The organism is Kitasatospora sp. NPDC092286 (assembly GCF_044755565.1).
In the GTDB taxonomy this organism is placed as follows: domain Bacteria; phylum Actinomycetota; class Actinomycetes; order Streptomycetales; family Streptomycetaceae; genus Kitasatospora.
The window spans coordinates 1-52,709 of record NZ_JBIVRD010000053.1; the positions used below are offsets into that span (position 1 = coordinate 1).

General features: G+C 70.8%; 53 protein-coding genes, 1 tRNA gene and 2 pseudogenes. 26 read left to right on the forward strand and 30 right to left on the reverse strand.

Annotated features, from left to right (window positions below):
• Window positions 1-330: tyrosine-type recombinase/integrase (locus ACIQIB_RS35145; RefSeq protein WP_400762984.1), on the forward strand; the 330-nt coding region annotated here is incomplete at its 5' end.
• A 66-nt stretch (window positions 331-396) separates the two neighbouring features.
• Here ACIQIB_RS35145 and ACIQIB_RS35150 read toward each other — a convergent pair.
• Together ACIQIB_RS35150 and ACIQIB_RS35155 are read right to left on the reverse strand one after the other, a co-directional pair.
• Window positions 397-1,692 carry a hypothetical protein gene (locus tag ACIQIB_RS35150; protein ID WP_400762986.1) on the reverse strand — a complete coding sequence of 432 codons (1,296 nt, stop codon included), beginning with the start codon at window positions 1,690-1,692 and terminating at the stop codon, window positions 397-399.
• A gap of 49 nt (window positions 1,693-1,741) precedes the next feature.
• Window positions 1,742-3,994: a hypothetical protein gene (locus ACIQIB_RS35155; protein ID WP_400762987.1), complete on the reverse strand. Its 2,253-nt coding sequence runs from the start codon at window positions 3,992-3,994 to the stop codon at window positions 1,742-1,744.
• 502 nt (window positions 3,995-4,496) lie between these two features.
• Here ACIQIB_RS35155 and ACIQIB_RS35160 point away from each other — a divergent pair.
• The 3 genes from ACIQIB_RS35160 to ACIQIB_RS35170 all read left to right on the forward strand — a co-directional run bounded on the left by ACIQIB_RS35160 (window position 4,497) and on the right by ACIQIB_RS35170 (window position 6,689).
• The gene (locus tag ACIQIB_RS35160) at window positions 4,497-5,075 is read left to right on the forward strand and encodes a hypothetical protein (protein ID WP_400762989.1); all 579 of its coding nucleotides are present in this window, start codon (window positions 4,497-4,499) and stop codon (window positions 5,073-5,075) included.
• 21 nt (window positions 5,076-5,096) lie between these two features.
• The gene (locus ACIQIB_RS35165; RefSeq protein WP_400762990.1) at window positions 5,097-5,783 is read left to right on the forward strand and encodes a DUF488 family protein; all 687 of its coding nucleotides are present in this window, start codon (window positions 5,097-5,099) and stop codon (window positions 5,781-5,783) included.
• Window positions 5,784-5,873: 90 nt separating this feature from the next.
• Window positions 5,874-6,689 carry a hypothetical protein gene (locus tag ACIQIB_RS35170; protein ID WP_400762992.1) on the forward strand — a complete coding sequence of 272 codons (816 nt, stop codon included), beginning with the start codon at window positions 5,874-5,876 and terminating at the stop codon, window positions 6,687-6,689.
• A gap of 50 nt (window positions 6,690-6,739) precedes the next feature.
• Here the strand turns inward: ACIQIB_RS35170 and ACIQIB_RS35175 are convergent, their stop codons facing one another.
• Both ACIQIB_RS35175 and ACIQIB_RS35180 read right to left on the reverse strand, forming a co-directional pair.
• Window positions 6,740-7,186: a hypothetical protein gene (locus tag ACIQIB_RS35175; RefSeq protein WP_400762993.1), complete on the reverse strand. Its 447-nt coding sequence runs from the start codon at window positions 7,184-7,186 to the stop codon at window positions 6,740-6,742.
• Window positions 7,187-7,214: 28 nt separating this feature from the next.
• Entirely contained in the window at window positions 7,215-8,453 is a 1,239-nt protein-coding gene (locus ACIQIB_RS35180) for a hypothetical protein (protein ID WP_400762995.1), read from the reverse strand.
• A gap of 206 nt (window positions 8,454-8,659) precedes the next feature.
• Here ACIQIB_RS35180 and ACIQIB_RS35185 point away from each other — a divergent pair, with 206 nt between their 5' ends.
• Window positions 8,660-9,178 (forward strand): transposase, encoded by a 519-nt coding sequence (locus ACIQIB_RS35185; RefSeq protein WP_400762997.1) that lies wholly within the window; start codon window positions 8,660-8,662, stop codon window positions 9,176-9,178.
• Window positions 9,179-9,245: 67 nt separating this feature from the next.
• Window positions 9,246-10,571, forward strand: coding sequence for a serine/threonine-protein kinase (locus ACIQIB_RS35190; RefSeq protein ID WP_400762999.1), 1,326 nt, complete (start codon window positions 9,246-9,248; stop codon window positions 10,569-10,571).
• A gap of 22 nt (window positions 10,572-10,593) precedes the next feature.
• Here the strand turns inward: ACIQIB_RS35190 and ACIQIB_RS35195 are convergent, their stop codons facing one another.
• Complete coding sequence (locus ACIQIB_RS35195; RefSeq protein ID WP_400763001.1) at window positions 10,594-11,169, reverse strand: hypothetical protein; 576 nt, start codon at window positions 11,167-11,169, stop codon at window positions 10,594-10,596.
• Window positions 11,170-11,504: 335 nt separating this feature from the next.
• Between ACIQIB_RS35195 and ACIQIB_RS35200 the strand changes: the two genes are divergently transcribed.
• Window positions 11,505-12,404: a hypothetical protein gene (locus tag ACIQIB_RS35200; RefSeq protein ID WP_400763003.1), complete on the forward strand. Its 900-nt coding sequence runs from the start codon at window positions 11,505-11,507 to the stop codon at window positions 12,402-12,404.
• Between the two features lie 265 nt (window positions 12,405-12,669).
• On the opposite strand, the gene ACIQIB_RS35205 is transcribed toward ACIQIB_RS35200, so the two are convergent.
• The gene (locus ACIQIB_RS35205; RefSeq protein WP_400763005.1) at window positions 12,670-13,803 is read right to left on the reverse strand and encodes a Fic family protein; all 1,134 of its coding nucleotides are present in this window, start codon (window positions 13,801-13,803) and stop codon (window positions 12,670-12,672) included.
• Between the two features lie 546 nt (window positions 13,804-14,349).
• Between ACIQIB_RS35205 and ACIQIB_RS35210 the strand changes: the two genes are divergently transcribed.
• Window positions 14,350-14,775, forward strand: coding sequence for an Hsp20/alpha crystallin family protein (locus tag ACIQIB_RS35210; protein WP_400763007.1), 426 nt, complete (start codon window positions 14,350-14,352; stop codon window positions 14,773-14,775).
• Window positions 14,776-15,037: 262 nt separating this feature from the next.
• Window positions 15,038-15,319, forward strand: coding sequence for a hypothetical protein (locus ACIQIB_RS35215; RefSeq protein WP_400763009.1), 282 nt, complete (start codon window positions 15,038-15,040; stop codon window positions 15,317-15,319).
• Between the two features lie 28 nt (window positions 15,320-15,347).
• Here the strand turns inward: ACIQIB_RS35215 and ACIQIB_RS35220 are convergent, their stop codons facing one another.
• Window positions 15,348-15,509, reverse strand: coding sequence for a hypothetical protein (locus tag ACIQIB_RS35220; RefSeq protein ID WP_400763011.1), 162 nt, complete (start codon window positions 15,507-15,509; stop codon window positions 15,348-15,350).
• Window positions 15,510-16,767: 1,258 nt separating this feature from the next.
• On the opposite strand from ACIQIB_RS35220, the gene ACIQIB_RS35225 reads away from it, so the two are divergent.
• Together ACIQIB_RS35225 and ACIQIB_RS35230 are read left to right on the forward strand one after the other, a co-directional pair.
• Window positions 16,768-17,046 (forward strand): MerR family transcriptional regulator, encoded by a 279-nt coding sequence (locus ACIQIB_RS35225; RefSeq protein ID WP_400763061.1) that lies wholly within the window; start codon window positions 16,768-16,770, stop codon window positions 17,044-17,046.
• Window positions 17,047-17,583: 537 nt separating this feature from the next.
• Window positions 17,584-17,976, forward strand: coding sequence for an STAS domain-containing protein (locus tag ACIQIB_RS35230; RefSeq protein WP_400763013.1), 393 nt, complete (start codon window positions 17,584-17,586; stop codon window positions 17,974-17,976).
• A 123-nt stretch (window positions 17,977-18,099) separates the two neighbouring features.
• Here the strand turns inward: ACIQIB_RS35230 and ACIQIB_RS35235 are convergent, their stop codons facing one another.
• The 3 genes from ACIQIB_RS35235 to ACIQIB_RS35245 all read right to left on the reverse strand — a co-directional run bounded on the left by ACIQIB_RS35235 (window position 18,100) and on the right by ACIQIB_RS35245 (window position 20,723).
• Window positions 18,100-18,480, reverse strand: coding sequence for a CBS domain-containing protein (locus ACIQIB_RS35235; RefSeq protein WP_400763015.1), 381 nt, complete (start codon window positions 18,478-18,480; stop codon window positions 18,100-18,102).
• A 133-nt stretch (window positions 18,481-18,613) separates the two neighbouring features.
• The gene (locus ACIQIB_RS35240; RefSeq protein WP_400763017.1) at window positions 18,614-20,152 is read right to left on the reverse strand and encodes a DEAD/DEAH box helicase; all 1,539 of its coding nucleotides are present in this window, start codon (window positions 20,150-20,152) and stop codon (window positions 18,614-18,616) included.
• 367 nt (window positions 20,153-20,519) lie between these two features.
• The gene (locus ACIQIB_RS35245; protein WP_030918248.1) at window positions 20,520-20,723 is read right to left on the reverse strand and encodes a cold-shock protein; all 204 of its coding nucleotides are present in this window, start codon (window positions 20,721-20,723) and stop codon (window positions 20,520-20,522) included.
• A gap of 508 nt (window positions 20,724-21,231) precedes the next feature.
• On the opposite strand from ACIQIB_RS35245, the gene ACIQIB_RS35250 reads away from it, so the two are divergent.
• The 3 genes from ACIQIB_RS35250 to ACIQIB_RS35260 all read left to right on the forward strand — a co-directional run bounded on the left by ACIQIB_RS35250 (window position 21,232) and on the right by ACIQIB_RS35260 (window position 22,528).
• Window positions 21,232-21,459: a hypothetical protein gene (locus tag ACIQIB_RS35250; RefSeq protein ID WP_033824931.1), complete on the forward strand. Its 228-nt coding sequence runs from the start codon at window positions 21,232-21,234 to the stop codon at window positions 21,457-21,459.
• A 209-nt stretch (window positions 21,460-21,668) separates the two neighbouring features.
• Window positions 21,669-22,073 (forward strand): hypothetical protein, encoded by a 405-nt coding sequence (locus ACIQIB_RS35255; RefSeq protein WP_400763018.1) that lies wholly within the window; start codon window positions 21,669-21,671, stop codon window positions 22,071-22,073.
• Between the two features lie 92 nt (window positions 22,074-22,165).
• Window positions 22,166-22,528: a hypothetical protein gene (locus tag ACIQIB_RS35260; RefSeq protein ID WP_400763020.1), complete on the forward strand. Its 363-nt coding sequence runs from the start codon at window positions 22,166-22,168 to the stop codon at window positions 22,526-22,528.
• A gap of 631 nt (window positions 22,529-23,159) precedes the next feature.
• On the opposite strand, the gene ACIQIB_RS35265 is transcribed toward ACIQIB_RS35260, so the two are convergent.
• A complete protein-coding gene (locus ACIQIB_RS35265; protein WP_400763022.1) occupies window positions 23,160-23,960 on the reverse strand; it encodes a hypothetical protein in 801 nt (266 codons plus the stop codon).
• Window positions 23,961-24,791: 831 nt separating this feature from the next.
• A complete protein-coding gene (locus ACIQIB_RS35270) occupies window positions 24,792-24,995 on the reverse strand; it encodes a cold-shock protein (RefSeq protein ID WP_031068443.1) in 204 nt (67 codons plus the stop codon).
• Window positions 24,996-25,677: 682 nt separating this feature from the next.
• On the opposite strand from ACIQIB_RS35270, the gene ACIQIB_RS35275 reads away from it, so the two are divergent.
• From ACIQIB_RS35275 to ACIQIB_RS35295, 5 genes are all read left to right on the forward strand, one after another.
• Complete coding sequence (locus tag ACIQIB_RS35275; RefSeq protein WP_400763024.1) at window positions 25,678-26,019, forward strand: hypothetical protein; 342 nt, start codon at window positions 25,678-25,680, stop codon at window positions 26,017-26,019.
• Window positions 26,020-26,150: 131 nt separating this feature from the next.
• Entirely contained in the window at window positions 26,151-26,942 is a 792-nt protein-coding gene (locus ACIQIB_RS35280) for a hemolysin III family protein (protein ID WP_400763026.1), read from the forward strand.
• 285 nt (window positions 26,943-27,227) lie between these two features.
• Window positions 27,228-27,635 (forward strand): hypothetical protein, encoded by a 408-nt coding sequence (locus ACIQIB_RS35285; protein WP_400763028.1) that lies wholly within the window; start codon window positions 27,228-27,230, stop codon window positions 27,633-27,635.
• 137 nt (window positions 27,636-27,772) lie between these two features.
• Entirely contained in the window at window positions 27,773-28,360 is a 588-nt protein-coding gene (locus tag ACIQIB_RS35290; RefSeq protein WP_400763030.1) for a hypothetical protein, read from the forward strand.
• A 371-nt stretch (window positions 28,361-28,731) separates the two neighbouring features.
• On the forward strand, window positions 28,732-29,016 hold the full coding sequence (locus tag ACIQIB_RS35295) for a hypothetical protein (protein WP_400763031.1): 285 nt from the start codon (window positions 28,732-28,734) through the stop codon (window positions 29,014-29,016).
• Window positions 29,017-29,244: 228 nt separating this feature from the next.
• Here ACIQIB_RS35295 and ACIQIB_RS35300 read toward each other — a convergent pair whose 3' ends face one another.
• A complete protein-coding gene (locus tag ACIQIB_RS35300; protein WP_400763067.1) occupies window positions 29,245-29,439 on the reverse strand; it encodes a hypothetical protein in 195 nt (64 codons plus the stop codon).
• Between the two features lie 842 nt (window positions 29,440-30,281).
• Between ACIQIB_RS35300 and ACIQIB_RS35305 the strand changes: the two genes are divergently transcribed.
• A complete protein-coding gene (locus ACIQIB_RS35305) occupies window positions 30,282-30,422 on the forward strand; it encodes a hypothetical protein (RefSeq protein ID WP_400763033.1) in 141 nt (46 codons plus the stop codon).
• 422 nt (window positions 30,423-30,844) lie between these two features.
• Here the strand turns inward: ACIQIB_RS35305 and ACIQIB_RS35310 are convergent, their stop codons facing one another.
• The 4 genes and pseudogenes from ACIQIB_RS35310 to ACIQIB_RS35325 form a co-directional block, all read right to left on the reverse strand.
• Window positions 30,845-31,243, reverse strand: a complete 399-nt coding sequence (locus ACIQIB_RS35310; RefSeq protein ID WP_400763035.1) for a DUF2267 domain-containing protein — start codon at window positions 31,241-31,243, stop codon at window positions 30,845-30,847.
• Between the two features lie 58 nt (window positions 31,244-31,301).
• Window positions 31,302-31,706, reverse strand: a complete 405-nt coding sequence (locus ACIQIB_RS35315; protein WP_400763063.1) for a DUF2267 domain-containing protein — start codon at window positions 31,704-31,706, stop codon at window positions 31,302-31,304.
• A 108-nt stretch (window positions 31,707-31,814) separates the two neighbouring features.
• Window positions 31,815-32,054: pseudogene (locus ACIQIB_RS35320) on the reverse strand (STAS domain-containing protein); the annotation flags it as partial.
• Between the two features lie 133 nt (window positions 32,055-32,187).
• Complete coding sequence (locus tag ACIQIB_RS35325; protein WP_400763037.1) at window positions 32,188-32,622, reverse strand: Hsp20/alpha crystallin family protein; 435 nt, start codon at window positions 32,620-32,622, stop codon at window positions 32,188-32,190.
• 109 nt (window positions 32,623-32,731) lie between these two features.
• Between ACIQIB_RS35325 and ACIQIB_RS35330 the strand changes: the two genes are divergently transcribed.
• Both ACIQIB_RS35330 and ACIQIB_RS35335 read left to right on the forward strand, forming a co-directional pair.
• Window positions 32,732-33,424 (forward strand): type III effector protein, encoded by a 693-nt coding sequence (locus ACIQIB_RS35330; RefSeq protein WP_400763039.1) that lies wholly within the window; start codon window positions 32,732-32,734, stop codon window positions 33,422-33,424.
• Window positions 33,425-34,392: 968 nt separating this feature from the next.
• A complete protein-coding gene (locus ACIQIB_RS35335) occupies window positions 34,393-35,037 on the forward strand; it encodes an L-threonylcarbamoyladenylate synthase (protein ID WP_400763041.1) in 645 nt (214 codons plus the stop codon).
• 9 nt (window positions 35,038-35,046) lie between these two features.
• Here ACIQIB_RS35335 and ACIQIB_RS35340 read toward each other — a convergent pair whose 3' ends face one another.
• The 7 genes and pseudogenes from ACIQIB_RS35340 to ACIQIB_RS35370 all read right to left on the reverse strand — a co-directional run bounded on the left by ACIQIB_RS35340 (window position 35,047) and on the right by ACIQIB_RS35370 (window position 41,024).
• The gene (locus tag ACIQIB_RS35340; RefSeq protein ID WP_400763043.1) at window positions 35,047-35,688 is read right to left on the reverse strand and encodes a carbonic anhydrase; all 642 of its coding nucleotides are present in this window, start codon (window positions 35,686-35,688) and stop codon (window positions 35,047-35,049) included.
• 293 nt (window positions 35,689-35,981) lie between these two features.
• Window positions 35,982-36,239, reverse strand: coding sequence for a hypothetical protein (locus tag ACIQIB_RS35345; protein WP_400763045.1), 258 nt, complete (start codon window positions 36,237-36,239; stop codon window positions 35,982-35,984).
• A gap of 244 nt (window positions 36,240-36,483) precedes the next feature.
• Entirely contained in the window at window positions 36,484-38,424 is a 1,941-nt protein-coding gene (gene htpG, locus ACIQIB_RS35350; RefSeq protein WP_400763047.1) for a molecular chaperone HtpG, read from the reverse strand.
• A gap of 93 nt (window positions 38,425-38,517) precedes the next feature.
• The gene (locus ACIQIB_RS35355) at window positions 38,518-38,988 is read right to left on the reverse strand and encodes a hypothetical protein (protein WP_400763048.1); all 471 of its coding nucleotides are present in this window, start codon (window positions 38,986-38,988) and stop codon (window positions 38,518-38,520) included.
• A 185-nt stretch (window positions 38,989-39,173) separates the two neighbouring features.
• Window positions 39,174-39,859 (reverse strand): annotated as a pseudogene (locus tag ACIQIB_RS35360) (type III effector protein).
• 33 nt (window positions 39,860-39,892) lie between these two features.
• Window positions 39,893-40,099 carry a hypothetical protein gene (locus ACIQIB_RS35365; protein WP_400763050.1) on the reverse strand — a complete coding sequence of 69 codons (207 nt, stop codon included), beginning with the start codon at window positions 40,097-40,099 and terminating at the stop codon, window positions 39,893-39,895.
• A 466-nt stretch (window positions 40,100-40,565) separates the two neighbouring features.
• Window positions 40,566-41,024: a DUF6924 domain-containing protein gene (locus ACIQIB_RS35370; RefSeq protein WP_400763052.1), complete on the reverse strand. Its 459-nt coding sequence runs from the start codon at window positions 41,022-41,024 to the stop codon at window positions 40,566-40,568.
• 188 nt (window positions 41,025-41,212) lie between these two features.
• On the opposite strand from ACIQIB_RS35370, the gene ACIQIB_RS35375 reads away from it, so the two are divergent.
• Window positions 41,213-42,358, forward strand: a complete 1,146-nt coding sequence (locus tag ACIQIB_RS35375) for a hypothetical protein (RefSeq protein ID WP_400763054.1) — start codon at window positions 41,213-41,215, stop codon at window positions 42,356-42,358.
• Between the two features lie 552 nt (window positions 42,359-42,910).
• Complete coding sequence (locus ACIQIB_RS35380) at window positions 42,911-43,999, forward strand: tyrosine-type recombinase/integrase (RefSeq protein ID WP_400763055.1); 1,089 nt, start codon at window positions 42,911-42,913, stop codon at window positions 43,997-43,999.
• Between the two features lie 391 nt (window positions 44,000-44,390).
• Here the strand turns inward: ACIQIB_RS35380 and ACIQIB_RS35385 are convergent.
• The 6 genes from ACIQIB_RS35385 to ACIQIB_RS35410 form a co-directional block, all read right to left on the reverse strand.
• Window positions 44,391-44,467 (reverse strand) — tRNA-Pro (locus ACIQIB_RS35385).
• 155 nt (window positions 44,468-44,622) lie between these two features.
• Window positions 44,623-45,897, reverse strand: a complete 1,275-nt coding sequence (locus ACIQIB_RS35390) for an MFS transporter (RefSeq protein WP_400763057.1) — start codon at window positions 45,895-45,897, stop codon at window positions 44,623-44,625.
• 288 nt (window positions 45,898-46,185) lie between these two features.
• Window positions 46,186-46,977, reverse strand: a complete 792-nt coding sequence (locus ACIQIB_RS35395) for a DUF1684 domain-containing protein (protein ID WP_363614803.1) — start codon at window positions 46,975-46,977, stop codon at window positions 46,186-46,188.
• Window positions 46,978-47,202: 225 nt separating this feature from the next.
• Complete coding sequence (locus ACIQIB_RS35400; protein ID WP_363614805.1) at window positions 47,203-48,063, reverse strand: acyl-CoA thioesterase II; 861 nt, start codon at window positions 48,061-48,063, stop codon at window positions 47,203-47,205.
• Between the two features lie 230 nt (window positions 48,064-48,293).
• Window positions 48,294-48,926 (reverse strand): alpha-ketoglutarate-dependent dioxygenase AlkB, encoded by a 633-nt coding sequence (locus ACIQIB_RS35405; RefSeq protein ID WP_400763065.1) that lies wholly within the window; start codon window positions 48,924-48,926, stop codon window positions 48,294-48,296.
• Between the two features lie 325 nt (window positions 48,927-49,251).
• Window positions 49,252-50,061, reverse strand: a complete 810-nt coding sequence (locus ACIQIB_RS35410) for a transglycosylase family protein (RefSeq protein WP_400763059.1) — start codon at window positions 50,059-50,061, stop codon at window positions 49,252-49,254.
• A 708-nt stretch (window positions 50,062-50,769) separates the two neighbouring features.
• Here ACIQIB_RS35410 and ACIQIB_RS35415 point away from each other — a divergent pair.
• Entirely contained in the window at window positions 50,770-51,636 is an 867-nt protein-coding gene (locus ACIQIB_RS35415) for a hypothetical protein (protein WP_400659642.1), read from the forward strand.
• A gap of 222 nt (window positions 51,637-51,858) precedes the next feature.
• Window positions 51,859-52,569 (forward strand): hypothetical protein, encoded by a 711-nt coding sequence (locus ACIQIB_RS35420; RefSeq protein ID WP_363614813.1) that lies wholly within the window; start codon window positions 51,859-51,861, stop codon window positions 52,567-52,569.
• The last annotated feature ends 140 nt before the right edge of the window (window positions 52,570-52,709 follow it).

Below are 52,709 nucleotides of genomic sequence, written 5' to 3' on the forward strand. Positions count from 1 at the left end.
GGATCAGGCTGCCCTCAGCTCCACCGTCCTGCTGCGACAGGATCAGCGGCGAAGGCCTCTCACCTCCACTCGAACCACAGCGCCTCACGGCGCACGCACGACCTTCGCCACACCGCGGCCAGCATCATGATCGCCGAGAACATCCCCGTCGCCGTCATCTCCAAGACCCTGCGGCACTCCACCATCGCCACCACGATCAACCTCTACGGCCACCTCCTCAAGGACTCCGCCGACCAAGCTGTGCTCGCTTTGGCCCGTGCGCTCGACCGGGCCGCCGCCGGGCGGAGTCCGGTCCCCGGGCCTGGTGAGGTCCTGCGGCGGGTGGCGTAGCCGCGCGCCGAAGGGCTTCCGTACCGCGGCTTGGGCGGGGTGGGGCGTCTCTGGCCGTGCCTCCGGTCAGGGACGCCCGAGCGTGGCGTCGGCAGCTGGGGCCTCGTCCTCGTCGGAGTCCGGGCGGAGCATGTCGAGGAGGTCGTGAGCTGCCCAGTCCGGGAGGGTCATCGCCGGCGGGACCGGCAGCCTGACTTCGCGCAGGAGGGATCCCTCCTTGAAGACAGCCTCGGTGATCCAGGCGAACGTGTCGTCGTCGAGGAGGTCGGGGTGGGTGGCCGCGGTGTCCGCCAGGTGCTCGGCTTCGGGGAAGACAGTGGACACCGCGGCGGGCAGGCTGCCGTTGCTCGCCGCGCGTGCGACGGCGCGGCGAGCGGCGGTCTCGTACCAGCCGGATCCCCACCATTCCCCGACGGATTCGGTGCGGGAACCGTGCAGGGTGAGCATGCGTAGGACGGCTTCGGGGCCGAGCGTCTCGTCGGCCCGCTGCCAGAGGTCGATCTCGCGGTGGACGGAGGTGAGGATGGGTGTCCAGCCCTCTTCGAAGATGTCGGCGAGGGCCTGGCCGTCGGCGAGTCGTCGGGTGGGCGCTGTGAGGGCGAGTCGTACGGCCGGCCAGTCGACGCCCTCGGGGTGGACGTGGGGCATGACGGCGCGGGTGGCGGCGATGTTGGCGCGGGCCATGGTGATGTCGTCGATCTTGAAGTGCCACTCCTCGACGTCGCTTTCGCGGCGCCAGCACCATTCGGCGATGCCGCGGGCCGCCGCCGACGGGACCGGGTCCGGGACGACCAGAGGGTAGGTGCGCAGTCCGTCGCCCAGGCGCCCGGAGAACTCCTCGCCGAGTGCTGCGATGGACTCCCGCCCGTCACCGTCGCGCCGGTGTCGGGCAATCGCGTCGTGGATGGTGTCCGCCCACAGCAGCAGGACCAGGTCGTGGCGCAGTTCCCGGGCGTCTTCGGGTACGTGGATGCGGGTGGCGTCGAGGAGTCCGGCTTCGGCGAATGCGCGGCGCGCGGCCTCGGCCTTGGCGGCCTGGGTGGGGTGGGTGCTCAGGTCGATGGTGAGGGGTTGGTCGAGTGGGCACAGTGGGGGCAGGCTGTCGTCCCAGTCCCAGTGCTCGGTCGGGTCGTCGACGGTGAGCTGGGCGTCGGCTGGGTCCCAGCTGACGCTGATGTGGAAGTTCGAGCGGGAGAACTCCCGGTAGGTGGGCCGGGGGCCTGGCTCGTCGTCCTCCTCGTCGCTCTCGTCCCAGAGTTCGTTCTCCGTCCAGCCCGCGCGCCGGAGGGGCGCGGTGAGCCTGGCGAGCAGCCGGGGGCCGGTGGTGTGCGGTGACAGGGTCTCGGACGGTGTGCTGGTCATGGGCGGCCCGTTCGGTGCGGTCGTGTGCGAGGTGCTGCGCGGTTGGCTGTCACGGGATGTCGCGGCCGGCTGCTTCCGCCTTCGCCTGCAGCTCGTGGACGATGCGCCTCCAGCGCCGCGCTCCGCTCGTGTACCAGTGGTCCTCGCCGGCAGGCCGCCAGTCGGCGAGTTCACCAAGCTGCCGGGTGATCGTCTCGATATCGAGGCGGTCGTGGCCGCCTCGGCCGGCGTCAAGGCTCTGGGCGATGTCGTGGAGCCGGTGGGCGGCGCGGTAGTAGGACAGCTGGGTGTCGGTCAGGCGGCGGATCGCGTAGCCCTGGCACTTGCTGCACCAGTCGTAGTCGTCGTTGTCGAGCAGGTCGGCGACGGTCAGCAGGTCGTCACCGGCGACAACGCCGCGTTCCCTGGAGTGCGGGCAGAACGGCGAGTGGCCCTTGCCCTGGATCCGGGGGTCGGCGTTGGTCGTGTAGACCTGCACGTCGGCGAGGACACCGAGCGGGATGCCGCTGCCGCCGCCGCGCCACCGGCCGGCGTCCGGGGCCTCGAACGGCTCGAGGTCCAGATCCTCGGCGTGGGCCAGCAGCCCCAGCCACACCGGGTGGGGAAGGGTGCGGGACCGCCCGTGGTCGTCGTACCCGCCGTCCAGCGTCCGCAGGTCCCGCACGCCGCGGGCCATGGCGAGCAGACGCAGGTTACGTTCCGCGTCCTGGTGCTCGTACGCTAGCCAGGCTGCCCGTGTGGCTCCCTGCGCCAGGCCGAGGTCCTCGCCGAAGAGCGGGTCGTGTGCACTGCGCGGGTACTGCGGCCAGAGGCTTTCCCGGTCTTCGGGCCTGGGGCCGACCTCGCGGGCCCATGGTTCGATCACGTCGGCGGGAAGGTCCGAGGCACCGGCGAGGAGGAAGCACTGCCATCCGCGCGCCAGGCGCTTCTCAAGTACCGGCAGGGGCAGGACCTCGGTACCGCCGTCCGTCGAGAAGACGATGTACAGCTCGTCCGCGGCGGTGGCGCGCATCGAACGCAGCAGACGCAGATGGTCCGCGGTGAGCGGCCGGCGCCCGCGGACCGGGGTGTCGTCGAAGATCCCGGGCCGAATCGGGCTCGCCGAGGGTGCGGGCTTGGCGGGGGTCTGCCTGTCCTGGTGGGCTTGGCAGTCGAGGCGGTGGGAGCGGGACAGGAGCCGGTCGGCGATGAGCCGGGGCACGCGCAGAGTGAGGGTGCGGCCCGCCCAGTCGGCGTTGGCGAGGTAGGTGATCAGGACGCCGGTCGTCCAGTCGTCGAGGTCGCGGAGGAAGCCACGCTCGCGCCAGGGCGGCGCGGTGTCCTCCTTGACTTCAGGCAGCCGCACGGTCACCCACCCCAGCGCGGCGGGCTCCGCGGACGCGGCCACGTCCCGGGCCTGCTCCTCCCAGGAGGCGACGAGTCCGTCGACCGCGGCGCGGGTCGCGGCATAGCCCTTCCGGTTGGGGCGGATGCCGTGGGTGGGGCCGTAGGCGAGGTAGGTACGCGCGCTGGGCCCCTCCCAGCCGCGTCCGGCCTTGTCCCGCCACTCGTGCCAGAGCGCCTTCAACTGTGTGCCGACTTCCTTGCCGGTACCGATCGCGCTGAACGCCGCTTCATCGCTGGGGAGTTCGGGTTCCTCCATGGCTGCCGCGGCGGCGGCTGCCATGAGTCCTTCGGGGTCGACGAACAGCGCCGCCTGGGCTCGCAGGACCTCGAGGTACTGCTGCTTCACGGCGAGCTTCGGCTCCGCCCACTGCGCCAGCCAGGGGAACAGGGTGACTGCGGCCTGAGCCAGGTGGAGGCTGGTAGCCGCACCGCGCCAGGTGGACAGCACGCTGTCCCGCAGACGCTTCGCCTCGTCGCGCGCCTCCCAGTCCTCTTCGGCCGGCTCTTCCTCTTCCTCGCCGTCAGCGCCTACGGTGGCGGTCGGCTCGACGGGATCGGTGCGCAGCAGGGCGGCGGCGGCCTGGATCTCGTCCTGCTCCCAGCAGTCGTCGGGGTCCGGTGCCGTGTAGCTCTGCAGCTGGTACAGCAGCCCGATACCGCCGAGCGCCCGCAGGAAGATGCCGAGCCCCGTGTTCGGCCGCGCCCACGCGCCCGACTGCGCGCAGCGTGAGCACATCCGGCCGATCGTGTCCGCGTTCAGCGGCACCTGGGTCGTCGCGATGTCGCGGCTGCGCAGCTGGGTACACGTCGTCGTGGCGTGGAGCTTGGCGCTCTTGCCCCTGGTCGAGTGGACGGTGACCGGCGTGCCCTCGAAGGGGCCGAGCGGGACGTCGGCGGTCAGTGAGTTGTCGAGCACGTAACTCCCCTATCGGTCTCGGCTTGCGAGCCTAACCGGGGGCACGGACAAGGTGACCCGGAAACCATCGTGGTGGAGCGCGGAGGATTGATATCTGCCCGGTGCTCACGCGAGGAAGCCTGCGCTCGGCATCAGAGCCGCAGGTCAGGGTTCTACTGGCAAAGGCGCTGGTCCGTCGCCGCTGCTCCAGCAGGTGGCGAAGCCTCGGGGAGCGGGCGGGCGAGGCGGGGGTACTCCAGCGTGCGGCACAGGATGGTGAACCAATCTTCGGCGAGCCGTGAGCGAGGAGGACGCCGTGACGGCCAGCCGGTCACCCTCTCCCGGGACGCCGTGTCCAGACGAGGTGACCGAACCTATCGCTGCTGCTGGGCACTGATGGGGATTGAGCGGATCTGTGTGAGCGTCGCCTCGCCGGCGCTCGCCGGCGAAACTGGGACTGCTGCCTGGTTCGCCCGTCCGGTGGACTCACCCGGCCTTCACTGTCTCCGATACGGTCAGCCCCATGACACAGACGTTCGCCGCACCCGCCGATGCTGCTGAAGCCGTCATCAGGGACGTCCTGCAGATCCGGGAAGACGCGCAGCGGCAGGCTCACGATGGCAGCCACTACGGTGGAACCTTCCAAGACGTGGAGCACACGCTCAGTGCCATGCGCGAGGATGCGATCCTGCGGTGCCTGGGGCACCTTCTGGGCGTCACGGACGATGCCTCCGTCGACAGCTATGTCGTGAACTGGGCCGCAGCGCGTGGAATGAATCTGGGTGAGACGTCGGTGCGCGTTCGGGAGTCACCGAACGCCAGCGAGCTCTACAAGCGGCGCGCACAGGCGCAACTGCTCGACGTACTTCGCGAGACGGGCACGGACGGCATGCTCAAGACCAAACTCCTGCCACTGATCGGGGAGGCGGACAAGAGCGCGTGGCGCGGAAGCAGCCGGTGGCTCGAGGAGTGGCTCGGCGACGGTACCGTGATCGCTCGGCAGCGCGGTCGCAGCACCATCTACGTACACCGCGACTACGCCACCCCGACCGTCGCTCACGACCTTCACCCGTTCGGGGATGCGGCGTCGGACTCAAGCTGACTACTAGTTAGGATTTCCGCCATGTCTGGTCTACCCTCTGCCGATAGCTCCGAACGTGCTCGCGCCCATCGCCTGGGCCGCCAGCTACGGGCGCTGCGCGAGGCGCACGGCTTGACCCGACCCGAGTTGGCCTCCGCAGCCGGTGTCCCCCTGCGCACGCTGTCCCGTCTGGAGACCGAGGGCGTGGCGCAGCCCGGACTGTTCACTGTCGCGGCGTTGGCGCGGGCTCTGGGGGTGACGGTGGACGAGTTGGTGGCGGCTTCGGGTCCGGTGCCAGGCCTGTGGTCCACGGGTTACGAGGGCCGCACGATCGACTCGTTCGTGGCGGCGCTGGTCGATGCGGGTGTGGACGCGGTGGCGGACGTGCGGCTAACGCCGATCAGCCGCAAGCCAGGGTTCAGTAAGACCCGGCTGAGTGGGGCCCTGGCCGAGGCGGACATCTCCTATCTGCACCTGCGGTCTCTGGGCAACCCGAAGGACAATCGGGCGCCGTTCTGGGACGGCCGCGTCGGCGAGGGCCTGGCGGCGTTCGCCGACGTCCTGGCGGCGGAGCCGGCCCGCCGGGAGCTGGAGGAGCTGGCCGAGTTGGCGGTCGAGCGTTCGGTGGCGGTGCTGTGCTTCGAGCAGGACGAGAGCCGCTGCCACCGCCAGGCCGTGCTGGCGGAACTGCACCAGCGTACCGCGCTGCCCGTCGCCGCCTTGGCCTGATCCGCTTCAACTCCCTTCCGAACAGGCACTCTTGCGCATTCGACACCCTGCCCGCCCAATGGTGACAGGAGTCGAACCAGGGGGGCTGGCATGCCGGCATCGGGCTGGGAACGAGCGCGCATCCTGATCACCGTCAAGACGTATCCCGACGTCTCGCACAAGTACCTGGAAACCTGCTGCGTCGCCGGCATCCGCCTGGACACCGACCCGGTACGGCACGTACGGCTGTTCCCCGTACCGCACCGGCTGCTCGACGAGGAGAAGCAGTTCGGGAAGTACTCCGTCGTCGAGGTCGATGTCCGGCGCCACCACACCGACCGGAGACCCGAGAGCCTGCGCCCAAACCTGGACACCCTCCGGGTCGTCGGCACCGTCAGCAGCCGAAACGGCTGGTCCGAGCGCCTCGACCTCGCCAGACCTTTGATCCAGCCGTCCCTGTGCGCGATCAAACGCCTCCAGGCCGCCGACGGAACCTCCCTCGGGCTGTTCCGCCCCGCGCGCATCGACTCCTTCCGCCTCGCCGACGCCACCCCGTGGAGCGCGGAGCAGCACGGCATCGTCAACCAGACCGACGTGCTGCACCCCGACCACCGGCCCCTCGAATGGGTCCCCTACGAGTTCCGCTACCGCTTCCACTGCGACGACGACGCCTGCCGAGGCCACGACATGGGCCTGCACGACTGGGAAGCCGGCCAGTCGTGGCGCAAGTTCCGCCGCACCTACCCCGCCCACCGACTCACCGACGTCCTGCACGAGCGCTGGTGGACCAGGACGGTCACGCCCGATCGGGCCACGCACTTCTTCGTCGGCAACATCGCCGCCCGCCCGAAGACGTTCATGCTCCTCGGCGTGTTCAACCCCACGATCGCCGCTCTCACCGCCCCACGCCAGGACGCGCTCTTCTGAACCCTCCCCCGGCCCCCTGGCCAGGGTCGTCAGTCGTATGTTCAGCTGCGTCACGCGGTCCGATAGGCGTGTGCGAGTGCCTTCAGGTGTGCGCAGTGTTGCTGGTGGAGGTCGATCGGTGTCTGCTGGGCCGTGTCGAGCAGCCATACTCCCTCGCGGAACCGTTCGAAGCCGATGCTCTCCCAGAGAGCAGCGATCTTCTTCTTCGCGCGCCTGCGGTCCGTGTCGGTGGTCTCGTCCCGGCCCTTCGAGTACTCGCCCATCGCCGGGTAGGTGGCAACAGCGCAGCACCCGGGAGACAGCCTGCGGATGGCCTCGGCCGCGACGACCGGTCCCAGGCCGAATCCGCGCCACTGCTTGTCGAGATAGACGCGGTCGAGGACCAGCAGGTCCCCGACCGGGCTTTCGATCTGCCGCTCAAATGCCTTGCAGTAGCCCGACTGGCCGCTCTTGACTCCGCGCAGCCGCGAGGCTCCTCTTCGCTGATTTCGATCCATCCGTACGTTCCTACGCCGGTGCCCACGTTCACTCGTTTGGGGACTCCGTTGCCAGCGGGATAGCACACCGCCAGCAGCCATTCGCGTGGTCGTCCTGGCAGATGTAGCCGATGGCGCCTTCCACGCACCATTCGGCGGCCTCCTCGGACAGCAGGTCAGGCCCAGCATTGAGCAGCCGACGGAATTCCGTGGTGTCCGCAATGTCGGTCGGGCGGTTGGTGAACCATTCGTCGAACCAGGGCTCGTCCCGGTGTATGCGCCAGTGCGCATTCTCCCGGTCGTCGACAGCTGTCAGGAACCGATCGACGATGCGTCCCCAACTCGGTGCTCCGAACCAGCCGTTGTCGAACGCGGAGAGGGACTCGATCAGGGTTCGCAGGCCGAATTCCTTCTCGTGAAGGCGGTACCTTCGCCCCCATGAGATCGCGCCCTGTGCCATCTCCGCGAGGTCTTCTCGCGGATCGGCCTCGTGCACCGGGTCGTCAGGGTTGTGGCAGGTCAGCCCGATCTCGAGCACGGACTGCCCGGTCGGTAGGACCCGAGACGGGTTGACGATCGCGAGACCGACAGCAATCCAGTCGACATGGTCGAACGACAGCATCGAGCGCACGATCCGGGTGGTTGCCGCGTTGATCCGCATCATCGTGCCGTCGTGCAGCGGGCTCTTCCCGGCATGCCAGTTCTCGACGGGTGTGTTGCGCCACAGGGCGAGCGTGATGCGGGTGGCGGCGAGCCAGAGCAGTGCGTCGTCGTCAAGGTGCCCGAAGCGGTTGGCACACTCTTGGGCGCCGTAGCGGATCAACTCTTGCGGGTTCGGTAGCGTGTGACTGTCAGACCCCTCAGGCTTAGGCACGTACTCGTAGTCGCCGGCGTACTCGTCGAGGATCTCGCTCAACTCGGCTGCGCTGTAGGCCTCGCTGTACTCGGAGCCGTCCTCGACGGTGTACCTGTCGTGGTCCCACGAGACATACACGTCGTCCCAGAGCACGACGTCGTCGCACTCGGTGGCGTTATCCGTCACAACCGGCCTGATGGTGATCGGCGCAGTTCGCCCGTCGGTTCGCTCGTCATCCTTCTTGGCCGCCCATGCGGTGATGACCCCGAGCGGCTTCGGAAGGAGAGGGCCGACCTCGGTGATGCTGAACGGCTCGTCGTCGTCGGTGTCGAACCGGCTGTTTACGAATGCGACCGCCTCGGAGGGCGTGCTGACGATGGACTGGGTACCACTCTCGTTGTCAACCACTCGCCACAACGCGCTGTTCTTCACGATGCTCTCCGATCGCGGTGAGTGCACCCGGGGCGGGTACGATGCGCCGGGTAGCTCGGCACTGACTCCAATTATGAGCTGATCAACCCGTCCGTAGTCTTGCAGGTGCTTGGCGGCGACGATGCTAGGGACGTTCTGTCGCGGGTCAGACTTTGTGGCAGGGCTCGTTTGTTGCGGGTCCTGCTGCTTGAAGAGTCGGATCGATCATGGTGAGGCCACCGGCACTGCCGCCGGAGGAGAAGGTCCGGATCGTGCTGTCGATCCTGGCCGGTGAGATGACCGCGGCGGAGGCCGCGCGGCGGGCGAAGGTGTCCGAGCAGTCGATCGGGACCTGGAAGCGCCAGTTCCTGGAGTCCGATCGGGCCGGCCTTGCGGGCAAGTCCGGCCCCAGCACCCGGGAACAGCAACTCGAATCCCAGGTCTCCGACTTGACCCAGGCGCTGGGTGAGGCCGCGGTCGAGCTGCGGGTGTGGAAGAAGTCCGCCAGGCTCGCCTACGTCGACCACCGAATCAGTGACTTCGTGATCACCGGGCTTTCCTGCTCGGCTGCCGCTGTCACCACCGTCGTAGCGGATCTCGTCGGGCCCGACGGCGGCATCCGCACCGCGTACCTGCGCTGGATCCGCGAGGACGCATCGGGCTCGCCACGACCGGAACCGCTGGCCGGGGAGTGGCGGCTGTACACGTGGGAGCCAGAGGCCCGGCCGGCGAAGCGCTCCGCATGACCTGCACGGCGGCTGGACTATCTTGGCGGGTGCGATGGAGCCCCCATTCGACAGCCGAAGGAGACTGATGGCCCGCTACGACTTGATCATGGCTGTTGCGGCGGGCAACCGCAGGCACTACGCCCTTGAGGCGGACAAAGTTCAAGGCGGCCAGGGCAATGTGCACCGCGCCCTGCACAAGGCGACCGGCATCCCGGTCGCCTTCAAGAAGCTGAACTCCCAACTTCCCTCCGCCCGGGCGCGCATGAAGCGGGAGATCGAGATCGGCGCGATGCTCACCGGGCACCCGAACGCCATGCCGGTCCTAGACCATGCCGCGGACCACAGTTGGTTCGTTATGCCCTGGGCCGAAGCCACCGCCGTCGACCGCCGCGCAGACCTCAAGAAGGACGAGGCCCTGCGAACCTTGCTGCGGGACGTGTGCGCGGCCCTGGAGGAAGCGCACTCCCATGGGTGGATTCACCGCGACATCAAGCCGGCGAACATCCTTTACCTGGAGGGCCGGTGGACCCTTGCCGACTGGGGGCTGGGGCGCCGGCCGCGGGGCCAGACCACCAATGCGGACCGAACCCGCGTCGGCCAGCCCTACGGCAGCGAGGGGTTCGCCCCACCAGAGCTGTCCGTCGATGCTCACCAAGCCGGCCCTCCAGCGGATGTCTTCAGCCTTGGGCAGCTCATCGGATGGGTCCTCACCGGACAGGATCCGAGCCCCAACATCCCCCTGATTCCCGCGGCCGGGCCGTGGCGGGGTGTCGTGAAGGCCGCTACCCAGCTGAACCCGGCTCACCGGCAGCAGACCGTCGCCGAGCTCTTGGCCGACATCGCCCACGAGACCGAGGCCCCACCGGAGCCGGCCATCGTTCGCGCCGAAGCCCTCCTGCCGGCCGTCAAGGCCGGCGATCGTGACGCGGCCTCCTCGCTCGTCAGCCTGGCTGCCCGGCACCCCGAGGACGCGGATCTGTACATCGATGTCCTGGCTCGGCTCGAGGTCGGTCTCATCGCGCCGGCGTTGCTGACCGATCCGCGAGCAGCCACCGAGATCGCCCGCGCGATGGCCGTTCTCCTCGGCAGCACCAGCCGGCACCCCGAGCGAGGCGATGTCGACTCCGTCATCATGTGGCTGTTCGACCTGGCCCGTCAGGCCGCCGACGCCGGCGAGCTCGACCTGTTGGAGGCGTGCTGCGACGGCGCCTTCGAATGGGACGGCCTCTGGGACCAGTGGCACCCTCAAGACCGGATAAGGCCCTGGCTCCAGGCAATCACCGGCGACACCGCCTCCACCGTCGCCCGATCACTGCGCCGCCACCCGGCCTGCGCGGAGCACTTCTCCAACCTGGCGGCCGACCGCAGGGTCGACTACCGCATCCGAGCAGCAGTCGCACAACCCGAGTAGCGATCGGACGAACCGGGCCGGTCTACGCCTCCAGCAAATCACCGAAATGCCCGAACACCCAGGTGTCGACCATCGACGGGTAGGCATCGATCAGATGCCTCGGCGAGGACGCACGCGGCTCCTCAATGCCGAACACCCAGAAGGAAACGATGTTGTCCCCTCGGGCCAGATCCGACACCGCCGCCCTCAGGCGCGCGGTGTGCCCGAGAATTCGAAGGGCGTCAGCATGGCACATGTCGCCCACGTTGGAGCCCTCGTGCGCGATGAAGTTGCGGGCCTCACGCGCCGCGTCGAGCACGTCGACATCCCACGAGGTGCTCTGCGCCAGCCGGTCGCCGAGATCGCGCAGCGTAGGACCTAGCATCTTGTCAGGCGGAAGAGCAATGACGGCTTCCTGGAGCGCAGCCACCGGATCCGACTCAAAGGCCTTGACCAGATTGCCTGTTCGCAGAACGAACTTGCACTTGGACTCGAAGGCGTTGGCAAGATGAAGTGCTCGGCCTGCTGACAGAAAGAGCATGTCCAGCAGCTCCGGCTGCGACGGCTTCAAGTACCCCAACGACCACCCCATGCAGTTCACGGTAGTGCGGGTGTCCATCGACTTTCCGCGGATTGATGGTCCTCGCTTCAGACAGCAGGTGATCTGCCGCCACAGCAGGCGTCATCGAGCAACCCGCAGCCGCTTCACGGTCGCCCCTGGCCGGCTCACTGGGCTGGTACCTGCGGGCGGATCACGGTCGCATACCCACCGACTGCGGACCATGGCGCGGGGGCAGCGCAGTCGGCACTCCGCCTCTCGGCAGGCTCCCCCCACGCCACGCGATGGGCGTCGTCGGGCGTGTCGGCACCCGCCCCCGGTGCAGCCTCCATGTTCGGAGGGCGATGTACCTGAAACGTCGCCACCGAGGCGGTTCAGGCTCTTAACCTGGCCAGATGGATACAGCTGTCGAGATAGTCAGCGCCCGGACGCGCACGCTCTTCTGGGAGCTCAGCGCCAGCATCGATCTGACTCCCCTGCGAGCATGCTGGACAGGTGAGGGCTTCTCTCCCGTGGAGGCCACGCAGACTCGCTCGGGAGGAGCCCGCAAGCAGGTCTTCAGCTCCTTCGCCGAAGGCGTTGACTGGACCGACGAGGGGCAGGTCCAGCGGGCCCTGCGCGCGTTCGAGGGCATGCTGGATGAGGGCACCGGCTCCTACGACTGGGACAAGACGCTGGCGAAGATCACAGCCGCGCTGACCCGGGACGGCTATCAGGTCAGCCCGACCCTCCAAATCCTGCCGGTCGGCGAGTGGCGACCCGAAGTGGCACGGCACGAAGCCAAGGCGTACGCGGAATCCCTCCGGCCTCTGCGGGGTGCCCGCAACGCGATGGAGCGGTTGGGCCTCCTGACCTCCGACATGCCTGAGGAGCGGCTGCGAGACGTGCTGCTCGTTGCCTTCAACGCCTATTTTGAAGGGCAGTCCACAGGCGAGACCCTGAACGGCAAGGGCAAGAGCGACATCCTGAACCGAGTCGGAGACCGCAACGTGTCGATCTCCGAGTGCAAGTTCTACACCGGGCCGAAGTCGGTCACCGATGCGCTGGACCAGCTGCTCAGATACACGGACAACGGCGGCCGCCGGACGTCACTGCTGATGTTCTACCGGGAGAAGGATCCGGATGCCCGGATCGCCGACAGCATCGCCGCGATCCGCTCCCACCCGCAGTGCGAGTCCTTCGACTCCAGCAGAGCCGATGAGGACCGGCATTGGGGTTTCGTTGTCCGGGGCAGCGGAGATCCGGGCAATGCTCCCCGTGCCGAGGTGGCGTTCATTCCCTTCGTCATCGCCTGACCCGCTGGTGCATGGACGGCTGCCACTCCTCCCTGGCAGGGGTGAGCCGACCGGCGGTGGTGCGGAAGTCGGGCATGCCGAGGTGACGGTGGTGTGCCGGGCGGCGAGGTCGCGCATGGCGGCGGCGAGGCTTAAGACGGGAGAGTCTCCAGACCCGCGGTCGGACGAACAGCCTGCCCACACCGGTGCGCGAGCACCCATGCCGACCCCGGAGGGCTTCACGACCGCACAGCTGGAGCTCCCGAATCAGCTGGTGGCCGCCACCTCACGCGTAGGGGTCGCGCAGTGGCCGGGGCTCTCGGATCCCCCGGGTGATCGCGTCGGGCAGGTCCGGGCCTGCGAGGTAGTAGCGGCCCTGGGCTTCGCCCTTGGCCGCAAGCCAGCCTGCACGGACGAGCTCGCGGATGTCGCGCTGGGCCTGCTGCTCACTCAGCTCGGCATCGGACTGGTAGGTGGCCCGGCGCAGGCGATTACCCATGGCTGCCGGGTAGAGGGCGTAGAGCATACGGTCGGGCCAGCCCTGCCGCTCGATCGCTTCGTCGAGGGCACCCCAGATGTCGCGGGTGGTGTTCACCTGGCGCTCGACAGTTTGGGCCTGTTGGTGGTGGGCGCGCAGGCAGAAGCGCACCCACGGGAGGGTGTCACGCTCAGGGGTCCAGACCGGACCGCCGGCCTCACCGAGGACGTCGTAGTAGCGATAGGTGTTACGGGCCCTGCCGAGCCACTCCTCGATGCTGGAGAACTCCGGCGCCATGATCCCCTCGCGAGCCAGGACCAAGGTGTGCAGCGCACGGGACATCCGGCCGTTACCATCCGACCACGGATGGATCGCCACCAGGTTCAGGTGCGCCATCGAGGCCCGCACCAGTCCGGGCGCGTCGAGGTCGCCCCTGTTGAGCCACTCCATCAGCTCGCCGGTGAGGGCCGGAACCTGCTCGGCGTCCGGCGCGGTGTAGGCGGCGATGGTCGGGTCCTCGGCCGAGGTGACGTACACCGCACCGGTGCGCCACCAGCCGGGCCGCTTGAGCAGGTGGTGGCCCTGCATCATGAAGTGCAGCGCGTTGAGCAGTTCCTTGCTGTAGGCGAAGTCCTCACCGGCCTCGGCGAGGCGCTGGATGTAGGTCATCGCCTGCCGGTAGCCCTCGATCTCGACCGCGACGGTGTCGCTCGCCTCGATCGGGGTCTCACCGACCATGATGTCCTCGACGTCCGACACGCTCGCCGCATAGCCCTCGATCGTGTTCGATCCGGCGATCGCCCGCGCGGTCAGGTTTCGCCGCAGCTGCCCCTCCCACCGACGGGGCGTGCGCAGGTGCAGGCGCAGCCGCTCCCGCATCTCCTCGATCTCCGCGAGGACAGTGAGATCGGCGTCTTCGAGTTCGGGCAGCGAATAGAGCATCCAGCCATGACACCATCATGGAATCATCACGTCAATGCAGCGCCGTGCCTACTTGGCGCCGACCAGACGCGCCTCGGACGAGTGTTCCACGGGGCCAGGTGGCTAGGAATTCACTGGCGACGCCGGCTACCACTCCATACCTAAGCCCGCGGACATCCTCGAATGCTGGGGGGTTGGTGGGCTGGAGCGGACCGTCGAGGGGAAGGGGTGCGGGTCATGGGAACCGCCCGTCAGCAGGACGGGCTCAAGGCGATCTGGGGGCTTGTACCGTCGCCCGATGTCGGCCTGGTGGCCCCCGCCGCGGCAGCGCGAACTGCCCGGTGGACGTACTCACATAAACCCGCGACCTTCGGACGCAGCACGCCGAAGGTAGCGCGCACCCAGCTCGCTAAAATTGAGCGTCAGCTTGTCAAGAAAGCTTTGGCGTCGCTATAACTTTCTCGTCGAGGTGCCCAGGCACGAAGACAGAGCCGGGCAGGTCCGGCGCCATGGCGCCCGCGGGCACCCGTGACCGCTAACGACTGTGAGGAGCTGATCCCCTTGTTGATGCGCACCGACTCCCTGCGCGGCCTACGCGACCTCGACCGGCTCACCCAGCAGCTGGTCGGCACCGCGTCCCAGCCGGCGGGGATGCCGCTGGTCGCCTACCGCGACGGAGATGTGTTCGTGCTGCGCCTGGACCTACCGGGCATCGACCCGAAGACCATCGACCTGAACGTGGAGCGCAACGTCCTGACCGTGCGCGCGGAGCGCGCGTCCGGGCTGCCGCAGGGCGCGCAGGTGCTGGCGGACGAGCGGGTGCTGGGCCGGTTCTCCCGGCAGGTGTTCCTGGGCGACGCATTGGACACCGACCGGATCGAGGCCGACTACGACCAGGGCGTGCTGAGCGTGCGCGTGCCGATCAGCGAGAAGGCCCGCCCCCGCAAGATCGCCATCACGGCGAAAGGCGAACGCGAGGCCATCTCCGCCTGACCGCGGCGATGCGGCTTCGATGTCCGTTCCCCGCTCCTGCCACACCGACCGGCCGCCGGGCCCTGCCTGGCTTCGCTCGGCGACGCCGGCGAGTGCCCGTGGGCGCGGCCCGGCCTATCCGTGCTGGCCCGGACCTCTCTCCTTCGGTCCGGACTCGCGCGGCGGGCCGCGAGCGGGCCGGCCGGCGCGGTCTTCCGCGGGCCTCCCCGCCCCGGGCGCGGTCGCGTTCGCGGCCGCGGGCGCGGGCGCGCACGGTTGACCCATGGGCATCGTGGTTCTGCTCGAACTGGTAGAGCCGCTGGACGCTCTCATCCTGGGGACTGGGGGCAGTCCGGTCGACGCCCTGTCGGTGCGGCGGGTCCATGCCGCACCCTCGGATCCGGATGCACCCGGCGGCCTGGGGGCGCTGACCGTGTGCGAAATGGACACCGCGGCCATGGTGGTCGACCGGTGGAGTCCGCAGCGGCCGGGGCAGGGGTGGTATCCACCGCGCTGGGCCGGGTACCTGTGCCTGACCTGTGACGCCGCCACCCGTGCCTTCTGATCCAGCAGTGGGGCGGGCCGGCGCGGGCCTATCGGCCCCCCGAAGGTCGGTCGCTGTGCTGCCGGGTGGTGTCGAGGGCGTCGCGCAGGGCGGGCAGGTCCGTGATGGCGGCCTGTTCGGCGAAGCGGGCCAGCAGCCGGCGCAGAACCCGCTCGTCCTGGTCGCGCACCGCCTCGGCGATGGCCACCATCAGCGCCGCCTGGGCATGGGGTCTGGGGTGCGCTCCTGCCGCGCGGCCTGCGGCCCTTCCACCGCTCGCCTCCCGTCTACTCGTGATCCCGGGCCGCCGGACGCGGCGTTCCTTGTCCGGGTGCGGCTGCGGCGACCGGCCGCCCCGCCTCGTGCGGGGCGAAGACTACCTCCCCGACCGGTACCGAAAAATCTGTGCCCGCCGGAGTAGACATTGCCGCGCACCGTGGTTAGTGTTTCTCTCGTAGACGAGATCAAGCGGTACCCGCCAGACACGAACTGGCGGGCAGCAGTTCAGAAGTTCGCAGGTCGGCACGGTTGCAGGGTCCTGAAGCCAGGGATGGTGCAGTAAGGCGACGGGACCGGTGGCCGGGCAGGGCGGCCCGCAGGTATCAGGGGCCGCTACCCAGCGGTACCGCAGTTCAGCAAGGGCAGTACGCAGTACCCAGCAGTTGAGCAGGACGCAGGACACGCCGGGCAGGTGGGCGTGAAGAAGGCGGCGCGGTAGCGGAGTCCCGGAGCCACAGCAGGTGCAGAACGGTGACGGGACTGGCGACCGGGCCAGGTGGCCGGCAGGCATCAGGGGCCACCACTGAGCGGTACCGCAGTTCAGCAAGTGCACTACTCGTAGGTGAAGTTGAGTTCGCAGTACCGGCAGTCGCAGTACGCGGTATCCCGGTGAAGGCGCCCAGACTGCGGGCGCGCGCACCAGGAGTCCGGCAGTGGGGTTCCACGCCGAGCAGGACGGGCGACGGGGCTGGCTGCTGGAGTCGGCGGGACCGCCAGGGACCGCCGCAGCAGTACCGGGTAGTTGGCACTACCACGCAGTTCGCAGTACCGCAGTACCCGTGTGAGCAGTACCGAGCAGGTCGTATCACCACGCAGTTGGAAGTACCGAAGTTCGCAGTAACCGGCCCGTACAGAGGATGAATGGAGGGACAGCGCGCCATCAGGATCGCCCGGCCCGTGAGGAACCAGCCCGGGCGGACTCCGTAGACCCCAAGGCAAGGACGGTGGTTTCCGGTCACGCATACGCGATCCCCGCACGCCCCCTCCCCCGGGGCCGTGCGGACACAAGGAACCCGGCCCCAGAGCCGGTAGATGGTGTAAAACCCTTCGGGGCCCCGGGAGCCACTATGGCCCCGGGGCCCCTCAGCGCGTCCCCGGACACAACAACAAGAAGAGGTGCAGTGACCACGACAGCCATCCGACCGCATACCCCCGACTCCCTCGACGACGACGACTACCCCGCCTACACCATGGGCCGCGCCGCCGAGATGACCGGCACCACCCCCGGCTTCCTACGCGCCCTCGGCGACCAGGGCCTCATCACACCCCTGCGCTCGGAGGGCGGCCACCGCCGCTTCTCCCGCTACCAGCTACGGATCGCCATGCGCGCCCGCGACCTCGTCGACCAGGGCACCCCCGTCGACGCCGCCTGCCGCATCATCATCCTCGAGGACCAACTCGAAGAAGCCCTGCGCATCAACGAACAGCTCCGCCGCGACGCCGGACAGGAACCCGCAGCCGACACCTGACCCACCCACCAGGCCGACGAGACCGGCCCGCGGTGAGCGACACCGTGCTCACCGCAGGCCGCCCCGGACACCAGCCCTCCGACCCCCGGCCTGCCACTCCCACCCGCACGGCCCGCCTCACCGGCGCAGGCTGGTTCCACGCCGCCCGGTAGGACAGCTCTCCTCCCCGCCGGAATTCACTTCCGGGTCGTTCATCCACTACCGTTCTGCCCGGGTCATGACGCGTGCCCCGCGGCGTGGGCCCGATGGCCTACTTCTCGTTGGCCGTACCGGGCCCGCGCTCCCACTGCGCCCGATGGGCCGGCACCCGGGGACCGGATCGCCCAGGCCGTGTTCAGCATGTGGCCATGTGGCCCTGCCCTGTCTTGCCCGCACCGGACCTTCCTGTCGGCGGTCCGCCTTGCGCTGAGCGGGTGGTCCGCGGCGTCACCCAGTCGCTACGGTACGGGTGCGCCCCAGCACGCGGGCCGTCAGGTCAGCCGCCCGCAACGCGAGCGCACCCCGGCCCGCGCAGACCGGAGCCGCAAGGAGCACCTCGTGGCCGTCCCTGCGGAGTTCGATCATCCGTTTGCCTTCGACATCCGCCTGCGAACGGGAACGGACGGCCGCGTGCTCGACGCGGTGGGCGAACTCGACCACGACACCGGCCCTCTGTTCAACGCCGCCGTGGACAGCGCCCTGGACACGTCTTCCGTGCTCCGGGAACTGGTGATCGACATGTCCCGGGTGGCGTTCTGCGACTCCTGCGGACTCAACGCGCTCATCCGTGCCCACCTGAAAGCCCGCGAAACGGGCATGGAACTCCACCTGCTGAACCCGACCGGTCCTGTAGCGGCCCTGCTGCGGCGTACCGGAGTGAACCACGTGCTTCGGGTGAGCCCCGACCCCGCGGAGGCCCGTTCCGCGCAGGAGGATTCCAGGATCCTGTGATGCCCCGCCGTCCAGGTGGGTCCACAGCCTGGACGGCGGGGGGCCTACCGGGGGGCGAGGGGACGGGTCGAGAGCGGAGGCGGAGCGTCCCCAGGCGGATGCAGCGACTGCCGGCGGGCGGGTTCAGAGGGTGAGCAGGCCGATGGCGTGGCCGTCGTGGTCGACGACCGGCCACACGGCCAGGCCTCGGGCGCGCATGGCGGCTGCCGCGGTGGCAGCGGACATGTCGGGGGTGGCGAACGGCGCCCGGTCGAGGACGATGTCGCCTACCGGGGTCCGCTCGGTGGTCCGGGAGTGGGCCTGGAACGGGGCGAGGTGCCGCCGGGTCAGGAGGCCGGCGCAGCGGCCGTCGTCGTCGCGGACCAGGAGATGGTCGGCGCCGGAGCCGTGCAGGATGTGGATCGCCACGTCGAGCATGACGTCGTCGCTGATCTGGAGCTCGGGGTAGGTCATGAGGTCGCGGACCGTGGCGGTAGTGGCGGTGCGGTCCAGGGTGAGGGTCATCGGCGGACTCCTTTGGTGTCGTTTCCGCCGGGGCCGGCGGCGGTCGGGGCACTGACGACGGTAGGACGGCGGGCGGGGGTCCGCCGGGGAGCGGGCCCGGACCGTGGGCACGGTCCGGGCCCGCGCTTGATTTCTAGGCGGCGAGGGCGACGCGGCGGGGTGCCCGGCGGCGGCCGGAGGAGCCCTGGCCCTCGCGGCCCACGACGGTGGCGCGGGTGTCGGCTCCCGCGTAGGCGGGGCGGCTGCGGCGGTTGCGGCTCGTGGACGCGCTGCGGCGGGGGCGTTCGACGACGGGGGCGGCGATCACGGTGGGGATGCCGGTGGGCGTGCGGGCGCCGGTGATGCGGGCAAGGTCCTCGTCGCCGGCGCTGACGCGGGTGGTGACGGGGGTGATGGCGGCCGTGGTCATCATGCGGGCCATCTCGCGGCGCTGGTTGGGCAGCACGAGGGTGACGACGGTGCCGGACTCCCCCGCGCGGGCGGTGCGTCCGCCGCGGTGCAGGTAGTCCTTGTGGTCGCTGGGCGGGTCGAGGTTGACGACGAGGTCGAGCCCGTCGACGTGGATGCCGCGCGCGGCGACGTTGGTGGCGATCAGCGCCGTCACCTGGCCGTTGCGGAACTGCTCCAGGGTGCGGGTGCGCTGGGGCTGGGACTTGCCGCCGTGCAGGGCCGCGGCCTTCACCCCGTTGGCGAGCAGGTCGTCCACCAGGCGGTCCGCGCCGTGCTTGGTGTCGATGAACATGATCACCCCGCCGTCGCGGGAGGCGATGTGCGCGATCGTGGCGTTCTTGTCGAAGTTCTGCACGTGCAGCACGTGGTGCTCCATCGTGCTGACCGCACCCGCCGACGGGTCCACCGAGTGCGTGACCGGATCCTTCAGGAAGCGCCGCACCAGGCGGTCGACGTTACGGTCCAGGGTCGCCGAGAACAGCATCGTCTGGCCGCCCTCGGCGACCTGCTCCAGCAGCTCGGTGACCTGCGGCAGGAAGCCCATGTCGGCCATCTGGTCGGCCTCGTCGAGCACCGTGATGCCGACCCCGTCCAGCTGGCAGTCGCCGCGCTGGATCAGGTCCTTGAGCCGGCCGGGGGTGGCCACCACGACCTCCGCGCCCCGGTTCAGCGTCTGGGCCTGGCGTCCGATCGACATTCCGCCCACCACCGTCGCCATCCGCAGCCGCACCGCGTGGGCGAACGGCGTCAGCGCGTCGGTCACCTGCTGCGCCAGCTCCCGGGTGGGAACCAGCACCAGCGCCAGCGGCCGGCGCGGCTCGGCCTTCTGCCCGGCGGTGCGGGCCAGCACGGCGAGGCCGAACGCGATGGTCTTGCCGGAGCCGGTACGCCCACGGCCGAGCACGTCGCGGCCGGCCAGCGAGTTCGGCAGCGTGGCGGCCTGGATCGGGAACGGCGTGGTGACGCCCTGCCGGGTCAGCACCGACAGCAGTGCCTTCGGCATGTCCAGTTCGTCGAACGCCTCGACGGCCGGCAGCGCCGGGGTGGTGCTCACCGGCATCGCGAACTCCCCCTGCACGGACGAGCCCTGACGGAAGCTCCGGCCGCCGGCGGGCCGGTCGCCGTAGAAGGAGCTGCCTCCGGAGCGGGATCCGTAGGAGCGGGCGGAGGCCGAGGAGCGGGAGTTGGTGTTCTGGTACGGGGAGCGACTGGAGCGGTTCATGCGAAACCTTCCTGGGTCGGCACGTCGCGAGGAGGCTCCGCAGCGCGGGGCGCCGGCAGGAGATCTCGAGGGAACGGGCCGAAAGTGTGGTGCGGGGCGTGGACGGTGAAACCGTGCGGCACGTCACCTCAGGTCGGCGCTCACCGCGCGGGGCGGGAGCGAGGAACCTCGAACCGTGAGCTGTCACGGCAGGGCGGCGATCCGGACGCGGCGCTGTTCGTCTCGCGTGGGGATGGCCGCCGGTGGCGGAGCCAGGGGCCTGAACGGCCGGGGATGCGCGTCGTGGCGCAATGCCGAGGGGCCCGCACCGGGCATCAAGTACGCGGTGCGGGCCCCTCGCTACCAGGCGGGTGCCGTGGCAGAAAAACTACAGCGGACGAATGTTCTCGGCCTGCGGGCCCTTCTGGCCCTGCGTGACGTCGAACTCGACCTTCTGGCCCTCGAGCAGCTCACGGAAGCCGTTGGCGTTGATGTTCGAGTAGTGGGCGAACACGTCAGGACCGCCACCCTCCTGCTCGATGAAGCCGAAGCCCTTTTCCGCGTTGAACCACTTCACAGTGCCATTAGCCATAAAGAAATCTCCTTCAAGGGGCTGCCCGAAGCCCGCACAGCGCGCGCTTCGAGTCGCCGCGATGAGCACCCACCCGGGGAAGAGCCGGGAAACAAAAAGGCGCCTGCGAAACATCAGCAGGCGCACACAAAGTTCATGGGAACCACTACTGCAACTAAGGACACTCTAGCAGGCCCGGGCCCATCACGGGCGGACATTCCGTCCCCGGTTCTGCGGCGCCTCGCGCCGGGCGCCGCCGACCACGAGACCGCAGGACCGTCAACACGCCTGATTGGCAGCCTGGTCGGGCGCCAGCTGCAGCGCCTTCGGAGCCCGCTGCCCGGCTTACCCGGACGGGCGGGTCGCACAGGCCCTGAGCCGCCCGCCCTGCCACGCCGGCCCCGCACCGCGCCCACCGGCGCGACCGGTGATCATTGCGGGCGGCGTGCGCGAAATTCTTGCCGCAGCTGCGAAATCGAATACGCCGGAAAAGGCCCGCTCCCGCGATTTTCGGCGCATACTGCAGGGGATGACGAAATCTGTAGCAGTTCGCCGTGTCCTGCCCACCAGCCCCTTCAAGGCCCGGATCGAGGCGCCGCGCAAGCATTTCGCCGTCGGCGACCGCGTCACCCACGACACGTACGGCCTCGGCCGGGCCGTCGGGGTCGAAGGCGACAGCGACATCGCGGTACTCGTCGACTTCGGATCGCGGCGGGAACGCATCACCCAGCCCTACACCGCGATGTTCAAACTCTGACCCAGGACGCACGCGGCTCCCAGCCGGGAACACCGCAGCGCACAGGGTGCATCCCCTGGACGGCGCGCCGTCCAGGAGACGCACACCCCGGCCGGGCCGAACGGCGCCCACCGATCCGGTCCGGAGCCTCACCTGCAGTGGCCGGAAAGACACGTGGCGAGCCGCCCTTGGCAACCGACAGCGGGCCGGGCAGGCGATAAACTCCGCGCGTGGATGACAAACACCTGTTTGAGTCCGTCTGCGCAGTGCTCTCCCTCCGAGGGTTCGAGCCAGCACCGCACCAGGCCGCCGGGCTCTCCGCCCAGCAGCGTCCAGGGACCGGCCTGGTGCTGGCATGGAGTCCCGGCCAGGACCTGATCGGCCCCACCCTCCAGGCCTGTCCGCATCCCGCCGACGCCGCCGGGCGCACCGAGTTCCGCGGCATCCGCAACGCACTCGTACTCGCCCTGTCGGAGATCCTCGGCGCCTCGGGCTTCACCGTCACCACCCTCGGAACCGACCTCCTCGTCACCGCCGGACCACACGATCCAGGCGATGCCCCAGCCCTCACGACTGCTCCCTTCTGCCCCGCACCGCGGCGCAGCCGACCGGCACGTCAGGGCGCCGCCGCGTAGCCCCCGGCCGCGCGGCGGGCGCGAGGCCCGTGGCCGTCACGGTCGCCGCCCAGGCCCTTGGGCGATGGAGGCCGTGTCCTATTCTTGGGGGCATGTCGAACCCTGACGGGCTGCTCGTCGACATCGCCGCGATGGTCGAGTCCGAGCACAGCAACCAGATGTCCCTGACCGTGGTGGTCCCCGGAGCGGTGATCACCGGCAGGCTCGCGCCGGTGACCTTGTGGTGGGAGCGGGTGGCGGAGGTCCTCCAGGCCTCGGAGCACCTGAAGCCGTTCGCCGCCCTCTTCGCCCCGCCCCTCGACGGCCCGCCCGCACGGCCGACCCACCTGCATCTCCACCGGGCGAAGATCCTTCAGGGCGACTTCGGACTGCCCCACACCGGCGGCATGTACCGCATCGCCATCGAAGACATCAGCAGCTGGACCATCGGCGACCTCAGCTACTCCGACACCTGATCGCGACGGCAGACCGCATAGCCGTCCGGCGTGGCATCCTACGTCCCCGCACCAGGGAGTCGTTGAGCGTTGAGCGGGGCGTGACGTGGCGTGCGCCTGATCCGCTTTGACGGACACTCCTGCCATCCGGCCCCGTCATCGACATCCCTGCCGCTTGGTCGTCGGATGGGCCACCGGCGACCACCTGCGGACCGGGCTCGTCGCCGACGCCCTGCCCACCGCCTCCCACCAGCGGTGCCCGAAGGGCCACCCGGTCATCTCGGTTCCAGGTCGGCTGCATCGGACCATGCCCTTGCCAAGTCCTTCTTCACCGCCTTCGAAAGGGAGTTGGCCAGCGACCGGATCGGCTCAGCCGGGCAGCGGCCGGACTGCGATCTTCGAATGGATCGAGAGCTGGTACGACGTATGAAGGCTGCACAGCAGCCTCAACGACCGCAGTCGCGCGGAGTGAGTGACCGTCCCCTCTGCCCGGTCACCACAACGATGGTGTCCGTCCGAGCGGAGCAAGATCACTCTCTTCTCGTGGCCCATCAGGCCACCTCCGGCATCCTTCCGCAGCTCGGGGAACCTCTCACCCAGGAACGCGCGCTCATGTCTGTCGGTGTCCATCGCCGGGGTTGCGGCAAACTGCTCAGGATCTGGTCTCGACGCTCGTCTGTGTCGCGTGCGCCGTCTGGGCCGGTCGGCACAGAACGATGGCGGCGGTGTCGTGGGTCCTGCCTCGGAATGCCCCGGCCGCGGTGCCGGTCTCGGCTTCGCGTGTCACGGCGATGATCTGGCCGGGTCCGGAGTCGGACAGCTCGGCCATGAAGCGCGGCCAACTCCAGCCGTACCGCTCCGGAAGGCGGGCAGCGCCCTCGGACAGGACGGCGAGCTGGTGGATCTGCGACAACGGGATACTGGCCGTCAGCGCCTGGTCGGCGGCCTCGGGTTTCGCACCGGCCACCCAGAACCCACCGGCGGCAGCGCTGTTGCGGTGGCCGCGTACGGCTTCCTCCGTATACGAGTCCAGATACGCCGCCCGGTCGTCGACGATCACCTCGACCGCTCCGTTGGTCCGGTGCAGCGCCACGGGCGAGTGGCCGAGCACCAGGACGTCCAGGCTGCCGCTGCGCTCACGGACCACCGCGACGGTCGAGGAGGGACTGTCCGCGTTCGTCATGTCACAGGTCTGGCTGTGCTTCCCGACCAGCGCGGTCAGGGCGGTGCGCAGGATCTCCCGCAGGCCGGCCGGGCCCTGTGTGAGCAGCTGCGCGCAGAGGAGACCCGCCAACTGCTCGACGTACCAGGTGACATCGTGGGCGCAGCCCGTCGTGGCTCCGGTGGCGGTGGCGCCGTCCAGGACGAAGGCGAACGCCGGCCCGGTGACGACGGCGGCCTCGCTGACGCCGCCGGGCGTCGGGGCGGTCGCGTGCGTGATCTCGAACGGCATTGAACGTCCCTTGGTCGGGCGGGTCGGGCGGGTCGGCCTCCGGGAGGCGTGAGCGGCCGGGGCCGCACGGCAGGCCGCCATGCCCGGGCGGGTATTGGCCGGCGGACTCGGGCGGCCGGCCTGTGCGGGCCGGTGCCCTGCCGTGCGCGGCTCCCCGGCGAGACAGGGAGAGGCGTGGGTCCTTGCCTGCCTCAGAGCGGCAGGAGCACCATGTCCGGCGGCGGCGTCAACGATGCGGTGCTTCTGCGGCTCGGTGCCCGGCGGTCGATCGACATGCCGCCCACCACCAGGGCGAGCCGAAGCCGGAAGGCATAGGCGCGGCGGGTGAGCGCGTGCGAGGCGCGCTGGGCGAACCCGTTTGGTGCGGAGGATGATTGAGGCGGTATCGGCTGCAGGTGCGTCGCGGGGGTGGGGTCTGCGGAGGATCGCCTGGGAGTGCTTGCGGGCAGCGGCCTCGAGACGGCGACGTGGTGCGGGTAGCGGTCGGTAGTGGGAATGCGAGGAACCCTTCTCGGGCGGCACGTCTTGGGGAATCTCCGCGGCGCGGGGCGCGGGAGATCGCAGGTGACGGGCCAGGAATGTGACATGTGGGTCGGTGGGAAGGACTCGCGCGGAGCGGGAGTCGGCGTCCGGCGTGAGTGCAGTGGCTCGGAGCGCAGCGCCCACCGTGCCGGGTCCGGGTGCGGACGGTGTTGGCAGGCGTGCGCTCGGCGCGTACCGGTCGGAGCCCGGGCCTGAGCGGCCGGGAAGGTGCCATGGCAAGGGCGAGTGGCCCGCACCGGGCGTGTACGCGGTGCGGGCCACTCGCTGCCAGGCGGGTGCCCCGTGAAACTACAGCGGACGGATGTTCTCGGCCTGCGGGCCCTTCTGGCCCTGCGTGACGTCGAACTCGACCTTCTGGCCCTCGAGCAGCTCGCGGAAGCCGTTGGCGTTGATGTTCGAGTAGTGGGCGAAGACGTCCGGGCCGCCGCCGTCCTGTTCGATGAAGCCGAAGCCCTTTTCCGCGTTGAACCACTTCACGGTGCCATTAGCCATAAAGAAACTGTCTCCTTCGAGGGACTGTTCCGGATCCGGCAGCGTGCGCAGATCCGAGTCGCGGCGATGATGGCCCGCCCAGGGGAAGACCCGGGAAAACGAAAATGCGCCCAGCCGTCACAAACCAGCAGGCGCATACCAGAGTTCATGGGACCACAACTGCAACCCGCCAGACCCTACCAGGCTCCGCGTCCCGACGGCGGGGCGGAAACCGGGCGCGTGGTGCGTCGCTCTCGGAGCTGCTGCTCGCGGGTGACGGCACGGCAGAAGTCTTGACGGTCGTGCGCCGTCAGGCGATCGCGGTGTACCTGCGAGCTGAGGGCGGGAGAGACGGCCCGGCGGCCAGTGTGCACAATGATCACAAGTCACCGTGTGGAGCATGAAGAGGTCAAGGATGGAGAAACGTGGTACCCAGCCTGCCACTCCCGGCAGGGCGGGCGTCGATGACACACCCGCAGGTGTGGACGACCCCGCGAAGCTGAAGGCCTCTCGGCCCGCATACGAGAGCCACATGCCGGCACGCGCAGGGAAACCCCTCCCAGCCGCTCCCCGGCCCCCCGGCGAAGAACCCCGGCGACCGATCGGGCCACCCGATGCCTCCCCTACGGACCAGCCGGTGCCGGCGGCCCTGGCACCCGATCCCACCCCACAGGCATGGTGGAACGCCGCGAAGAACAGCCCCATGGCAGGCGTCGCCAACGCCGTCCGCGGCGCACTGAGAAAGACCGCCCGCGAGCAGAGGACCATCTCGTGGAACGCTCTGCACGAGAGAACCGGGCACAAGCTGCTCCCCGCGCTCAGCCAGGCGCAGAAGATCCAGGTGCTCGCCCTGGTGGACCAGCTGACAGCCGCTGGGGAGCCGCTCCTGTCGGTCCTCCTCACCGACGGACACAGCGAGTCACTGCAGCTGCACCGCGCCGTCGCGCAGAGGCTGGAACGAACCCTGCCCGGCGACGACCTCGCCCTCGCCGACCACCTCGAAGCCGCCATCGCTGAACTTCACCGTCTGTGGCAGCATCGCTGAGAACCGGGCCTCGGCTCCGCCACCGCCGGTGCCGACCACTGTCGACGCCCTCGTCGTGGTCGGGACTGATCGATGTGGGGATGAGGTGCGGGCGTCGGCTGCACGTCATCAGCCTTTCCTAAAATGAGCGCATGATCGCCGAAGACACCCAGCCGCCGGGAGACGGAGGAAAGTCCCGGCCCGGCCCCGGCACCACGTCCGGCTCCCTCCACGCCGCCGCAGTTGATGCGCCCGCCGGCACGACTGCCCGGCTGACAGCCACCGACCCGGCCGGCGGCGCGCAGTGCGAGGAGGCGGCGCTGAAACCGAGGATGCGCGGCTGGCTGCACGCCGGCATCTTCCCGCTCTCACTGGCCGGCGGCATCGTCCTGATCGCCCTTGCGCGCCCGGCCGCGGCGGTGGCGGCCTGCTCGGTGTTCGCGCTGTCGGCCTGGCTGCTGTTCGGTACCAGCGCCGTCTACCACCGGGGAACATGGGGCCGGCGCGGGGAGGCGGTCCTGCGGCGACTCGACCACGCGAACATCTTCCTGATCATCGCCGGCACCTACACCCCGCTGGCGGTGCTGCTGCTGCCCGGACGGCGCCAGACGGTGCTGCTGACCGTGGTGTGGGCGGGCGCCCTGGCCGGCATCGCCTTCCGCACGCTGTGGATGGGGGCTCCCCGGTGGCTGTACACCCCGTGCTACATCGCCCTGGGCTGGGCAGCCGTCCTCTACCTGCCCGACTTCGCACGCACCGGCGGCACCGCGGTCGTCGTCCTCGTCATCGTCGGCGGTCTGCTCTACACCGCGGGAGGTGTCGTCTACGGACTCAAGCGCCCCGACCCGTCACCGTCGTGGTTCGGCTTTCACGAGGTCTTCCACGCCCTCACCATCGCCGCGTTCAGCGCGCACTACACGGCCGTCTTCCTGGCCGCCACATGACTGGTCGTCGAAGGCACGCGGACACTGGCGCAACAGGCGGCTGCGGGGCCGGGCTCCCGTATATGCGGTGCGACCCGTGCGGGCCCCGACAGCCGGCGCACACGACCACGCAGCCGCACGTCGGCCGGCGCGGACGGCATCACAGATCGGGCCGATGCACCCGGTCCAACACGGCGGGCACCAGCCTCGCCCCGGCCGCCACCGGTCGACCACCACGAACCCACAGGACCACGCCCGCGCTCTGGGCGCTCACCCCCGGGCGCGGCCGGACGGATGGCCGTGACCATGGCCGTCCTGCCAGGCGAGTGCCCGCATCATCTGTTCCTCGTTGAGGCCGGTCATCGCGACCACCCGGGCGGTGCGCCCCGCCCACAGCTCCTCGGCCGCGAACGGACGGCGAGCTGGCCACCTCCGACATGTGCGTGGCCGCCGCCCGCCCGGCGGGTCTTCGACAGTGCGGCCAAGTCCTTCGAGATCGCCCTGCACTACCAGGGTGACCGCGACGAGCAGGCGTGCGCGCAGGCCCTGCACAACGCGCTCGCCGCCGCCGGGTCCGGCGTCGCGGCCGCCGCTCTGCTGCGGGTGGCCGACGACCCCGCGCTCGGCCTGGACCTTGACCAGTGGGAGGACCTGTACCGCATCGCCACCGAGCTGATCCTGCGCGTGGTCGAGGACCTGGGCGGCGAACGGTGACGGCACCAACACGGCCGACGACCGCTCGGGCTGCCCGGCCGCCGGGTGAGCAGCACCACCCGGCGCGGGCTCGCTCGCCCCAGGTGCCGGGCTCGCCCTGTCCGCCTCCGTCCGTCGTCCGTCCGCCCCGCACCCCGTTGCCGTGGTCGCCCGCCGCTCTCGACGCCGAGCTGCACGCCGCCCTGGCCGCTTTCGACGCTGCGGCCGCTCCGTGGCGCGAGGCCCTCGAGGACCTGGACGAAGACGTCCTCGCCGAGGCCGCCGCCGAAGCGCGGGCCTTCGGCTCCGGCCCGGCGGCCGCCGTCGACGAGCTGGTGCGCGGCCTGCTCGGGCAGTTGGCCGACTGGCAGCAGTCGATCGGCGAGCTGGGCCGCGCGCTCACCACGGCAAGCGAAGGCCGACCGCTACCCGGCTGGGCCACCGACGCCGACCGCAACGAGGACGTCGGGTGGCGCCAGGCCCGTACCGCGCTGCTCGAGGCCATCGCACGCCACCACCACGCTCACCTGCTCGCCGCCATCGTCGAGCTCGGCGGTGAGCTGGAGCTCCCAGCCACCCGCAACGGGCGCTTCAGGGGCGCGGTCATCCCAGAGGGCTGCGCGGTCAGCGCCGGCCGCCGCCGATGCGGCGGTCGTCGGCCAGTGCAGTCAGCGGGCCGTACTCGCACGCAAGCTGGTTCCACGTCAGAACCTCGCCACAGCGGGCCGGGAACTCCTGCGGGTTGAACTCGGGCATGGTCCAGGTGCCAGTGCCCCGGTCCCGCAGCCACAGGTCCCCGTCACCGTCGACCACAGTCGGCGGGACCGGGACGGGCTCGGCCTGATCGGTGGGCTCCCAGGTGACCCGGCCCGGGTGGGAAACGCGGCGCAGCTCGGTGGTGGCCAGCCGCGCGGCCAAGTCACGGGTGGACTCTTCGGCGTCCTTGACCGACGCGAGTCGGAATGCGTCGTCAAGTACGGGCAGGGCTGGATTCTTGCTGCGCTTTGAACTCATACGCTGACTTACCTCCGGTGGGGGGCGTCACATCCGTTATGGCACCCCGTAGAGGAACACGGTATCCGAGGCAGGCGCCGGACCGGCTACGACCACTGTCCAGGTGGAGGCGCCGGAAGACACCGGGCGGAAGCGCCTCCCCGCCCTGCGGCACGTCGGGCACGCCGGCGGGATCGACCCGCGCGCGACCACCGCCCTGCACGCCGTCCGGCTCGCCGCGGCCATCCTCCACCCCGTCGTCCCCGGCACCGATCCGCCTCCGTTCCCCGACGACACTGCCCGGCTGCTGCAGCTGATCGCCAACTGGCGCGACGCCGTTCTCGACCTCGGCGAGTTCGCCCCCGCCGGCCCCGTCCTGCGGATCATCCCCGGCGGCCGGGAGAGCTGACCCGAACTGGGCCCGGCCGGTGACCGCTCTCGACACATCGATGGCGGCGCCGGAAGGGATCGCCAGCAAGATCAATCTCACCGTTCACGGCTGTACCGCTACTACTCAGGACCGGGAAAGCCGGGCTGGGACCGGGACCGGATCAGCGTGGACACTCGTCCGCGACCTCAACCGTACGACAGGCCCGTCAACCGGAGCAGAACCGTCGGCGCGCCGGGCCCGCCGACGTCAGCAGCAGGGCCTGGTGCGGCAGCGGGACGCGCTGGCGGCGATCGGCATAGCCGGGGACCAGGAGCCGATGGCGATGCGTAGTTGGTAGCGGGAGCAGCGGCGGTGTCCGCCGTCGGAGCGCAGGGGGGTGATGAGACGGTGTTCGCCGAGGGCTCGGAGGAAGCCGGGGGTGGTGGGGGTTCTCGTCGTCACTGCACCTCTCTGGTTCTGGGAGAACGCGTTGAGGGGCCCCGGCGCCGTGTCGGCTCCGGGGCCCCGAAGGGGAACAACACCATCTACCGGCCTGGGCCGGTCCTTGGGTTCCGCGCTGCCCCGGGGGCCGGGGTGTGCGGGGATCGCGTATGCGTGACCGGAAACCACCGTCCTTGCGTTGGGGTCTGCGGTGTCCGCCCGGGCGAGTGTTCACGGGCCGGGCAATCCTGATGGCGCTTGCGCCCTCCATTCATCCTCTGGACTGCACTGTCACTTTCGTACCGCTGTTACTGCGCCTGCTGAACTGTGACTTCCCGTCGGCGGCCGTGATGGCCCACCTGTTCCGGCAGCCAGCCCCGTCGCCCGTCGTGCATCTGCGTCGACTCGGAACCCCACTGCGGACTTCTCGGCACGCGCGCCCGCAGCCTGGGCGCCTTTACCGAGGTCCTGCCTGTCTCGCGACTGCCAGTACTGCACTCACTGAACTGCGTACAACCGGTACCGCTGGTGGCGGCCCCTGATACCTGCGGGCCGCCCGGTCCGGCAACCAGTCCCGTCGCCGTCCTGCACCTGCCTGGCTTCGGAACTCCACTGCCGGACCGACCTGCGAACTTCTGTCCAACAACCCCGGCCAGTTCGTGTCTGGCCGGTATCGCCGACTGCTGTCTACGAGAGAAATGTTAGAGCCGCCCGCGACTAATGTCTACTCCGGCGCGCATAGATTTTGCGTTCGCTGCGAGTGAGGTAGTCTTCCGGTGCGCGGCGGCGGCACCCCCCGAGCCGCCGCCGCGCACTGCCGACGATCAAGCAGTAGCGCGCAGGGGGCGGGAGTGGAGGACCTGGTGCCCGGAGCGCCGGAGACTGCCCGGGACGGGCGGCCTGCCCTCGTCGAGGCGATCACCGAGGCTGTCCGCGGCGGCGACCGAACCATCCGCCGCCTGCTGGCCCGCTTCGCCGAACTGGCCTCCATCGCCGACCTGTAGGCCCTGCGCAACGCCTACACCGCCCGCCCAGCCGGCACCCATGGGCAGGGGTGACTCCTGCCGGGCAGCGCTCGCGGACCTGCCCGGCCAGATGTCCCGGTCGATCCTGCGCCTGGCGTCGTGGTGCGCAGCGCGCTCGCCTTGCTTGGCCGGGTCGAGGGAGCTGATGCCCGGCCAGGGGCGAACTCCAGCATGGTTTCCGGTTCCAGTCGGTGCTCGGCAGGGCTGGGCCGGTCACGCCTGGCCGAGGTGGATGTCGCGGCTGCACCGGCGTGGCGCCGGATGCGAACCGGTACCCGGCGGGCGGTCGTGCGTGGTCGGCCTGCGCTCCGGTGTCAGCCGCCGGCTGGATTGACGGTCCGGCGCCGGCCGCCGGTCACCCAGCGTGGCAGGGCGGCCGGCACCGGTAGTGCCGTCCCGGGTCAAGCCGCGATCGTGAGGTCGGCGCGGCCGAACAGCAGCGCGTAGCCGCGGGGCAGGTCGGCGAGGAGGCGGTCGGTGAGGTGGTCGCCGGCGAGGCTGGTGAGGGCGGCCAGGACGGAGGAGACGTCCCAGCGGGCGGCGTTGAGGCTGGTGTTCAGGGCGCGGGCGACGGCTTCGACGAAGGCCGGGGCGTCGACGGGCTCGGGCAGCGGGATCTTTGCGGCGAAAACGGCGCGGGCCCGCTCGGGCAGGGCTGCGGCGAGGTCGCAGCGTGCCTCGCCAGTGAGCTGGCTGCCGAGGACGGCCAGGACTGCGGCGAGGACGCGCTCGGCCTCCTCGTCGCAGGTGTAGCGGCCCAGGGTGCGGACCTGCTGGAGAAGGAGGCGGTACCGGGTCATGGCGGTGGCCTTCCAGAGGGGGCGGGGCCGGTCGCGGGTGCGGCGGCGCGGGCGGTGTTCAGGGGCGGTGGCCGGGCCGGGGCCGGCCGAACAGGAGGTCGTAGCCGGGCGGCAGCTGGAGCAGGACGCGCTCGGTGAGATCGTCGCCGGCGGCGTCGGCCACGGTGCTGAGGACCGCGCCGATGTCCCACAGGGCGGTGGTCTCGGTGGCGCCCTCGATCCAGGCCGCGGTCGCGCGCGTGAACCGCTCGGGGTCGAGCGGCTCGGCGGCCTGCAGCGGGTTGAGCAGGATCAGGGCGAGGGTCTCGGGCAGTCGGGCGGCCAGTTCGGCGCGCACGTTGCCGACCAGGTGGGCGCCGAGCAGGGCCAGGACGACGCGCGCCGCCCGCTCGGCCTCCCGGGGTGTGTCGTACTCACCGCGTTCCCGGACCTCATCCAGGAACGCCTCCCATCGAAGAGCCACGGTTCCTCTCCCTCCGTTCCGGGGCATCGGCGCGAACGCCGTCGACGCCCGGTCAGGGCTCGACGACCAGGCGCCGGTGCGGACCGGTGAGCTGCCCAGCCGGACCACGCGGCGGCCGGCCTCGCGCAGGACCAGGTGGCTGCCGCACCGGTCGGCCTGGTTGCGGGCCCGGACCAGAGCGCCCAGGCCCGCGCAGTCCATGAATGTCACCTTCGACAGATCGAGCACCGCCTCCCGATGTGCCCCGAGCGCGGCAGTCACAGCTCGGCGCAGCGCGGGGGCGGTGTCGAGGTCGATCTCGCAGCACGCCCGCAGCGCGAAGGGTTCGTGCACCTGGTCGTCGCGCATGGTGGTCTCCCGCTGTCGGCCCGGCCCGTACGGCTTGGTGTGCCGGGGCGGTCGGGGCCGGGCGGTGGAGCCGGCCGGGGCCGTCCCGCAGGGCCCGGGGGTCGGCGGTGCGGGACGGCGGTCCGGGGAGGGGTCAGGCCTGGATCTGCCTGCGGTCGCCGCTGTGGCTGATCTCGACCTTGCGGGGCTTGGCCTTCTCCGCGATCGGGATCTTCAGCGTCAGCACACCGGTGTCGTAGTCGGCGCTGATCCCCGCGGGGTCGAGGGTGTCGGAGAGCATGACCTGGCGGGAGAAGACGCCGAGCGGGCGCTCGGACAGCTCCCACTTCACGTCGTCGCCCTGGTGGCGGGGGCGGCGTTCGGCCTTGACGGTCAGCATGTTCCGCTCGACGTCGACCTCGATCGCGTCCGGGTCCACCCCGGGCAGGTCGAAACAGATCACGTACTCGTCGCCCACCCGGCAGGCGTCCAGCGGCATCGGGGCCGGCCGCGACCAGGTGCCGTTCGTGCCCAGGAACTGCTGGGTCAGCCGGTCCAGTTCGCGGAACGGGTCAGTGCGCATCAGCATCGCGAAACACCTCCACTGATCAATGGGAGCCAGTGCGCTTCACCTGAATCCGTTCTAGCATGTCATCCATTCGATGACAAATACCTGAGTCGCTGAAGGAGTGACATCTATGGGTAAACGGCCCGACCCGCCCGCCACCAGCGGCGGCCCACCGACAGGACCGGCGTCCTTCCTCGCCGCGGCCGCCGCGCTCGCCGCCATCGACGACGCCGTCCGCACCGCCCGGAACACCAGCCCGACCACCCTGCCCGGCACCGGTGCACCGGACGAGGGCCCCGAGCCGGCCCTGGCCGCCCTGGTGCTGCTGCGCGAACTGCGCACCGAGCTCGCCGGCTGGGAGGCGGGCCTGGTGGAGAGCGCCCGTGACGGCGGCGCCACCTGGGCCGACCTCGCCCACCCCATGGGCGTCGCCAGCCGCCAGGCTGCCGAGAACCGCTACCTGCGCCTGCGCCCCGCCGGCGGCAGACCGGAAGAGGCCGCGACCGGAGCGGAGCGCGTCAAGGCAGTGCGCGACCGGCGGGCCGCGGAGCGCGCCGTCACCGCCTGGGCCCGCGACAACGCCGCCGACCTGCGCGTCCTCGCCGCCCGGATCACCGCCGCACCCGGCCTCCCACCCCGGGCCCGCACCCCGCTGACCGCGCTCACCACCGCCCTCGGTGCCGCCGATCCGGCCGACCTGATAACGCCCCTCGCCGACATGCGTCCCCACCTCGCCGCCCACCCGGACCTCACCGCCCGCCTCGACGACCTCACCCACCGCACCGACCGCCTCCGCCATGACAGCGACCAACGACGCACCTGACCCCCTGACCACCGCCGAAGAGCGCTGGCAGCACATCGAAGACCGGCTCGCCGACATCGAACGCCGCATCCGCGAGCACAGCAGCGCCGCCATCGCCACCGTCGACGCCTGCCTGGCCAGACTCGACGCCCTCCACCACGACTTGGCCCACGGGTCCTGGCCCCCGCATGCCTTCCCCACGCCCACGGAGCCTCCGACCATCCCACCGAAGCAACCGGCGCGAGCCCCCACTCAGAACCCCTCCGGCCCGGTTGGCCACCGGCACGCACCTACCGTCCCGGACGCACCGCGACCCGCCCCAAAGGCCGCCAGGCAGCGATCCGGGTACCCGTATGACAGGGAGAACCACCGCCCCGGAGACTCCCGGCGATACGCCGCGATTTGACGCCACGGCCGAGCGAAGCCGCCGGCTTCGTCCCTGCCCTACCGGGCTGGACACCCCCGCCCCCGCCCCTGAGTTGGCGAGGCGGCCAGGCCGAGGCGGAGTGCTCTGCGTGCGTGTCCCACGCCGTCGCCGCGTAGGACACGGGCAGGTCACGCGGCCATCGCCGGCTCGGGCGGCCATCCCCACCGGCAGCCCCGGTGCCCTGTGGCCACACCGGTCGGTACCGTACCGGCGGGCGCGGCCGGTGGAGGCTGGCGGTAGCGCCCGGGGTGCAGCCCGGGCAGGGGCCCGGCGGAACGGGGGGCCAGGTGTTCCGGCAGTCGCTTGACGCGGTGGTTCTCAGAGCAAGGGATTTCACCTGATCCCAGGCGGGGCGACAGCGGTGTCGCTGGGCCACTCGGACGTCCTCACGGCATCCGTGGTCCGGAAAGACCGGTGTTTCGTGGGCCTTGTCGGCTGGCGCAGGGGGTAGATCCTTCGCGCCAGGGGCCGGTTGTGCCCGGTATCGTGACCGGCGTTGGCCGTGTCGGCTCATCGACGCGGATGAAGGTGCGGGGCGCGCCCGCTCGTTGGGAGAACTGCGATGTCCGGTCGTTTCGACTGCTCGGATGCCTTCGAGCGTGCCATGGGCCTGCGCGAGGCCGTCTCGGCGGTGCGGCGGGGTGAGATCGTGGTGCTGCCCACCGACACCGTCTACGGGGTGGGTGCCGATGCCTTCAACCCTGAGGCCGTCGCCCGGCTCCTCGATGCCAAGGGCCGAGGCCGGAACATGCCCTCCCCGGTGCTGGTCGGCTCGCCGGGCGATCTGGATCTCCTGGTCGACGACCTGCCTCAGCGCGCGCGAGAGCTCATGGAGGTGTTCTGGCCGGGCGGGCTGACCCTGGTCGCCCGCCACAAGCCGTCGCTCGTCTGGGATCTCGGCGAGACGCACGGGACCGTGGCGGTACGGATGCCCGCACACGCGGTCGCCATCGACCTGCTGGTGGAGACCGGGCCGCTGGCCGTCTCCAGCGCCAACCTGACCGGCAAGCCGTCGCCGCAGGACTGCGACGCCGCACGCGGCATGCTCGGTGAGGCGGTGGCCGTCTACCTGGACGGGGGCCCGACGCCGGCGGCCGTGCCGTCCTCGATCGTGGACATCACCGGCCAGTCCCCCGTACTCCTGCGCGCGGGCGCGGTCAGCGCCGAACAGCTGCGCAAGGTCGTGCCGGACCTGGAGGAACGCTGAGCAGCCGGGTCACGCCGCCGAGCCGGCGGGCAGGTCGAGGCCGCGGGTGGTGACCAGGTGGGCGGTGCCGTCGGCGAGCCGGTAGGAGAGCCCGACGACGGCGACCCGGCCGGCCTGGACCGCCTCGGCAAGCGCGCGGGAGCGGTCCAGCAGTAGGTCGACGGTGTGCCGTATGTGTTCGGCGATGTAGTCCGCGTCCTCGGTGTGCCCGGCCGCGCGGGCGGCCAGCACGCTGGGGGTGACCTTCTCGACCACGTCCCGCACGTAGCCGCCGGCGGTGGTGCCGTCGGCGATGGCGGCGCGGGTGGCCGCTACCGCGCCGCACGCGTCGTGGCCGAGCACCACGACCAGCGGCGAGCCGAGCACGCTCACCCCGTACTCGATGCTGCCCAGAACCTCCGGCCCCAGGACGTGCCCGGCGGTGCGGACCACGAACAGGTCGCCCAGCCCCCGGTCGAAGATGATCTCGGCGGCCAGCCGGGAGTCCGAGCAGCCGAACAGCACCGCGAACGGGCTCTGGGCGGGTGCGGTCTCGGTGCGGCGGGCGGCATCCTGGTTCGGGTGCTCCGAAGCTCCGGCGACGAACCGCCGGTTGCCGGCCAGCAGCGTCTCGAAGGCGTTCCGGGGCGTCGCAATGAGGGCATCGGTCATGGCTGCAGACTACGACCTGGCCTGAGCAGTGCGCGCGGGCGCCCCTTTCCCGCGGTTCCGGTAGCCCCCGGTGAACGCATTGAGCGGGCCGGGGTCCGCCTCGGCCGTGAGAGCGCGCAGTTGGCCGTCCGGACTGCGGCGGGGGTGTCGGCCGGGTGGTGGAATTCGGGCCTCAGCACACCGGTTTCGTCCTGGGCCGCTGCGTGTTCTCCCGTTTCAGGGGGAGCCTGCGGCGCAGCAGCCCTCGCGAAGCTCGGTGACAGGGGACGGTGAGGCGTCCCGGCTCCTCGAGTTCAGCTGGCCGTGGCCCACTCGGTGGTTCGCGCGTGCAGAGGGGAGACGACGACGGCGTAGCAGTTTCCGGGCAGGTCGGTGACCCAGTCGAAGGTGTCGAGGGTGACGCCGTGCTGGGAGGCGGCGTGGAGGATGTCGGCCAGCAGGGCGGTCCCGGCGGCGCGGTCCTGCTCGGTGCCCTGGTCGAGGCGGCGATCGGCGGCTTCGTTGACGCGGTCGGCCAGGGTGCGGTTCTTGCGGTCGGTGTCCTGGTACACGCTTCTGTCTCCTTGGTCGGTCGGGCGGCCGCCGGGTGGCCGGGGTCCGTTTCCGGCTGCCGAGCGCGCGTTATGGCGGTGGGGCCGCAGGGGGCGTGGATGCCGAACCGGGCGCTGCGCACGCGTCCCGCCGGGGCCAGGGTCGGCCCCGGCGGGACGCTCGGTTCGATGCGGCTCGGGTGCAGCGCCCCAGGCCCTTCCTACGGCGTGCGCCGGGCGGGGACGGCCGAGCGCGGTGCGGGGTCTACAGGGCGTGGGTGAGGCGGTCGGTCAGCAGGCGCGTGAAGCGGGCCGGGTCGGGCAGGTCGCCGCCTTCGGCGAGCAGGGCGCTGCCGTGGAGGAGCTCGGCGGTTTCGGCGAGAGCCGGGTTGTCGGCTCCGGCCTGGTGGGCCTGGTGCAGGACGGTGATGAGGGGGTGGGTGGGGTTGAGTTCGAGGATGCGCTTGACCTGGGGGAGTTCCTGGCCCATGGCCCGGTACATCTTCTCCAGGGTGGGGGTCAGGTCGTGGGCGTCGCCGACCAGGCACGCCGCGGAGGTGGTCAGGCGGGTGGACAGGCGGACCTGCTTGACGTGCTCGGCCAGGGTGGTCTGGAGCCAGGTGAGGAGGGGGGCGAAATCCTGTTCGCGCTGGGCCTTCTCCGCCTTCGCCTCGTCGCTGCCTTCGGCGTCGGCGTCGTGGTCGAGGTCGACCTGGCCCTTGGCGATGGACTGGAAGCGGTGGCCGTCGAAGGCGGGGATCTGGTCGGTCCAGACCTCGTCGACGGGGTCGGTGAGGATCAGGACCTCGTAGCCCTTGGCGGTGAAGGCTTCCATGTGCGGGGAGTTCTCTACCATCGCCCGGTTCTCGCCGGTCAGGTAGTAGATGGTGTCCTGGCCGTCCTTCATCCGCTCCACGTACTCGCGCAGCGTGGTCGGCTTCTCCGCGTCATTGGTCGAGGCGGCGCTGACCAGTTCAAGCAGCGCGTCGGTGTTGTCGTGGTCCTCGATCAGGCCCTCCTTGAGGACCCGGCCGAACTGCTCCCACACCTTCGCGTAGGTCTCGCCGTTCTTGGTCCGCATGTCCTTGAGGGCGCCGAGGACCTTCTTGACGAGCCGCCGGCGGACGGCGGTGATCTGGCGGTCGTGCTGCAGGATCTCGCGGGAGACGTTCAGCGAGAGGTCGTGGGCGTCCACGACGCCCTTGACGAAGCGCAGGTAGTTCGGCATCAGCGCTTCGCAGTCGTCCATGATGAACACTCGCTTGACGTACAGCTGCACACCCCGTTTGGTGTCCCGGGAGAACAGGTCGAACGGGGCATGGGCGGGGATGAAAAGCAGCGCCTCGTACTCGAATGTGCCCTCGGCGCGCATGTGGATCGTCTCGGCCGGGGCCTGCCAGTCATGGCTGATCTGCTGGTAGAACTCGCTGTACTCGGCCTGGGTCACCTCGCTGCGAGGACGGGCCCACAGCGCCTTCATCGAGTTCAGCGTCTCCAGCTCGCCCGCAGCCTCACCGTCGGCGTCGGCGCTGTCGTCGGCAGTGGTACTGCCGGACTCGGTGGCCATCCGGATGGGCCAACGGATGAAGTCCGAGTACTGCTTGACGATCTGCCGGATCTTCCACTGGGCCAGGTAGTCGCCCAGCCCGTCCTCACTGTCCTCGGCCTTGAGGTGCAGCGTGACCGAGGTGCCCACCGGCAGACCTTCGACTTCCGCGATGGTGTAGGTGCCCTCGCCGTCGGACTCCCACACGGTGCCCTGCTCGGTGCCGGCGCGACGCGTGTGAAGGGTGACCTTGTCGGCGACCATGAACGCCGAGTAGAAGCCGACCCCGAACTGACCGATCAGGTGCTGCGCGGCGTCCGCGTCCTTCGCCTCCTTGATCTTCGCCAGCAGGCCCGCTGTGCCGGACTTGGCGATGGTCCCGATCAGGTCGACGACGTCGTCGCGGGTCATGCCGATGCCGTTGTCCCGCACCGTCAGGGTGCGGGCGCCCTTGTCGACCTCCAGGATGATCTGGGGGTCGGAGGCCTCGAGGGTGGAGTCGGTGAGGGATTCCAGGCGAAGCTTGTCGAGGGCGTCAGAGGCGTTGGAGATCAGCTCGCGCAGGAAAATGTCCTTGTTCGAGTAGATCGAGTGGATCACCAGCTGCAGCAGCTGGCGGGTCTCCGCCTGGAACTCCAGCGTCTGGGTCGGACTGGCCACGGGAGGCGTCTCCTTCGAGTGGTGGAAAGGGTTTCGTATTCGGTCAAGCCACCGAGGCCAGCGGGTGTACTGCGTGGCTGGCCCCGGGGGTGTTCAGATGTGGCTGAGGGGCTGGTAGGGCTGCTCGGGGCGGGTATGGCCGGGCCGGGCGGTGCCGTAGCAGGACAGGAAGAGCTTCCAGCCGTCTCGGCACTCCAGCGTCGCGCCGTAGCGGACCGCGGGCGGGTCCGGGCGCGTGCTGTACCGGTCGACGCGCACGATCCCGCCGGCCGCGTCGTCGGCCCCGACGGCGGCGGCGACCAAGGCCTGCTCAACGAGGGCCACCGGAACCGACGAGCCCGTCAGGTCCGGCACCTCCACGCCGCCGTCGCCGTCGCCGTCGCCGTTGGTGACGGCGGGCGCGGAGCCACTGGCGCCGGTGATGGTCCACCACACCTGTCCGCCACCCTCCAGGGTCACGGTCAGTCCGTAGGGGCTGTCGTCGTCACGCTTGCCGGCACCGGTAATGCCCGGTATACCCCGGGCACGTTCGATGAGCAGCTGCTGCAGGTCGGCTGGAGTCATGGGAGTCGGCTGAGGTCGGGGACGGGCATGGCCGTCACGGTTCGGAAGATACGGGCGGTCTGCACGCCGAGGGCCGTCAGGGCGTCAACTCGCGCCCCGCATAACGGGACAGGCATCTCGTGCAGGCCTACAGCGGTCAACCGCAACGTGCGGGTCGCGGACCGGCAGCGGCGTGCCTGGCTCGGTCACGGGCCGGCTGGCGGTGTGCGGCGCTGCCGAGCGCTGTCGTCGCGCAGCTGGTCGGCTCGGGCGGTGAGCTGATCGAGGCGGTCGGTGATCTTCGGGTGGCCCGCCTCCAGGAGGGGCCGGGTCTCGGCGAGCGGGGCGAGCAGACGGGCAGGGTCGTGGTGGCCCAGTGCGTCCAGGAGGCGATCGATGGCGGGGGCCGCCTGGGGGCCGAGGCCGTCCAGGGCGCCGATCTGTCCGGCGAGGCGGCGTAGGGCGGCGGCGTTGTCGCGGGCCCAGGTGGTCACCGCGCGGTCGGCGGCGCGCTGGTTGCGCGTGGCCTGGACGCGCTGCTCGCCGGTGCTGCCCGCCTCGGTGCCGGCGTCAGCATTGGGGCGCAGGCGCAGGTAGCGGCGTTCGGCGGCCTGGCGGCTCTGGACGCCCAGCGGTTCGGCGAGGTCGGCCCAGGTGGCGCCCGCGTCGCGGGCGGTCTCGATCAGGCCGGTCTCCCAGTCGGCGAGCTCCGCGCGCAGGTGGCGCAGCAGCAGGAGTGCGGAGAGGGCCTGCTGCGGATCGCTTGTCCTGCGTCGTCCGGGGGTGCGTGGCGGGCGGTGCGGGCGGCGGCGTCCATCATGCCCAGCGCGGCGGCGGCGGCCAGGAACGAAGCAGGCCCCGCCCCGGCCGCGCCGGTGTCCTGGATATCCATGTCGTCACCCTTTCGATGACCAGATGCTTGTCATCATATGGATGACATGGTACACGGTTCGCGTCGCGCCGCACCGGTGCGAACCACCTGCGCCGACTGCACTCCCTTGGCGAGCGCCGGCGCCACGTCCCCCGCCTTGACCGCTCCTTCGATCCCCGCGGCGGCCTTGAGGATGGCCAGGTGGTCGGCGGGCGGCACGCCGGCATCCATGCCTTCCTCGCGGTGCGGGACCAGCAGCATCCCGCCCGCCTGGGAGTGGTCGTGACCCGCTCCAACTCATCGGTCACGGCGGGGTCATCCGCCCGGTTGGCCCGCTGAGCGTCGGCGAACTGCCCGCACACCACCTCCGCAACCTCCAGCCGTACAACCTCCGCGTCCAGCTCGGCAAGTTCCTTCCGCAGCCGCTCGGCACGATCGGCCAGTACCAGCCGCCGCTGCATCACCCACGTCAACTCGTCCACCACCAACACGCCTCCCGTCCGAACCCGCCTCGGAGGCCAGGAGGCATCGGAGTTCGGGCGAACGGGCCGCACGGCGGACGATCTCCTGACGATCAGGTTCCCGGCCAGCCCCGAGTGCCAAGCTCTGCACCACGCCAACCCCCGTGACATCCAATTTTCAGGGTGGAACTACCTCAGCGACCGAGCCGCCCTACCCCGCATCGCCCCCTGTCGGCCCGCTACCCCGAGGCCGGGCGGACTCGTGATCACTCTCCGACAGCGAGACAACGCGACCGCACGAGAAGGTCGGCGGCAACCAGCGGCCCTGGCCTGCCGGCCGATCCGGCTCTGAAGCCCTTGAACGCCCCGTCCTGGTCGACGGCGCGGGCGAAATCGTCGAAGTCCATGTTCGCGATCGACGGGTTGTTCTCGATCCCCCAGAGCTCCGCGGCGACAACCCGGATGAAGCGCCCCGGCCCACCCCACAGGTCCACGACGACGACCGGCAGCTCGGCCGAGCCGAGCGCCACCGTGTCCGCCAGGACGAGCAGTCGGTGCCGATAGTCGCCCGGCAGCAGGTTCCTCGCCCCGGCACAGGTCGCACCCGCGAAGCGGGGATCGTCCAATAGCTCGACGCCAGGAAGGAACCCGCACTCGTTCGGAGTGGCCAGAACCTTGCGCAGACACTCCCACGAAACGGATCCGGAGAAGTCGGTACGCACCACCAACGCGGCTGAACTGCCGGGAAGTTAAGTCACGGGACGACCGTACCGCGAAGGAACCGGACCACTCCCGATCGAGTCCGCCCGCCGCCGGGCCGAAGGCCTGCGACCGCGCCTCCGACTCCCGCCGGTCGGTCACAATGGGCCCGCACGGTGACCGAGCACTGCAGCAGTCCTGGAGGTAGGGATTCGTGACCCGCTACAGCATCGACCCCGACCGACGTGAGCTGATCGCTGCGTGGGGAACCGGTGAAGGCGACCTCGCCACCCGGGTAGCCTCCCTCCCGGCCGGGGCCGAGACCTCCGTTCTCCTGCGCCTGGCCCGCGCGCTCAGCAACCTGTCCGACGCCGCCTGGCGCACCTACACCCACCCCGCCAGCGCTGCCGCCTCCCAGGAGTCCGGCTCCGAGGGCTGGCGCCGGGAGGAGGAACGCAAGTCCTTCGACGAGGTCCCCGGTGCCATCGCCCGGCCCAACCTCCCCCGGGACGGCATGCTCGACGTCTCCTACAGCCCGCTGGTCGAATCCGCCCACCGCGCCGGCCGGGCCCTGCACGCCCTGGACGACCAGAAGCTCACCGACGCCGTCCTCGCCGAGACCGCCACCGAGCTCGCCGCCGTGGAGATTGCCGAACTCGGCGACCTCACCGGCCGCGCCCGCCAGGCCGTCCTCCTCAGCCGCGAAGGCGCCTCCCCCGTCCAGGTCGCCGCCGCCGACCGCCTCCTCGAACAGAACCCCTTCGGCCCCGCCGCGCTCCTCACCGAGATCGACCCCACCGCCGCCGCCGTCGCCGCCGCACACTGGCTCGCGGCCGCCGCAGAGGTCACCGCCGAAGCCACCGGCCACTCCCCCACCACCGTGCTGCTCGAAGCCGACGACATCGAAGCCCTCCCCCACGAAACCCCCACCCTCGTCCTCCAACTCCTCAAATCAGGCGTCTCCCCCTACGACGCGGTCACCGGCCTCGTACGCCACGCCCTCCACGTCGCCGACGGACTCCTCCCCGACCCCACCGGCCTGCGCAAGCACCTCGAAGACCTCGACGACGCCCTCACCGAACACACCGGCCCGGACACCGACCCCGAGGACACCGGCCTGCGCCTCACCCCGCTCGACCCCAAGCGCCCCGCCCCCGACCTCCTCGAAGACCTCCTCGCCGGCATCCACGGCTGCCGGCTCCTCAACGAGGAATACGACGAACTCGACGACGAGGACGACCTCGACGACGAGAACCGGGACGACGCCGAGCACGCCGGACAGCCGCACGACCGCAGTCGCAGCCACTTCGCCCAGCTCGTTCGCGAAGCCGCGGCCGCCCACCGCGACCGACTCATCTGACGCCCGCCGCGCCCACCCGTCCACGGATTCCCCGGAGTCCCGTCTGAACCCGGGCCGGCCGGTACCCACAGCGCACCCGCGGTCGGCCGACCCGGCCCGCTATTCAGTGACACGACGTAGCCGCATCGAGGGGCATAGCCTCCATCTCCAGACCCTCAGGCAGTTACGTACAGTAACGAAGTTCCGGGCATCCGCAGTGCCGACTCGGGTATCGAGGGAGTCGTCCGCACATCCGCATGCCCAGGTGCGGGCGCTCACCGAAAGTCGCAGGTCAGCGCCATGATTCCGTGTTGGTGATCGCATGGTGGTCGCAGCAGGCCATCCAGACGCGGGATGTGTAGCCTCGCGGGCTGATCACGGAATCAGGACCGCAGGAGGCAGAAGAACGTGCGCAGTTCGGGACGACGACGGGGCCGGGTCTACCGTCGGTGCGGGTGTCGTGACGCGGATCGGCGCCAGCTCGGGGCCGGGTGTCCGCGTCTTGCCGACGAAGGGCACGGCAGGTGGACCTTCGCAGTCGACATCCCCTCCCTCGACGGCCGCAGGCGCACCGTGCGCCGCAGCGGTTTCGAGGATGAGTGGCACGCGGAGGGCGCGCTGCGCCGCTTCCTCGAAGGCCGCAAACTCGGCTTCGATGCCGACCCGCACGAGACGGTGGCCGCCTACCTCACGAAGTGGCTCAAGTCGATGGAGTTCCTGCTCAAGCCCACCACCTACGCCCGCTACCGCACCTACGTGCTCTGCGAGTTGATCCCCGTGTTCGGCGAGCTGCGCCTGGAGGAGCTCGCCCACGATCACATCGCCGCCTACACGCACCAACAGCTTGAGGCCGGCCGCGGCCGCCAGGCCGTCTACCACTGCCTGGCAACCCTCTCCAGCGCCCTGGGCACCGCCGTCCGCAACCACCGGCTTCCCTTCAACGCTGCCCAGCCCCTGCCCATGCGCCGGCCCCGCCCCGACGAGCGCGTGCCCTGGAGCGCGGAGCAGGCCGTCGAGTTCCTCACCCACTGCCGAGACGTCGATCCCGCCTTCGCCGACCTCATCGAGGTCATCGTCGGCACCGGCCTGCGCAAGGGCGAGGCACTCGGCCTCCAGCGCCAGTGCGTGCGGATCGACGACCGCGTCATGTACATCCGCCACACCCTCTCCGCGATCGACAATCACGAGCTGGTCCTGACCGCGCCGAAGACCAGGAAGAGCCGCAACTGGGTGCCCCTGTCGGAGCGTGTCGCCGCAGCCCTCCAGCGCGCCATGGCCAGGAGCACCTCCACGGACAACGATCACGTCTTCCAGGACGCCGACGGCAAGCCCCTGCACCCGGCCGCCGTCCGCCGGCGCTTCCACGAACTGCGCGAACAGGCCGGACTTCCCCACGTCACCATCCACGACCTGCGACACCTGGCTGCCACGCTCGCCCTGGAGGGCAACGTCTCCATGGCCGTCATATCCAAGACACTGCGGCACTCGACGCTGTCGACCACCGCGAACATCTACAGCCACCTGACCTGGGACGTCGCCATGGCGGCGGTGCACACCATCGAGGCCAGGCTCTGCCTCGTCGAGGCCCGCACACGATCCGGCACCGACACCCTCGCCCCCAGCAGACCCTTGCCGAACCCGTTCTTCAGCCACGCAGCCTGACGGCTACGCATAGCGGGGCCGACTCGACCCACCGAGCCCCTCGCACCAAGGTAGGGGCCGACAGCCCGACGGCACCGCCCGCCCGGCAATGACGCCCAGTCAGGCACGCGGCCCATAAGAACGACTGACGCCGCGGGCCCCACAGTCATGCCCGATTGCGGGAACCCCACCTGCCTCAACGCCGACCAGTAGCTCAATCAGCCAGCGATTACACTCAGCTACATCGACAGGCGAACAAAAACCGCATAATGGTTGTGTCAGAGCAACCCGAGCACCCCTGAAACGCCCTCTGATGCGACGCGAACGAGCGTTCACGACCACACTGCGACCACCACAGCAAAAAGGCCGCCCTCACCAATTGGTAAGAACGGCCTCCGACCTGCGAAAACGCTGGTCGGGACGACAGGATTTGAACCTGCGACCCCTTGACCCCCAGTCAAGTGCGCTACCAAGCTGCGCCACGTCCCGTGGTCTCGGCGCCTTGCAGCGGGGCCTGGGGGGCTCTGCTGTGGGGCTTCTCGACCTTGTCTCCGGTGTCCCGGCGACGTGGAAAACAATACAGCACGTCGGGGGGTGCTCGCTGCCAGGTTTGCGGGTGGCGGGGGGTGGGGTGGGTCGTGGGGTCAGGGGGTGGGGTGGCGGGCGTCGTAGGCGAGGAAGGCGGGGCGGCGGGCGGCGAGGAGGAGGACGGCTGCGACGCAGGCGAGGCCGCCGCTGATGACGGAGGTGGCGGGGCTGGTGAGGGAGGCCACGGCGCCGGACTCGAAGTCGCCGAGTCGGGGGCCCCCGGCGACGATGACGATGAAGATGCCCTGGAGGCGGCCGCGCATCTCGTCGGGGGCGGCGACCTGCATCATCGTGTTGCGGAAGATCATGCTGACGGTGTCGGCGCAGCCGGCGACGGCGAGCAGGAGGAGGCCGAGCCAGAGGTTGCGGACCAGGCCGAAGGCCGCGATGGCGAGGCCCCAGGCGACGACGGAGACGAGGATGGCGACGCCCTGGCGGTTGACCCGGCCGACCCAGCCGGAGAAGAGGGCGCCGATCAGGGCGCCGACCGCAGGCGCGGAGACAAGGAGGCCGACGGTGCGGGCGTCGCCGCCGTAGAAGGTGACCGCGATGGCGGGGAAGAGGGCGCGCGGCATGCCGAAGACCATCGCGGCCAGGTCGGCGAGGAAGCTGGTGCGCATGTTGGGCTGTTCGCGCAGGAAGCGCAGGCCGTCGAGGACGGAGGCCCGGCCCTTGCGGTCGCCGAGCGGGAGCATGGCGGGCAGGCGCCACATCGCGTAGATGGTCGCCGCGAAGGCGACGGTGTCGACCAGGTAGGCCGCCTGGGCGCCGTAGGCGCCGATGAGGACGCCGCCGAGCATGGGGCCGACGGTGAGGCCGAGGTTCATGCTGACGGTGTTCAGGGCGTTCGCGGCGGGGAGCTGGTGGCTCGGGACGAGGCGCGGGATCATCGCCGAACGGGCGGGCGAGCTGAGCGCGAAGAAGCCGGCCTGGACGGCGACGGCGGCGTACAGGACGGCGACCTGGCCGAGGCCGGCCAGCGACTGGGCGGCCAGGAGGGCGGAGACGGCGGCGAGGCCGGCCGAGCCGATGAGCCCGAGGCGGCGGCGGTCGACGCTGTCGGCGATCGCGCCGCCGTAGAGGCCGAAGGCGATCAGCGGGAAGAGGGAGAAGAGGCCGACCAGACCGGTGGCGAAGCTGGAGCCGGTCAGATCGTAGACCTGGACGGCGACGGCGACGGCCGTCATCTGCTGGCCGATCGACGAGACCGCCTGACCGAACCAGACCCGCCGGTAGTCGGCGTTCTCGCGGAGCGGGCTGAGGTCGGCGAAGGCCCGCCGGTACCAGGGAGCGGGTGGGGCGGGGCTGGCAGAGGCCGACGCGGGAGGCACCGGCGAGGGAGGCGCCGACGCAGGAGGGATCGGAGGAGTGGCCGAGGGCGAATTGGCAGGATGATTGGTCGACACAGCCACCCATGTTCGACCCGTCCGCCGACGCCCCGCCCACCGGGGTACCCACCAGTCGGCTCCCGGCCCGCGCGGGCACCCCGCCCAGCGGAAAACTCCGGGGAAACCCGCTGGAAAGCGCCGGAAGCCCACCGCCGCCCACCGGGCCGGTGGGCGGCGCGAATCCACGGAAGCGGACCTACGGAAGCGGACCTACGGAAGCTGACCCGCGGACTACCGCGTCAGGACGTGCTTCTCCCCCGCCTCGACCGCGAAGTCCAGGCGGTTGCCGGGCGGCGGGAAGGGGCAGATGAAGTGGTCGGCGAAGGCGCACGGCGGCAGGTAGGCCCGGTTGAGGTCGAGCACCGTGCGGCCGTCGGCATCGGGGGCGGGGAGGGTGATGAAGCGGAAGCGGTAGGTGTCCGTGCCGCTGGTCGCGTCCGCGATGACACCGCTGAGCCCGCCGCCGGAACCACTCACCGTCAGGGTGCGGTGCTCCCCCGCGACGGTGAACGCGATCTGGCCGACGACAGCCAGCGGCCGCTCCTTGCCGTCCGCGTTGGGGACGAGGACGGCCTGCCCACCGTCGCCCTCGAACGGCGTGAAGACCGCCGGGACGGCCCACTCCGGGGAGTAGGGGTACGCGGAGATCCCTGCGAAGGACACCCGGCGCGGGGCGGCCGGGTCGAAGACGCGCAGGGCCAGCTCGCCCTCGCGCTCGATCGGCACGAGCCGCAGCTCGCCCAGGGAGGCGGTGTCGCCGGCCGGGTCGGTGTCCGGACGGAGCAGCGCCTCACCGTCGACGGGAGCCGACGCTCCCGCGACCGTGATGCCGTCACCCGCCTCGGCCCGCACCCGGACGCCCTCGGCATCGGCCCACCAGCGGCCGGGCAGGCCGGGTATCCCGGCGGGCTCGGGCTCCAGCCAGTGCGTGCCGGTCAGCGCCAGCTGCCCGTGCGGCGCGCTCACCGACGCCGCTCGGCTGTCGCTCCAGTGCTTCCATTCCTCCGCGGCTGTCGCCGTCATCGAAACGCCCTCCCACTCCGGTCCGTGACCCGCCCGGGCCATCCCTTGTCCGTCACCAGCATCAAGTCCGTCAACAGCATCAACGCCGACACCCGGGGTGGATCATTCCCGCATCCGGAACCCCGTGGAGCCGGACCGGCCGACGCCGGGCAGCCCCCACGGCCACCACCCCGGCCCGACCGGCCTTCGACCGGCCCGGACAGCCCCCCGACCGACCCTGCGGTGTCAGCCCTTCAGCGGCCGGAACAGCCCCTCCTGCACCACCGACACCACCAGCTGCCCGCGGCGGTCGAAGATCTGCCCGCGCGCCAGACCGCGGGCGCCGCGGGCTATCGGGGACTCCTGCTGGTAGAGCAGCCAGTCGTCCGTCCGGAACGGCTGGTGGAACCACATCGCGTGGTCGAGCGAGGCCATGTCGAAGTGCCGCGTGCCCCAGAGCGGCTCGACGGGGGCCCGGACCGCGTCCAGCAGCGTCATGTCGCTCGCGTAGGTGAGGGCGCAGACGTGGATCAGCGGGTCGTCGGGCAGGGAGCCGTTGGTCCGCAGCCAGACCCCGCTACGGGCCTCGACACCGGCCAGCTCCTCCTTCGTCCAGCGCAGCCGGTCGACGTACCGGATGTCGAAGGGCTGCCGGCGGCTGATGAACGGGGGCAGCTCGCCGAGCCGCGAGCCGACCTCGTCCAGCGCGCTGGGCAGGCTCTCGGGGGCCGGCACGGCGGGCATCGGGTACTGGTGCTCGATGCCGCCCTGCTCGGGGAGGTGGAAGTCGGCGGTGAGGGCGAAGATCGAACGGCCGCCCTGGATGGCGAGCACCCGGCGGGTAGTGAAGGAGCGGCCGTCGCGCAGCCGGTCGACCTGGTAGACGATCGGCACGCCGGGCACACCGGGGCGCAGGAAGTAGGCGTGCAGGGAGTGGACGGGGCGGTCGCCGTCCACCGTGCGCCCCGCCGCGACCAGCGCCTGGCCGGCCACCTGGCCACCGAACGTGCGCTGGAGCGCCTCCTCGGGGCTGCGCCCGCGGAAGATGTTCAGTTCGATCTGCTCAAGGTCCAGCAGTTCGACGAGTTCGTCGACGGGGGTACCCATGCGTGCGTTCCTCTCCGGACACCCGGCCCGGACGGAGATCTTCCGTCCGGCTGCCGGCGCCCGTTCTATCGAATTCTCCAGCCCAGTCGAATTCTCCGGAGGGCCCGGGAATTCCCGCACACCGGAGCGCCCTCGACGGATTCACTCGAACGAGGTTCGAGCACTCAAGCACTCGAACACTCGAGACTCAAGGATTCGGGGTCGGGCTCCGGAGCCCCGGACGGCTCCAGCTAGTCGAACAGACCGGACTGACGGATGGTGATGTTGAGCCGCCCGGTGAGACCGAGCGCCGGATCCGCCGTGCCCGGCAGCGTGCGGACCACGCCGTGGTAGGCGTAGCGGGCCGGACCGCCGAAGACCAGCAGGTCGCCGCTGTGCAGTTCCAGGTCGGTCCACGGGCGGGTGCGGGTCCGGGTGTTGCCGAGCCGGAAGACACAGGTGTCACCGAGTGACAGCGAGACGACCGGCGCGTCGGCCCGCTCGTCGCGGTCCTGGTGGAGACCCATCTTCGCGCCGTGCGGGTAGTGGTTGACGATGGCGATGTCCGGTTCGTACGCCCCGGCACCCGCGATACCCGCGACGCCCGAAACGTGCTCGCCCTCCCCGCCGTACGCGTCGGCGACCGCCCGGTGCGCGAGGTGGCCGAGTTCGGGTGGGAACGCCTTGACGGGCGTACCGTCGGCGGCGGTGCTGCGATACCCATAGGGGTACCAGTGCCAGCCCAGGCTCACCATCCGCACGGACATCACGCCGCCGGTCGGCATCCGGACGGTGTGCATCCCGGCCGGCGGGCGGGCCCACTCCCGGCAGGCGGCGACCAGCCGGAGCTGGGCGTCGGCGTCGAGCCATCCGGGGAGGAGCACGGCGCCGGGCGCGGGCTCGGACCGCCCTCGCGCGGAAGGCTCGCCGGAGGCCGCTCCGGAAGCACCACCGGAAGCACCACCGGAAGCCGCACCGAACAGCTCGCCGGAGAGCTCGCCGAAAAGTTCACCCTGGGACACACCACCATCCTCGCGCACCGGTGAAACCGGGGCACCTGCCCCTCCCCGGTACGGGACGCGACCCGGAACCCGGGCCCGGGACACGGCCGGGAACGCCGACCGCCGCTCCCCCGCACAGCGGAGAAGCGGCCGTCGGAACAACGCGGACCGAGGACGGCGCCTACGGAACCACGACGCGCGCCGGAGATCAGACGGTGAGGGTCTGGCCCGGGAGGATGAGGTCGGGGTTGCCGCCGATGACCTTGGCGTTGTCGTTGTACAGGGTGTGCCAGTCGACGCCCTTGGCGGCGGCGATCGAGCTCAGGGTGTCGCCCGCCTTGACGGTGTAGGTGCCACCGGTGACCGGCTTGGCGTTGTTCGAGGCCCGGCCCTTGCCCGCCTGGGCGGACTTCGCGGCGTTGTCGGACTTCCACGACTGGGCGGAGTCGGCGGCCTTCGGCGCGGCGGCGGCCTTGGGAGCCTCGGTGGCCTTGGGAGCGGCGGCCTTGGGAGCCTCGGTGGCCTTCGGGGCCTGCGCGGGCTTCGGCGCCGGGGTGGTGGCCGGGGCGGCCGGCTTCGCGGCGGTCGAGCCGGCCGAGGTGTCGACGGCGGCCGGGGCGCCGCCCTTGGTCAGGCCGGCCTTGACGGAGCAGATGGGCCAGGCGCCCGGACCCTGCGAGGCGAGGACCTTCTCCGCGACCGAGATCTGCTGCGCCTTGGTGGCCAGGTGGGCCTGCGAGGCGTACGCGGTGCCACCGAAGGCGGCCCAGGTGCTGGAGGTGAACTGCAGACCGCCGTAGAAGCCGTTGCCGGTGTTGATGGCCCAGTTGCCACCGCTCTCGCACTGGGCGACCTTGTCCCAGGTGGAGACGGACGCGGCGGAGGCCGAGGTGGCCGTGACGAGGCCGGCCACCGGCAGGGCCGCGACAGCGGCGCCCGCCACCACGGCCATCCGAACACGGTTGCGCTTGGTGACGGTGGAGGGGGTGGCAGCGGCGGTCTCGTTACGGAAGGTCATGAGGTTCCTCTCGACAGCCCCGGGCGGGCATGCGGAACCAGACCCTCGAAGGGGCCGATTTCGCTCACCGCGTCCGCCGGGCGGCCGGGCACGTGTCGGACGTGCCGCGCCGCCCCTGGCCACCCGCCACACACCGGGGACCTGTTCGAGCGGTCACATCGGCGGGCACTGCCGACGCCGGGCTGAGCCGGCGGGCTGTGCGTCGGGGGTGAACCCGGGTGGTGCTCGTTGCACCGCCAAAGAAGCTACGAGCCGGTAGTCACGGAAACCAAACACTCAACGGTCTGCCCAGCTCAGCCATGGGTTACCTGCGGTAACGACCATGCAATGGTGACCCAAATGTCCGATTTGGCCGCTGTTTCCTAGATCAAACATCGTCAGGACGTGTCTCACCCCACATTTCCATTCCGGCACTCCCACCATCGACATCGACACATTGCGAGCAGGCGACCACGCGGCGCGGTCGAATCCCGGGCAATTCCCGTCACCCTCACCGGCCACCCGTGACCCCTGACACAGGGGTCCGTTGGTAATGGCGGCCGGAGGCGCCCCTTCGTCCACCCCCAGGCCGGCCCCACCGGCACCCCTCACTCCGCCCAGCCCCACCCCGCCCCACACCCGCCCCACCGCACACCCCACCGCACACCCCACGCCCGCCCACGACGTACCCGACAGCCCGACAGCCCGACAGCCCACAGAGGAGTCCCAGTGCCGCGCATGCTCAACGTCAGCGACGAGGTCCGATCCGAGATCGGCGACGACGAGGCCGACCGCCTACTCGGCGGCGCCCACGCCCCCGACAGCTACGAGTGCACCTCCTGCCGCACCCCCGGCGACTCGTTCCAGGAGCCCACCAGCACCGTGCTGTTCGTGGGCGAGGAGACGGCGGTGCTCGCCTTCGCCCACGCCCGCTGCATCCCCTCGCAGGTGGTGCCGGTCTCCGAGGAGCAGTTGGTCGGCGCGGTGCGCAGCATCAGTCAGGCCCAGGCCGACGCACCCGCGGCGGCCCCGGCGGCCCCCTCCGCCTCGATTCCGGCCCCCGCCGCACCCGCCCCGGCCCCCGCCGCCCCGGCCCCCACCCCCACCACGCCCAGCGCGGCGGGCCAGGCCGCCGTCCTGGGCATCACCTGCGGGCTGATCCTGCACGGCGACGCCGGCCACGCCTCGTTGGTGGTCGAGCCGACCGGGCCGGTCGGCCGGCCGGGCAACACCTCGGGCACGGACGAGTTCCTGGACCTCCTCCAGGACGCTGGCTTCCAGCTCGTCACCGATCTCGACAAGACACCGGACCAACTGCCCGGCTGGTCCGTGCTGGTGGCGATGGGCAAGCTGCACGCGATTCTCCAGCCCGCTGCCGCCGGCGGCAGCACCGGCTGGTGGCAGGCGCACCAGCCGCTCCAGGTCACCGACGCATGGCGGTTCGCGGCGAACCAGCTCGCCGAGGTGACGATGTACGCCGTTCCCGCGGGCATGGTCGGCCGTCAGCCCCGCGAGGACCTGCTCCGCCAGGCGCTCGAACGCGCCGTGGCGCTGGGCCAGGTGGTCGCCGCCTCGCTCCCGCTCGCCGGCACCTGAGCCGTCCCCTTCGCCGCCCCGCATGCCGAGGTGCCGCGCGCCGACGGCGCGAACGCCGCGGCACCCCGCGTCTCCGCACCGCCCCAGGCGCCCTGACCGCGCTCCCGGGGCGGTGCAACCCCGCATCCCCTGCCGCTCTCACTCGTTGGCCCCTACGTGTACAGCTACGACGTCCCCGCATCCCACCGCCGGTCCCCCAGTGCTCCCCGCGCGATCCCGGGCATGCGCCCGTCGTACGACGCGGAGCACCCGCACTCGGCGACACCGATCTACGACGAGCTGTACTCCGAGTACCGGCGTCTGTTCCGGGCGCTGCCGGGCGACCGCTCCGGCGAGGAGAACCTGAAGTTCGCCGGCTTCGCGGTCCGGGACGGCTACCCGGTACTCGCCGACCCTCGCCCGTACCCGCCGCAGCACCAGGCGTTCCACACCTACGCCGGGCAGGCCGCCGGCATTCCCCAGTTCATGCCGAGCCAGCAGAACGGCTCCGGGGCGGCCGGCCACACCCACCACGGCGGCCAGGGCGACCCGGTCGGCGGGCACGGTTCCCTCGGCGCCTCCGGAGACCCCACCGGCGACAGCGGCGGCCACACCGCCCCGGCCGGCCATCCCAACCACGCCAACCAGGGCGGTCGCGCCGATCACAACAACCGGCACACCCCGAACGGCCACCAGGACGCATCCCCCGCCCAGCCCGCCTCCCACTTCACCAACGGCCAGGGCTGGGTGGCCGCCGGCTACCTCGGGCCGGTCCCGCACCCGATGCCCGCGCCGCCGCCGGCGCCCGCACCGGCCCTCGGTCCCGGCACCGACAACGGCACCACCACTCCCGGAGAGAACACCGCCCCCCAGACCACCACCCGCCAGAGCACCGGCGGACGGCACCGCAACCTGCTCTCCCTCCCCCCGGGCCGCGGCAGCGACCAGCACTGACCCCCGCCCTCCCCCCACCCCCGCACGCACAAGGGCCCCGCCACCGCTTGGGTTCTAACGGTCCTCGCAACACCCGCGATCTGTGGGAGTTGCGAGGGCCGTGGCTGTTGGACGCGATGATCTTTCGGGTTTGAGGGAGC

What these genes read in the sequence shown, in the direction of transcription:
- ACIQIB_RS35150 (WP_400762986.1), bottom strand. Translation starts at nt 1,692, where the DNA reads ATGACCAGCACACCGTCCGAGACCCTGTCACCGCACACCACCGGCCCC.
- ACIQIB_RS35160 (WP_400762989.1), top strand. Translation starts at nt 4,497, where the DNA reads ATGACACAGACGTTCGCCGCACCCGCCGATGCTGCTGAAGCCGTCATC.
- ACIQIB_RS35165 (WP_400762990.1), top strand. Translation starts at nt 5,097, where the DNA reads ATGTCTGGTCTACCCTCTGCCGATAGCTCCGAACGTGCTCGCGCCCAT.
- ACIQIB_RS35170 (WP_400762992.1), top strand. Translation starts at nt 5,874, where the DNA reads ATGCCGGCATCGGGCTGGGAACGAGCGCGCATCCTGATCACCGTCAAG.
- ACIQIB_RS35175 (WP_400762993.1), bottom strand. Translation starts at nt 7,186, where the DNA reads ATGGATCGAAATCAGCGAAGAGGAGCCTCGCGGCTGCGCGGAGTCAAG.
- ACIQIB_RS35185 (WP_400762997.1), top strand. Translation starts at nt 8,660, where the DNA reads ATGGTGAGGCCACCGGCACTGCCGCCGGAGGAGAAGGTCCGGATCGTG.
- ACIQIB_RS35190 (WP_400762999.1), top strand. Translation starts at nt 9,246, where the DNA reads ATGGCCCGCTACGACTTGATCATGGCTGTTGCGGCGGGCAACCGCAGG.
- ACIQIB_RS35195 (WP_400763001.1), bottom strand. Translation starts at nt 11,169, where the DNA reads ATGGACACCCGCACTACCGTGAACTGCATGGGGTGGTCGTTGGGGTAC.
- ACIQIB_RS35200 (WP_400763003.1), top strand. Translation starts at nt 11,505, where the DNA reads ATGGATACAGCTGTCGAGATAGTCAGCGCCCGGACGCGCACGCTCTTC.
- ACIQIB_RS35205 (WP_400763005.1), bottom strand. Translation starts at nt 13,803, where the DNA reads ATGCTCTATTCGCTGCCCGAACTCGAAGACGCCGATCTCACTGTCCTC.
- ACIQIB_RS35210 (WP_400763007.1), top strand. Translation starts at nt 14,350, where the DNA reads ATGCGCACCGACTCCCTGCGCGGCCTACGCGACCTCGACCGGCTCACC.
- ACIQIB_RS35215 (WP_400763009.1), top strand. Translation starts at nt 15,038, where the DNA reads ATGGGCATCGTGGTTCTGCTCGAACTGGTAGAGCCGCTGGACGCTCTC.
- ACIQIB_RS35220 (WP_400763011.1), bottom strand. Translation starts at nt 15,509, where the DNA reads ATGGTGGCCATCGCCGAGGCGGTGCGCGACCAGGACGAGCGGGTTCTG.
- ACIQIB_RS35225 (WP_400763061.1), top strand. Translation starts at nt 16,768, where the DNA reads ATGGGCCGCGCCGCCGAGATGACCGGCACCACCCCCGGCTTCCTACGC.
- ACIQIB_RS35235 (WP_400763015.1), bottom strand. Translation starts at nt 18,480, where the DNA reads ATGACCCTCACCCTGGACCGCACCGCCACTACCGCCACGGTCCGCGAC.
- ACIQIB_RS35240 (WP_400763017.1), bottom strand. Translation starts at nt 20,152, where the DNA reads ATGAACCGCTCCAGTCGCTCCCCGTACCAGAACACCAACTCCCGCTCC.
- ACIQIB_RS35245 (WP_030918248.1), bottom strand. Translation starts at nt 20,723, where the DNA reads ATGGCTAATGGCACTGTGAAGTGGTTCAACGCGGAAAAGGGCTTCGGC.
- ACIQIB_RS35250 (WP_033824931.1), top strand. Translation starts at nt 21,232, where the DNA reads ATGACGAAATCTGTAGCAGTTCGCCGTGTCCTGCCCACCAGCCCCTTC.
- ACIQIB_RS35260 (WP_400763020.1), top strand. Translation starts at nt 22,166, where the DNA reads ATGTCGAACCCTGACGGGCTGCTCGTCGACATCGCCGCGATGGTCGAG.
- ACIQIB_RS35265 (WP_400763022.1), bottom strand. Translation starts at nt 23,960, where the DNA reads ATGCCGTTCGAGATCACGCACGCGACCGCCCCGACGCCCGGCGGCGTC.
- ACIQIB_RS35270 (WP_031068443.1), bottom strand. Translation starts at nt 24,995, where the DNA reads ATGGCTAATGGCACCGTGAAGTGGTTCAACGCGGAAAAGGGCTTCGGC.
- ACIQIB_RS35275 (WP_400763024.1), top strand. Translation starts at nt 25,678, where the DNA reads ATGGCAGGCGTCGCCAACGCCGTCCGCGGCGCACTGAGAAAGACCGCC.
- ACIQIB_RS35280 (WP_400763026.1), top strand. Translation starts at nt 26,151, where the DNA reads ATGATCGCCGAAGACACCCAGCCGCCGGGAGACGGAGGAAAGTCCCGG.
- ACIQIB_RS35285 (WP_400763028.1), top strand. Translation starts at nt 27,228, where the DNA reads ATGGCCGTCCTGCCAGGCGAGTGCCCGCATCATCTGTTCCTCGTTGAG.
- ACIQIB_RS35310 (WP_400763035.1), bottom strand. Translation starts at nt 31,243, where the DNA reads ATGACCCGGTACCGCCTCCTTCTCCAGCAGGTCCGCACCCTGGGCCGC.
- ACIQIB_RS35325 (WP_400763037.1), bottom strand. Translation starts at nt 32,622, where the DNA reads ATGCTGATGCGCACTGACCCGTTCCGCGAACTGGACCGGCTGACCCAG.
- ACIQIB_RS35330 (WP_400763039.1), top strand. Translation starts at nt 32,732, where the DNA reads ATGGGTAAACGGCCCGACCCGCCCGCCACCAGCGGCGGCCCACCGACA.
- ACIQIB_RS35335 (WP_400763041.1), top strand. Translation starts at nt 34,393, where the DNA reads ATGTCCGGTCGTTTCGACTGCTCGGATGCCTTCGAGCGTGCCATGGGC.
- ACIQIB_RS35340 (WP_400763043.1), bottom strand. Translation starts at nt 35,688, where the DNA reads ATGACCGATGCCCTCATTGCGACGCCCCGGAACGCCTTCGAGACGCTG.
- ACIQIB_RS35355 (WP_400763048.1), bottom strand. Translation starts at nt 38,988, where the DNA reads ATGACTCCAGCCGACCTGCAGCAGCTGCTCATCGAACGTGCCCGGGGT.
- ACIQIB_RS35365 (WP_400763050.1), bottom strand. Translation starts at nt 40,099, where the DNA reads ATGCTGCTGGTCCCGCACCGCGAGGAAGGCATGGATGCCGGCGTGCCG.
- ACIQIB_RS35395 (WP_363614803.1), bottom strand. Translation starts at nt 46,977, where the DNA reads ATGACGGCGACAGCCGCGGAGGAATGGAAGCACTGGAGCGACAGCCGA.
- ACIQIB_RS35400 (WP_363614805.1), bottom strand. Translation starts at nt 48,063, where the DNA reads ATGGGTACCCCCGTCGACGAACTCGTCGAACTGCTGGACCTTGAGCAG.
- ACIQIB_RS35410 (WP_400763059.1), bottom strand. Translation starts at nt 50,061, where the DNA reads ATGACCTTCCGTAACGAGACCGCCGCTGCCACCCCCTCCACCGTCACC.
- ACIQIB_RS35420 (WP_363614813.1), top strand. Translation starts at nt 51,859, where the DNA reads ATGCGCCCGTCGTACGACGCGGAGCACCCGCACTCGGCGACACCGATC.